Below are 52,045 nucleotides of genomic sequence, written 5' to 3' on the forward strand. Positions count from 1 at the left end.
GGGTAAACCCGCTCCTACAGTGGGCACACATCGGTAATCGGGCGCAGGCCGTCGTAGGAGCGGGTTTACCCGCGAAAGGGCCCTAGAGCCCGAGCCTGGCCATGCGGGCCTTCACCGAAGCCTCGATCCCGGCCGCATCCAGCCCGCACTCAGCCAGCATTTGCGCAGGCTTGGCATGCTCGACATAGATATCCGGCAGCCCCAGGTGCAGAAGCGGCTTGAGCACTGCCTGGCTGGCAAGGAACTCACCCACCGCAGCGCCCGCGCCACCCATGATGGCGTTCTCTTCGATGGTTACCAGCAGCTCATGGCTGCCTGCCAGCTCCAGCACCAGCGCCTCGTCCAGCGGCTTGACGAAGCGCATGTCGACCACCGTGGCGTTGATCTGTTCGGCCACTTGCATGGCCTGGGCCAGTTGTACGCCAAACACCAGCAGGGCCACTTTCTCGCCCTGGCGGCGGACCACGCCCTTGCCGATCTCCAGTGGTTGCAGGTCACCGCTGATCGGCGCATTCGGGCCGGTACCACGCGGGTACCGTACAGCGGCCGGGCCGTTGTACAGGTGGCCGGTGCTGAGCATCTTGCGCAGTTCGTTCTCGTCGCTGGGGGTCATCACCAGCATGCCCGGGATGCAGCGCAGGTACGACAGATCGTAGCTGCCGGCGTGGGTCGGGCCATCCTCGCCGACCAGGCCGGCACGGTCGATGGCGAACAGCACGTCGAGGTTCTGCACCGCCACGTCGTGGATCAGCTGGTCGTAGGCACGCTGCAGGAAGGTGGAATAAATCGCCACCACCGGCTTGCTGCCCTCACAGGCCATGCCGGCCGCCAAGGTCACGGCATGCTGCTCTGCGATCGCAACGTCGAAGTAGCGCTCAGGGTAGCGTTCGCTGAAGTCGACCAGGTCCGAGCCTTCCTTCATCGCTGGGGTAATGCCCACCAGGCGGTTGTCGGCAGCAGCCATGTCGCACAGCCACTGGCCGAACACCGCGGAATATTTCGGGCCGCTGGCTTTCTTCGGCGCGGCGGGCTTGTCGGCCGGCTCCAGCTTGGTGATGGCGTGGTAGCCGATCGGGTCAATCTCGGCAGGGGCGAAGCCTTTGCCCTTCTTGGTCACCACATGCAGGAACTGCGGGCCTTTCAGATCACGCATGTTGCGCAGGGTGGCGATCATGGTGGGCAGGTCGTGGCCGTCGATCGGGCCGATGTAGTTCCAGCCCAGCTCTTCGAACAGCGTGCCTGGCACCAGCATGCCCTTGGCGTATTCCTCGGTGCGACGGGCGATTTCCCAGGCGCCTGGCAGTCGCGACAGCACTTTCTTGCTGCCTTCGCGCATGCTCGCGTAGGTGCGGCTGGAGAGGATCTTGGCCAGGTAGTTGGACAGGCCGCCGACGTTGCGCGAAATCGACATGTCGTTATCGTTGAGGATCACCAGCATGTCGGCATTGACTTCCTGGGCGTGGTTCAACGCCTCGAAGGCCATGCCGGCGGTCAGCGCGCCATCACCAATCACTGCGATCGACTTGCGTGCGCTGTTCTGCAGGCGGGCAGCAATGGCCATGCCCAGCGCGGCGCTGATCGAGGTGCTGGAGTGGCCAACGCCAAAGGTGTCGTACTCGCTTTCGCTGCGGCGTGGGAAGGCCGCGATGCCGTCCTTCTGGCGCAGGCTGAGCATGCGGTTACGGCGCCCGGTGAGGATCTTGTGCGGGTAGGCCTGGTGCCCCACGTCCCACACCAGCCGGTCGTCCGGGGTGTCGAACACGTAGTGCAGGGCGATGGTCAGCTCGATCACGCCCAGGCCGGCACCAAAATGCCCACCGGTCTGCCCGACGGTGTAGAGCAGTTCCTGGCGCAGTTCGTCGGCCAGCGTTTCCAGGTCGGCTTCGGCCAACCGGCGCAGGCCGGCAGGCGTGTCAGCGCGGTCGAGCAACGGCGTGACCGGGCGTTCGCGGGGGATCTCTTGAAACGTCGTGGGCATCAGGCGAGTCGTTATTGGTGTGTGAAGACGCGGCAGTTTACCCCATTGTGGGAAAAGTGCCCATTCGACCACAGGTTACGCGGCCCCCTGTAGGAGCGGGTTTACCCGCGAATGCGTCGGCAAATTCAAGATCGCATTCGCGGGTAAACCCGATCCTACGGGGATAGGTGAAGCTGTTTAGTTACGGCGTTCGACGATGTAACGCGCCAAAGCCCGCAGCGGTTCGGCCGTTTCGCCGAACCCTTGCAGTGCGGCCAGCGCCTGGTCGCGCAGTTCGATTGCATAGGCTTTGGCGGCTTCCAGGCCCAGCAGGGCCGGGTAGGTCGGTTTGTCACGCGCTATGTCTGCACCTTGGCGTTTGCCCAAGGTAGCAGTGTCGCTTTCCACGTCGAGGATGTCGTCCTGCACCTGGAATGCCAGGCCAATGGCCTGTGCATATGTCTGCAGGGCATCCAGCTGTACCGGTTCGGCGCGGGCGCTGGCCAGGGCGCCGAGGCGTACGCTGGCTTCGATCAGCGCGCCGGTCTTGTGTCGGTGCATGAATGCCAGCGCCTGTTGATCCAGCTTCTGGCCCACCGAACCGAGATCGATGGCCTGGCCGCCAACCATGCCGGCCGGGCCGGCAGCTTTGGACAGTACCTGAACCATGGCCAGGCGAATGCTGTCGATCTGCGGGCTCAGGCATGGGTCGAGCAGGGCACTGAAAGCCAGGCTCTGCAAACCGTCGCCAGCAAGGATGGCGCACGCTTCGTCAAAAGCCTTGTGGGTGGTTGGCTGGCCGCGACGCAAATCGTCGTCGTCCATGGCCGGGAGGTCGTCATGCACCAGCGAGTACGCATGGATCAGTTCGACCGCGCAGGCTGCACCGTTGGCCTGCTCGGCCGGGGCGCCCAAGGCTTCGCAGGCCGCGTAGGCCAGCAACGGGCGCACGCGTTTGCCGCCGTTCATCACGCTGTAGCGCATGGCGGCGTAAAGGCGTTCCAGCTCTTTGCTTGGGGCGATGAACAGCGGTTCGAGGGCTGCGTCGACGCGCGCCTGGCAACTGGCCTGGTAGGTGCCAATCATGCTTCGGGCTCCGCGTCGAAGGGCTGGGCAGCCAGTTCGCCGTCGCGCTCCAGCAAAATTTGCACCTTCTGTTCGGCCTGGGCCAGGGCTCCCTGGCAGTCACGGGTCAGGGCGATGCCTTGTTCAAAGGCGGCCAGCGACTCTTCCAGCGACAACTCGCCGTTCTCCAGGCGCTCGACCAGTGCTTGCAGGTCTGCGAGGGATTGCTCGAAATCGAGGGAGGCTTTTTTGCGGGCCATGGCGACTGTCTCGGTGGCATTCAGAACGGCGCGACACTAGCAGAGCGGGGCGGGGGGAGCAAACTTCCGGCAACTGCTCGGCTGATGCCGACCGATGGAGGAGCGGCCCTATGTCGCGAAAGGGCCGCTCGCACGAGGACCGCAAAGCGTCCCTGTTCGGTGGATCAGGCTGGCTCTGCTTCCCGTTCCAGCATCGCCTCACGGTACTGCGCCAGTTCCTCGATGGTCAGCACCGGCAAATTGTACTGCCGTGCATATACCGCCACCTGCTCACCACGGGCCATGCTGCCATCGGGGTTCATCAGTTCGCACAAGACCGCAGCCGGGCGCAGGCCGGCCAGGCGCGCCAGGTCCACCGAACCTTCGGTATGCCCACGGCGGGTCAGCACCCCGCCATTGCGGGCGCGCAGCGGAAAAACATGCCCCGGGCTGACGATATGGCGCTGTTCGGCGCTGGAGCGCAATGCTGCGTCAATGGTGGTGATGCGATCCTGGGCGCTAACCCCGGTGGTGATACCTTCGGCCGCTTCGATGGTCACGGTGAAACCGGTGCCGTGCCGGGCCTGATTATTCTGCACCATGGGCGCCAATTGCAGTTCGTCGACGGTGGCTTCGTCCAGGCACAGACAGACGATGCCGCTGCAATCGCGAATCATCATGGCCATGGTCTGCAGCGAAATGTTCTCGGCGGCAGCAATGATGTCCGCTTCGTCCTCGCGGTCGTCATCGTCGAGCAACAGTACAGGGCGCCCGGCCTTGAAGGCGGTGATGGCGGCGGAAACATTGGGGAATTGCGCGTGGTGCTGGGTGAACATGAAACGCTCCTCGTGAATGATCGATGAACGTCTCGGGGCGAACAAAATGCGCGCGCAAGGGCGCCCGGATGGCCCCTGCATGACGCCTTCTTTCATCCGGACTATGACCGTCGGCTCTGGAGTTGCACCAGATCTGCTGACCCCCGACATGGTCGGAGCGCTCGCGGGCTCATCTTTCGATTTACCGCCGGTGGGGACTTGCACCCCGCCCTGAAGACCGCCCAAGCATACAGCACAGTGCCACCCCAGTGGCAACCCGCGGTTCTACGACCTTCGATGAGGCTTGCAGCGGTAACCATCTACTCCTTTTTCACCTGCCGCAACGCTTACCTTCGTGACGGTCACATTGGCAAACCAAGGAAACGACCCGTCATGTCCTCTCTCTATCCTTTTACCGATACCGATCTCCATCTCGCATTCAGAAAGGTCGTCGACACATTGTTCGACAAGAAGCGCGACTATGTCGACGGCGTGCTCAAGCCCAAAATGCTCATCATTGCCGGTGCACAAGGCTCGGGTAAGACGTACTTGCTGGAAAACGCGCTGCTGAAGAGCGGGCGGTACGACAATTACGTTCGCCTTTACGAAACCCATTTTCGTGAACTGCACCCTCACTATCGGGCCATGGAAGACAAAGGCGTGCTGTATGTCTACGAGCATACCGAGTCGTTCATCTGGCGGCTGGGGGCATTGATTTGCACGTATGCGATGGAAAACAAATACAACATCATCATGGAGACCGCGCTCGACAGCCCTCATTTCGCTGATTTTCCACCTGAAGCCGCCCGACAGGGCTATCAGAGCGAGGTCCATCTGATTGCGTGTCAGAAAGAATTCAGCCACTGGTCGACCCTGGACCGTGTGGTCAACAGCGTTGGCAATCAGGAGATCGAGCGTGTGGTCAGCCTGACGCAGATCGAAGAGGCGCAAATCAATGGCAGGTCCATCATCGATGCTTTCGAAAACGCCTGTATCGAGGTACCGGGCTCCGAAATCGTGATCTATCGACGTGGCCTGGAGACGGATAAGAATAGCCTTCCGGTCTGTCACAGCACCTGCCCGGAAAAAGGGCTTCTCGTGCCCCAGCAGACCTATCAGGGCAGAGCATTCTTCCGCGGGGCAGACCTGAAGATCGACTTCAAGGTCCAACGCAGCCCCCAAGCCGATTTCCCCTGTTCTTATATTCAGTATGCGCAGGTGGTGCATGCCGGCCTGCTGGGTTCGGAACACCGTCGGGCGATGGCCGAGCTCAATTGTAAAACCCTCGGCCAGGCTCAGAAGCTGATGTCGCAACTGCCTGTCGATGTCTACCGCGAGCTGTGCCTGTACGTACTCAAGTACGCGCAACCTTGAGTCGACCAGGGGCAGGGCTGATCACTGGCCAGGCATGCCCTTGATCACCCGCGCCTGTCGGACAATCGCCCATCCCGCTACCACAGTGACGGGGTGGGCATTTCCGTTGTCCTTTTGTCTGCTACCCCTAAATCCATTCTTCAGCATTCAATGGGTTGTTGTAGCTGGATCTTCATTCTGGATGTTGGGGCAGGCTGACCCTCGGAACTTCAATGTAATCACTGAGCACCTTAAGCCATGAGCTCACATCGCATTACGGGATATCAGCAGTCCATTGTGAGCAACCTGTTGGTCACAGGCTTGTCTGACTGCGCAATTCGCAGCTGATCGTCTACGCTGACGCTTTGAAATGGATTTCAAGGAGTCACACATGCTTGATCTGGCAGATCAGATGAACTCTGTGATCCTGATCGTTGATGACCAATCAAGCGATCGTGAAGTTCTTCAAGGGTCTGTCAGCAGCTTCGGTGAGGTTCATGTTGCCCATGACGGCCGTGAAGCGCTGCAGGTGGCCGGGGAATACCGCCCCGACCTGATCCTTATCGACATCGAGTTACCCGACATGAATGGCTTTGCATTGTGCCGGGCGATCAAGACCGACCCAAAGCTCTGTGACGCTGCCGTCCTGTTCGTCAGCTCCCATACCCAGTGCGACAATCAAGTTCGTGCCCTGGAGTTCGGAGGGGTTGGCTTTATCCAGAAGCCTATCAATGTTCCCGTGGTAAGGGCCCATGTACGCGCCCACCTGAATCTGCGCAATGAAGCCAAGCGCTTGTCTTATTATGATGCGCTAACTGGCTTGCCCAACCGTCAACTATTCACGAACCGCGCAGCACAAGCGATTCAGCAGGCCCAAAGCAACGGCAGCAAGGTCGCGTTGTTACTGTTGGATCTGGATCATTTCAAGAGCATCAATGACTCATTGGGGCATTCAGTCGGGGATGCCATTCTAAAGTGCGTCGCTGAGCGTTTGGCCAGCAGCGTTCGGCCGCAGGATACGGTGAGCCGGCCGGGAGGCGATGAGTTCGTGATTTTACTGCCGCAAGTGGTCCGGCTAGAAGCTATTGGGGACTTGTGCGAACAGTTATTGCGGACGCTTGCGTCCCCGATGCAGATTGGCGAGAAGCGTTACAGCATTACCACCAGTATTGGTGTCAGTATCTACCCCGAAGACAGTACCGACCTGGAAGCGCTTTACAGCCACGCCGATGCAGCCATGTATCAGGCCAAACGTGAAGGCAGGAATCGCTCACGCTTCTTTTCCCGGACATTGGAAACCAGCACCCGTGCCAGGCATATGCTTGAGCAACATATGCGCAGCGCCTTGGAACAGGGCGTCTTCGAGGTTTTCTATCAGCCGAAAATGGATGCCCGAACGGGGTGTATGCGTGGCATGGAAGCGTTGATTCGCTGTCGACAATCCGATGGTACGCTGCTTTCACCAGGTGAATTCATTCCGGTCGCAGAGGAGACTGGATTGATTATTCCGCTGGGGCGTCAAGTACTGACGCAGGCCTGTAAAGACGCCTGCCTATTGATGGATTCAGGATTTCAAGTACCCGTCAGCGTCAATATTTCCGCTGTTCAATTTCGTGAAGATAATTTCTTCGACATGATACGTAGGGGGCTCAAGGACTCGGGGCTTCCTGCGTACCTGCTCGAACTGGAAATCACGGAGGGCGTGTTGGCAGACAATGTCGTCAAGGCGCGAGAAACACTTGAAGCACTGAAGCGCATGGGCGTGCGGCTGGCAATCGACGATTTTGGTACCGGCTACTCCAGCCTTAGTTACCTCAAGCAACTGCCCATCGATGTGCTGAAAATCGACCAGAGTTTTGTGCGTGACATGCTTGACGACCACAGTGATGCCGCCATCATCGAAGCCATTGTGCGTATGGGCCAGGCGCTGGGGTTGGAACTGATTGCCGAAGGTGTGGAAAACCAGGAGCAGGCGATCAGCCTCATGGCACTGGGTTGCTGGCTGATGCAGGGATATCACTACTGCCGACCAGTACCGTTCCTGCAACTGCAACAGATGCTGGAGACCGGCAATCTGAGGCCAATCTAGCGCAATCGATTTTTCTCGTTTGGCCAGCCGCTGATGTGGGGTGAAATTGAAAGATCGTATTCTGAAGCTTGGATCTGTTACAGCGATGATCGCTGTGTTTGTCGCAGGCCTGGCGGTTACCCTTATGACCTCCTACGTTCTGATGAATCAGAACAGGGCGCATGCCGAGGCTGCATTGACCCGTGCAGTCCAGCGTACAAGCGATGCTGTTGCTGCACGCATCCATCTTTATGAGTTCGGTTTGAGAGGAGCGCGTGGTGCTCTTCAGGTCATGGGCGAGCAACAGGCCAGCCGTCATGGCTTTTTGACTTACATCAAGACTCGAGACCTCGATACCGAGTTTCCGGGGGCTCGCGGCTTCGGTTTCATTCGTCGCGTTCCAGCCAGTGCCGAAGCGGCTTTCCTGCAAAAGGCCAGGCTCGATGGCAAACCTGATTTCACGATACGCCAGCTTACGCCACATGAGGGCGAGCGCTTCGTCATTCAGTACATCGAGCCTCAGGAGAAGAACCTGGCAGCGGTAGGTTTGGATATCGCGTCAGAAAAGAACAGGCGAGAGGCTGCTGGCGCGGCAATGCGCACGGGAGCTGCGCGTCTCACGGGTCCGATCACCTTGGTCCAGGCAACGGGCAAACCGCTGCAGTCATTCTTGTTCCTGCTGCCGATCTACCGAACGGGAAATACGCCGGATACCGTTGCCGAAAGAGTGGCACAAGGTTTTGGTTGGAGTTATGCACCGCTACTGACCGAAGAGGTCCTTACAGGGCTGCCATTGCCATCCGATGGAATTCGGTTGCATTTGCGTGACGTGACCGATGCGGCCGCCCCTGTGCAATTCTATGAGCGCAATCAAAATGGCGGGGAACAGCAAGAGGTCATGCGCACCCATTTGACCCAGTTGGTTTTTGGTCGTCGCTGGGAAATCGAGTTGGTTGCATACCCCTCTTTCGTGCAGGAGTTACGCCAGTTCTCCCCCCGCAGTGCCTTTGGCATCGGGCTGTGCAGCACCCTGTTGATCACGGCATTGGTGGGGGTTTTCAGTGTCAGCCGTAGACGTCGACGCGACGTTCTGGCGGAACAGGCCAAGCTCGCAGCCATTGTTGAGAACTCCAACGATGGAATCATTGGCCAGACCCTGGATGGCATCGTCACGGCCTGGAACCATGGCGCCGAGAAGATTTTTGGCTATGGCAGCGATGAAGTACTGGGCCGCACTTTACTGGGCCGGATATTGCCCTGCGAGTTGGCGGACGAGGAAGTGCATTTGCTGGAGAAAATAGCTCGCAGCGAGCGTATCGAGCACTTTGAGACCCGACGAGTGCGTAAAGACGGCCAGTCGTTAGACGTTTCGGTAACAGTCTCGCCTATTTGTGATGCAGCAGGGCGGGTTGTTGGGGCCTCCAAGACCGTTCGCGACATCACCCAGCAGAAGCGGGCAGAGGCACGCATTCTGGAACTGAATGTTGGCCTGGAACATCAGGTGGCCGAGCGCACGACAGAGCTGCGCGAGCTGAATGCCCTGCTGACCAACGTCCTGCACTCGGCATCACAGGTCTCGATCATCGCAACCGACCTCGAGGGCATCATCACCGTTTTCAACAAAGGGGCTGAGCAATTGCTTGGCTACACGGCCGAGGAAGTCGTTGGCCTTCGCACCCCCGGTATGTTCCATCTGGATGAGGAGATGGCACAACGAGGCGAGGAGTTGAGCCGGGCCTATGGAGAAGCGATAGGGGGCTTCCGCGTTTTTGTGCACAAGGCTTCTCTGGGCGAGGCGGAGGTTCGGGAATGGACATACGTGCGAAAGGACGGCACGCGTTTCAGTGTTACGTTGCTGGTCACCGGCATGCACAATGCCGATGGCAGGTTGAGTGGATACCTGGGTATCGCTATCGATATCAGCCGGCGCAAGCAGGTAGAGGAGCGCTTGGCCGACAGCCTGGCATTGACACAGACCATTCTCGATACAGCCGTCAACCCTGTCATCAGGATCGATCGGACAGGGGTGATTCAGTCTTGCAATCGTGCTACGCAGAACGTTTTCGGCTACCAACCTGACGAGCTTGTCGGCAGTAACGTTCGAGTCTTGTTGCCTGCTTTATTCGAGGGTGACTTGTCGCTCTCGCAGGATGCGTTTGGTGATCCGGCCAGCAGCAATATGACCGGGGTTTCCCGAGAAGTGGAGGCTCGCCGCAAGGATGGGCTTATCTTCCCCGCGCAGGTCACGCTGGGCTGCATGCAGATTGGCGGTCAGCCCATGCTCGTCGCCGTGCTCTTCGATCTTTCCGAACAGCGGCGTCAGCATGATGCCATCGCTTCGGCACGCGATCAGCTGGCCTTGGCTTCGGATGTGGCGAAACTGGGGGTGTGGACGTGGTCTCCCGAAGACGATGATCTGCAGTGGAATGATCGGATGTTCGAGATTTATGAACAGCCGCTCGCCTTGAAAGCGGTTGGCCTGAGTTACAAGCACTGGCAGGAGCGCCTGCACCCCGACGATGCTGAAGTTGCCACCCGATTGCTACAGGGCTTACTTGATGGGTACGGCGTATTCGAGACACTGTTCCGTCTTCAGTTACCCGGTGGCGATATTCGTTATGTTCAGGCCGCTGCCAGGATCGAGTATGTTGCTGAAACAGGCTGCCGGAAAGTTATAGGCATAAATCGCGATGTCACTGTAGAACATGAGCTGCAGTCACGCTTGTTTCTCGCTAAAGAACAGGCGGACGCGGCCAATGCCGCCAAGAGTGCTTTCCTGGCCAACATGAGCCATGAAATTCGCACACCCATGAACGCTGTGCTGGGCATGCTGCATTTGGTTCAGGCCACAGAGCTTGATGCGCGGCAGCTTGACTATATCCGCAAGGCGCACGGCGCTGCCAAATCGCTTTTGGGGTTGCTCAATGACATTCTTGACTACTCCAAGATCGAAGCCGGCAAGCTGCAGCTCGATCCACATCCCTTCGAGATCAATGGGCTGATGACGGACCTTGCTGCGGTACTGGGTGGCAACCAGGCAGAAAAGGATGTCGAATTGTTGTTCGATCTCGATACCTCATTACCCCAATGCCTGGTGGGCGACAGCCTGCGTCTGCAACAGATTCTTATCAATCTGGCTGGCAATGCGCTCAAGTTCACTGAGCGTGGCGAGATTACCGTGAGTCTCAGAGTCTGTGATCGTCGGCCCGATGCTGTTCGGCTGCGAATTTCGGTGACCGATACGGGAATAGGTATCAGCGAAGAGCAACTCCAGCGGATCTTCGACGGGTTCAGCCAGGCCGAGGCCTCCATCAGTCGCCGTTATGGTGGGACGGGCCTGGGGCTGGCGATCTGTAAGCGGCTGATCGAGCTGATGGGCGGCACCCTGAGAGTGAACAGCCAGCCAGGGGTGGGCAGCTGTTTCTGGTTCGAGCTGGAATTCGCTTTGGCGAATACCATGGAGACAGAGCACACGACAGTTTTTCCTGACCTCAATGTGTTGGTGGTCGACGACAATCACACGGCCCGCGAAGTACTCGCTAGAACTGCTGTCGCGTTAGGATGGCAAGTCGATCAGGCCAGTAGAGGGCGAGAGGCGGTGGAGCGCGTGCTAACTGCCGCGAATGTGCGCCCTTACGATGTAGTGTTGATGGATTGGCGCATGCCGGATGTCGATGGCCTGACTGCTGCTCGCCTTATACGGGACTCGCTCATGGATTCTGCGCCGGTAGTGGTGATGGTTACTGCGCATAGTCACGAGGTGTTCGCGAGTTTACAGCAGGGGCCACAGGAGCCTTATGTTGCGGTCTTGAGCAAGCCAATCACCCCTAAGCAGCTTGCCACTACTGTGGAGCTTGCAGTCTCAGGTACGCAATCTTCCAATGTCACTGGGCCCGTGAGCCCGCTATCCAGGCTCGACGGTATCAAGTTATTGGTGGTTGAGGATAATCCGCTCAATCGCCAGGTGGCTCAGGAACTGCTGGAACTCGAGGGGGCCAAAGTGACGTTGGCTGAGGGGGGACAGCAGGGTGTCGAGGCCGTGTTGAATGGCGTGCAAACCTTCGATGCGGTACTGATGGATATCCAGATGCCTGACATGGACGGGCTGGAGGCAACCCGTCGGATTCGTCAAAGCCCCCTTCATTGGGGCTTGCCTATTGTCGCCATGACTGCAAACGCCTCAACCTCCGAGCGTGAGGCGTGCCTGGCCGCTGGGATGAATGAACATGTAGGCAAACCTGTCGATCTGGAAAACCTTGTAGCGGTTCTCAGGAAGCTGCTGGACCGAGAGGTGCCTGTCCGGCCGGCCATTCAATCGAGCGACTCGCCGAGCGATGAGTCAACCGAGAGTGTGTTGCGGCGCTTCGGCGGTAACCTGACACTGTTGCGTAACGTGCTGCAGCGTTTTCCAGATGAGATGCGACGTAATCTTGATAAGCTGGAGCGGCACTGCAGCAACAGCGAAAAGGCCGGTGTGTTGATGCAATTGCACACCATCAAGGGCAGTGCCGGCACCATGGGTGCTAGTGGGCTATCCGCGCTGGCTGCCGAGCTGGAGCAGCGCCTTCTGCAGGCGTCGCCGGAGGAGGGGCAGTCGTTCATGGCCAATCCTCGGTGGCTATCGCACCTGCACATGCAACTCGCGTCTGACTGCACACGGCTTAATCTTGCCTTTGCCACTTCCGTGGTATTCGCGACTGAACGACCACTTGCATTCACGGAGAGGGACTGGGAAATTGAATTGAGTGGCCTGCGAGCGCTGTTGGTCAGCAGTAATCTCGTCGCACTCCAGCGAGCTGAGTCCTTGCAGGATGCGGTACCGTTACACAGCAAAGCGATCTTTGACGCGCTTAAGCAGGCCGTCGACGATCTGGATTTCCAGTCAGCCGCCCTGTGGTGCGATAAGCTGACCGATTCACTCAAAAGGAATGTTGATGAACGATGAATCTGGACATCCAAAGGTCAAGCCGCGTTTATTGATCGTGGATGACCAGGCACTCAATATCCACGCGCTGAATGAGCTATTTCGTGCTGACCATGAAATCTACATGGCCATGGATGGAAATAAGGCAGTGGACATGGCCCTGACACAGTTCCCGGACTTGATCCTGCTCGATGTGATGCTCCCCGGCATAGACGGCTATGAGGTATGTCGTCGTCTTAAGGCCAGTCCGTTGACGGCAGCCATTCCTGTGATATTCGTAACCGCCAAGGGGGAAGAGGCAGACGAGGCAAAGGGACTTGAGCTTGGCGCTGTTGACTACATTAGCAAGCCATTTCATCCCGGTATTGCCCGCGCTCGGGTAAAAACCCATCTGACTTTGAAATTGCAAAGCGATTACCTGAAGAGCCTGGCGTCGATCGACGGTTTGACAGGCATATCCAACCGACGAGCTTTCGAGCAACACCTCCATGCAGCCTGGAGTCATTTATGCCGTGACGGAGGGTGGCTAGGACTGATTCTTGTCGACATCGATTACTTCAAACGCTTCAATGACCACTATGGGCATCTAGCGGGGGACCAGTGCCTGCGCCGTGTCGCTGCGGCTCTGGACAGTGGGATCAGACGACCTTTGGATATGGTTGCGCGCTATGGCGGTGAAGAGTTTGTCTGCATTCTGCCCGGCACCCACCTCAGTGGCGCCGCTACCGTTGCTCAGCAGTTGTCTGATGCTGTGGAGAATCTGAAGATCCCTCATGTGGAGTCATTGGTCGCTGACCGGGTGACTATTTCACAAGGCGTAGCCTGTCTCCAGCCTAAGCAGGGGCAGGACGCACATCAGCTTGTAGGCCTGGCAGACCAAGCTTTGTATCAGGCCAAGGAGAATGGCAGAGCAAGGTTCAGTTTTTCCGAGGTATGCAACAGCAAGCGGCAAAGTCCTTCAGTCGGTCACTGATAGTACCTATCGGACTGAGCGTTAAGAATGTGCTCTGTGGAAACCTACCGTAAGCGTCCGACCAATCCACCTTGCCGTAAACTGCCATAGGAGGGTATATGCACCATCGGTTATCAGTGCAATAAAGTTGCGGGGTCGAGTGTTAAGCTAACCTTATTTTAATGAAAGGTATTTAAATCTCTGGTTAGTGCCATTGAAGCTTTATTTCCTGCCATTGGGTGTCTGACAACCACTTGTCTGCCACCGGAAAGAAAATATTCTCCTCGGCATCCATATGATCATAATATTTCTTGATGAAGTCTTCTATCGTGTCGGCGATTACTCTTGCCTCCTGCGTTGAGTGCTCCAACATCTTGAGTTGTCCGGCAATTCGCTTGAAGGCTTGATGATCTTGCTCGATATCCTTGACCCGTTGGTGGATCGGGGCCTCGGTTGCCAGCAAGGCCAGCCGAATAAGCTCTTCATTTTCATGGTGGTGCCGCTCTGCATCACCATGCAAGGCTTCCAGTTGCTTAAACAACAGCTTGCGGTCATCGGCACCCGCAGACCCGTGCCTTATCCTCTCCAGTAACTCTTTGATCTGATTAATTTTGGTGGCCACTTCATGATGATAGGCGTGCAGCTCTTTCAATAAGGCGTTCATATTAAATCCTCATCGCTACATCAAGCCTTCACAGATTAAATGTTATTAATCAGCAATCTCCGAGGATGGCAGCAGGTGTCGGCTCTCATCTAATCGTTTTATTATAGTCTGACACGAAACGCTCACCCCAAAAAAATCCTTTCCATTGGAAGATTTCGAAATATCAAATTGATGTCCATATACGCTGCAAGAAAAAGCAGACACACCAAGGTCGCTTGCGACAGCGGGGCCTGAGCGCGACTGAAGGCACAAGTGGCTTCGTTCTATGGACGGGCGAGGGGGCTGGAAACCCGCGGATTGTGAGCGTTTTTTAAAGGCTTGTTGAATTAAAAAGCCGGCTTGTGGCCGGCTTCTCGGGGACGCTTCCGACTAATTTATGGTAAGCCGCAATCGCCTTAACTGTGTGGCCATCAAGGGCCTGAAAGAGATGGCAGATGCCCGTGTGGGATATCGCCGAGCCCTCTGGACCGCGGCTCGCGCCGGTCGGGGCTTAATGTGCGGCGTAGCATACAAGGGCGGGCGCAGGATGCCCAGCAAAAAATTGCGCAGGGTGCTTCAGCTGGGCCGCTGCTGGCGGAAATGTGACCAATGGAACACCCAGCCAAGAATTTCCAGGCCCTGCGCCTGACGCTGAGCAGGGGTGTAGCGTTCGACCGCGTAGTTGCGCCTGTCATGGCTGTGCAGGTACAGGATGCCGTGCTCGCCAACACTGAGGTTGTTCACCCTGAGCATGCCGTTTTGCAGCAGGGCATAGGTTTCGCCCTCGACCACCTGGGTCATGCCCAGGTCGATGGCCAGGGTCGCTTCCAGCGGAATCAGCGGGAGCATGTTGTTGGCCGGCATTGCCAGGCAGATTGCATTGCTGGCTTGCACGCCCAAGCCCTTCAGGGTTTTTGCCGGCAAGCGCAGGTGCTTGCTGCCCACCGGCGACAGCAAGCCGTTGCGCACTTCGTAGTAGGGCACCTTCAATACCCGGCCACGATGTTCCCACAGCGGGGTAAGCGGATTGGCGGGCGCTGGCCGTGGAAGGCCGTTGCGCAGGAGTGGGTTGGGGTATTTGGGGCCTTCACCGGTGCGCAGCCAACGTCGGTGCACACAGAACAGATCGGCCAGTTCGTCCAGCCGGGCCAAAGGTACACCGCGTTTGAACCAGTTGTTGACGTGCTGTGCTGTGACGCTGCGCTGGGCGGCGAAATCGGAAGGGGTCAGGCCACATTCGTGGAGCAGGGCTCTGAGGCGGTCGCCGGAAGTGTTCATGGCGGCGAGTGTAGCGGCGGGTTGCCAGTAAGGAAATGAACCAGGTGTTGACGGGATTTGTACGAAAAGAGGCTGTTTGTAGGATGCTGGTGTAGGACTGTGTAGGATTTGTTCCCCGCAGTGAGCGCGTACCATTCAGGCATGAAAAACCCCGCCAAAGCGGGGTTTCCCTGCAGTCGGAATCAGCCCTTGTAGGCAGCGACCGATTTGGTGATCGCGGCACGGGCGGCGTCGGCGCCTTCCCAGCCTTCGATCTTGACCCATTTGCCCTTCTCGAGATCTTTGTAGTTGGCAAAGAAGTGCTCGATCTGCTGGATCAGCAGGGCTGGCAGGTCGGTGTATTCCTTGACGTCAACGTACAGCTGCGACAGCTTGTCGTGAGGAACAGCGATGACCTTGGCGTCACCGCCACCGTCGTCGGTCATGTTCAGCACGCCAACCGGACGGGCGCGGATAACCGAGCCTGGGGCCACTGGGTAAGGGGTAACCACCAGCACGTCCAGCGGGTCACCGTCGTCAGCCAGGGTGTTCGGGATGAAGCCATAGTTGGCTGGGTAGAACATCGGGGTAGCCATGAAACGGTCGACGAACAGCGTATCGCTGTCCTTGTCGATTTCGTATTTGATCGGCGCGTGGTTGGCCGGGATCTCGATGGCGACGTAGATGTCGTTCGGCAGGTCTTTGCCCGCCGGAATCTTGCTGTAGCTCATTGGGCAGTGCCCCCGTGTTTGACCAAAAAGTGGCGGCGATTATAGGCACATTCTGCCGGGGCACGCCACGCTTGGCCTGATGTGCGGGCCCGTCAGGCGTGGCTTTCGCGGTACTCGGGGTGTTCCGCCTGCAGCCGGCACAGGCGCGCCAGCGGGTCTTGCCGGTAGAACATCGACAACTGGTGGTAGACCTGTGGATAAGCCTGATGAAGCAGGTCGGGGGCACTAAAGAAGTACTCGCTGGTAACGGCAAAGAACTCTGCCGGGTTTTCTGCAGCATAGGGGTCGATGGCGGTTTCGGCTGCGGGGTTGGCGTCCAGTTGCTGGTTGAGGTCGTCGTAAGCCTGCTGCATGGCTGTTGCCCACTCATCAACTGGCATGCTGCTGTGCAGTGGTGGCAGGCCGTTGGCATCGCCATTGAGCATGTCGAGCTTGTGCGCCAGTTCATGGATGACCAGGTTGTAAGCCTCCCAGCCACCACTGGCCTGCACGCCGTTCCAGGCCAGGATGATCGGCCCCTGCTGCCAGGCCTCGCCGCTGTGTTCTCCGTCCCACACATGCTCCACGCCACTGGCATCGCGGTGGCGCTGGGGGCTCTTGAAGTCGTCGGGGTACAGGATGATTTCGTGGAAGCCTTGGTACCAGTTCAGCTCACCCAGGTGAAGCAGCGGTAACTGTGCCTGGGCAGCCAGCATCAGGCGCTGTTCGTCGTCCAGTTCGACCCCGGGCAGGCAGGTGAGGTGCTTGTCGAGCAGGAACAGGATGCAGGCTTCGCGCAGCCAGTGGTCTTCAGCGTCGCTGATGCCGTCCAGCATCGGCAGCCGCTCGCGTACGGCCTGCCATTGCTGTGGCGTGACCGGGTAACGCGCCAGAGTGCGCTTGCGCCGCCAGGCGCTGAATGACCACATGCGGTTCGTTCTTTACCTGTTCAGTGAGCCTTGGCCGTACGGCCCAGGCGCCCACGCAGCAAGCCGATGATCATCGGCACCAGCGACAGGATGATGATGCCCACGACCATCAGCGACAGGTGCTGCTTGATGAACGGCACGTTGCCGAAGAAGTAGCCCAAGGTGACCAGGCCGCCGACCCATAGCAGCGAACCGGCAACGCTGAAGCCGAGGAAGCGTGGGTAGTGCATGTGAGCGATGCCCGCGACGAACGGTGCAAAGGTACGCAAGATAGGCAGGAAGCGCGCCATGGTCACGGTCTTGCCGCCATGGCGTTCATAGAAATCGTGGGTACGCTGCAGGTAGTCGCGGCGGAAGATCTTGGAGTTGGGGTTGTTGAACAAACGCTCGCCGACCGTTCGGCCGATCACGTAATTGGTGCTGTCGCCCAGGATTGCAGCGGCCATCAGCAGGCCGGCCAGCAGCACCGGGTCCATGCCACCACCCGCCGCAACGGCGCCGGCGATGAACAGCAGCGAGTCGCCCGGCAGGAATGGCATGACTACCAGGCCGGTTTCGCAGAAGATCACGGTGAACAGGATGGCGTAGATCCAGGGACCGTAGTTGGTGACCAGCAGATCGAGGTAGGCATCGAGATGCAGGATAAGGTCCAGCGGGTTGAAATCCATGTACAGCACCTGTGTTCTTGGGCGTAGGCTTGGTTACCGGGGGAGGGGTAAATTTTCACACATGACAGGTGCGCCATTATACGGCTAAGTGAGGATCATGCCCGAGGAGTTTGTAGCGGGGGGTTACGGTAGAGGGGTATTCCTTTACCAGCCTCTTAGCGGGCACGCCCGCTAAGAGGCTGGTGCCGGTCAATCCTGACTGATCGGCAGGATGTAGCTCTTGAACTCGGTATCCTCGCGAAAACCGATGGATTCGTAGGTCTTATGCGCCACTTCATTGTTCGCGCTGGTCGACACCCGCATGCGAACAGCATTGGTCTCTTTGGCCATTTTCTTCGCTTCGCGGATCAGGTGGTCGGCGACCAGCATGCGCCGGGAGTCCTCAGCTACATAGATATCGTTGAGAATCCATACCCGCTTCAACGACAGCGACGAGTAGCTCGGATACAGCTGGCAAAAGCCCAGCAGTTTACCGTCGTCATCATCCGGAAGTGCCAGGTAAATCACCGATTCATCCCGCTTCAGGCGCTTTTCCAAAAAGCTGCGCGAGCTGTCGGGATAGGGCAACTGCCCGTAGAACTCACGGTATTTGACGAACAACGGCGTGATCAGGTCGAGGTGTTCCAGGGTTGCCTTGATGATGCGCATGTGCGGCCCTCAGAGTCCATTTGGGAAACAGCGGATTGCAAGCAGCGTTCAAGGGCATGCTGCCCAATGCACGGCACAAGTGCAATCCGCCTTCCGTGACAGGTTTTTTACCCTTTGCCGAGCAGGAAGTTACCTTTCTGGCTGGTGCTGTCTTCATTCTCCAGGCTATGTACCTCGGCTTCGTCCTTCAGATTCACCCCGGAAAGCTGGCGCCGGCAGGCTTCGCGCATCAAGTACAACAGGCGGTGCGCCGCCATGCCATAGCTCAGCCCCTCCAGGCGGATATTGGAAATGCAGTTGCGGTAGGCATCGGTCAGGCCGACCTTGGGTGCATAGGTGAAATACAGGCCAAGGCTGTCGGGCGAGCTCAGCCCCGGGCGTTCACCGATCAGCATCACCGTCATCCGTGCGCCCAGCAGCTCGCCGACCTCGTCGGCCACTGCCACACGGCCCTGCTGGACCAGCACCACCGGGGCGCTGGTCCAGCCGTCGGCGGCAGCCTGTTCCTCGAAGCGGGTCAGGAACGGTAGCGTGTGGCGATGCACGGCCAGTGCCGAGAGGCCGTCAGCCACCACGATGGCCAGGTCGACGCCGCCGGGGTTGGCCTGGGCATGCTGGCGAAGGGTCGCAATCGAGTCTTCGTTCAGCCGGCGGCCAAGGTCCGGCCGCTGCAGGTACTGGTGGCGGTCGCTGGCAGCGCTGTGCAACACCAGGCTTTCGCGCCCGCGGTCACTCAGCTGGCTGGCCAGGCCGGCGTGGTCGAAAGCCAGGTGCACGGCATCACGTGCCTGGGCATGGGCGAACTGGAAGTCCAGCTGCGCCCCGGTCGGCAGGCTGGTGCCGGTGCGGCCCAGGGCGATGCGCGCCGGGGTCAGGTTGCGCAGGGCCAGCCAAGGGTTGTCGGGGGTAGGCGTGCGATGGTCCATGGTCATCCCTATGCAAGCTGTGCCAAGGCCTGGCGGAAGGCCGGCGGCAGGTTGTCACCGAAGCGCACCCGGCCATCGGCCTGGGTGAAGATGCCGGTGCGGGCCAGCCATGCCTCGAATTCCGGCCCGGGCTTCAGGCCCAGGGTCTGGCGCGCGTACAGCGCGTCATGGAACGAGGTGGTCTGGTAGTTGAGCATGATGTCGTCGGAGCCGGGGATGCCCATGATGAAGTTGATGCCGGCCACACCCAGCAGCGTCAGCAAGGTGTCCATGTCGTCCTGATCGGCTTCGGCATGGTTGGTGTAGCAGATATCGCAACCCATCGGCACGCCCAGCAGTTTGCCGCAGAAATGGTCTTCGAGGCCGGCGCGGATGATCTGCTTGCCGTTGTACAGGTATTCCGGGCCAATGAAACCGACCACGGTGTTGACCAGGAACGGCTTGAAGTGACGGGCCACGGCATAGGCGCGGGTTTCGCAGGTCTGCTGGTCGACGCCGTGGTGGGCGTTGGCCGAGAGCGCGCTGCCCTGGCCGGTTTCGAAATACATCAGGTTCTGCCCGAGGGTGCCACGTTTCAGCGACAGACCGGCTTCGTAGCCTTCCTGCAATACGTTCAGGTTGATGCCGAAGCCGGCATTGGCCGCCTCTGTACCGGCGATGGACTGAAACACCAGGTCCAGTGGCACGCCGCGGTTGATCGCTTCGATCGAGGTGGTGACGTGGGTCAGTACGCAGGACTGGGTGGGGATGTCGTAGCGCTGGATGATGGCGTCGAGCATTTCCAGCAGGGCGCAGATCGAAGCAATGCTGTCGGTGGCCGGGTTGATGCCGATCATGGCGTCGCCGTTGCCGTACAGCAAGCCGTCGAGAATACTGGCGGCAATACCGGCCGGTTCGTCTGTCGGGTGGTTGGGTTGCAGCCGGGTCGACAGGCGCCCGCGCAGGCCCATGGTGCCGCGGAACCGGGTGACCACGCGGATTTTCTGTGCCACCAGCACCAGGTCCTGCACGCGCATGATCTTCGACACGGCAGCGGCCATTTCCGGGGTCAACCCGGGCGCCAGGGCGCGTAGGCTGTCTTCGTTGGCTTCCTCGCTCAGTAGCCAGTCGCGCAGGCCACCCACGGTTAGGTGGCTGACCGGGGCGAAGGCCTGGGCATCGTGGGTGTCGATGATCAGGCGGGTAACTTCATCTGCTTCGTAAGGGATCAGTGCTTCATTGAGAAAGTGCGTCAGCGGAATATTGGCCAACGCCATCTGCGCGGCGACGCGCTCGGCGTCGTTGCTGGCCGCCACGCCTGCCAGGCAGTCCCCGGAGCGTGCCGGGCTGGCCTTGGCCATCACTTCCTTGAGGCTGTCGAAGCGGTAGACCAGATGGCCGACCGTGTGTACGAAACTTGCCATACAGAATCTCCAGAGCCGCGGGTTGCCCCGCGGCGGGTGGCGACGATCAGTGCAGGGCCTCTTCGGCCTTCTGGATCGCGGCGAATTCCTCTTCCGGTGTGCCCGCGACCAGGTGGTGGCGGCTGTAGAAAGCAAAGTAGGCAATTAATACCGCATAGATCACTGCAGCGCCAATGACTACCCGCGGGTCAACCAGGAATCCGGCGACCACGGCGATGCACGCCAGCACCAGGGCCAGACCGGAGGTGAAGATGCCGCCCGGGGTGCGGTATGGGCGTTCCATCTTTGGCCGGCGGATGCGCAGGGTAATGTGCGCAGCCATCATCAGCACGTAAGACAGGGTAGCGCCAAATACTGCCACCAGGATCAGCAAGTCACCCTGGCCCGTCAGCGACAGGGCAAAACCGATGATGCCGGGGATGACCAAGGCCAGTACCGGGGCCTTGCTTTTGTTGGTTTCCGACAGTTTGCGCGGCAGGTAACCGGCGCGGGACAGGGCGAAGATCTGCCGGGAATAGGCATAGATGATCGAGAAGAAGCTGGCGATCAGCCCGGCCAGACCGACCAGGTTGACGAAGCCGCCCATCCAGGTGGAGCCGCCGTAGGCCTTCGACAGGGCTTCGACCAGCGGGTTACCGGAGGCCTTCAGCGCCTCGGAGCCTGCGCCGCCCGGGCCGACCACCAGGATCAGCAAGGCGAAGGCCAGCAGTACCAGCATGGCACCGATCAGGCCGCGTGGCAGGTCACGCTTGGGGTTCTTGGTTTCTTCTGCGGCCAGTGGCACGCCTTCGACGGCAAGGAAGAACCAGATGGCGTAGGGGATGGCTGCCCACACGCCGACATAGCCGAACGGCAGGAAGCTGCTGGCGCCGACGGCGTCCGTTTTGGCGATGTCGAACAGGTTGGCCGCATCAAAATGGGGCACCATGCCTATCAGGAATACGGCCAGGGCAATGGCGGCAATGGCGGTGATGATGAACATCAGCTTCAGTGCCTCACCCACGCCGAAAATGTGGATGCTGATGAACACGATGTAGAACGCCAGGTAGATCATCCAGCCGCCGATACCGAACAGCGATTGGCAGTAGGCGCCGATGAACACCGCGATGGCGGCAGGGGCGATGGCGTATTCGATCAGGATCGCCGTGCCGGTCAGAAAGCCGCCCCACGGGCCGAAGGCACTGCGGGCAAAGCCGTAGCCGCCGCCAGCGGTGGGGATCATCGACGACAGCTCGGCCAGCGAGAAGCACATGCACAGGTACATGGTGGCCATCAGCAAGGTGGCCAGGAACATGCCACCCCAGCCGCCCTGAGCCAAGCCAAAGTTCCAGCCGGCGTAATCGCCGGAAATGACGTAGGCCACGCCCAGGCCGACCAGCAGTACCCAGCCGGCGGCGCCTTTTTTCAGTTCACGTTGCTGGAAATAGTCAGAGCCGACTTTCTCGAAGTCGACGGAAGAGCCTGCCGGCGATCCGGCGGAATGTTCGCTTGGCATAGATTCACCTGTTGTTTTTCTTGGTGGCCGGAAGGGTTCCGGGCCGATGGTGATGGGTACTGCAGGAAGCGAGCCAGAGCGGCTGGTGCACGGTTGCCGCCCTGGGTTCAGGGTATGCCGGCCTGGCCTCTTCGCGGGTGAACCCGCTCCTACAGGGATTGCGCAAGATTCAAGACCAGCGCAGGATCTGTAGGAGCGGGTTTACCCGCGAAGAAGGCGACGCGGTCTAGAAGAAGCCCAACGGATTGATGTCGTAGCTCACCAGCAGGTTCTTGGTCTGCTGATAGTGATCCAGCATCATCTTGTGCGTCTCACGCCCGACCCCCGACTTCTTGTACCCACCGAACGCGGCATGCGCCGGGTACAGGTGGTAGCAGTTGGTCCACACACGGCCAGCCTTGATGCCGCGGCCCATGCGGTAGGCACGGTTGATGTCGCGGGTCCACACGCCGGCACCCAGGCCGAACTCGGTGTCGTTGGCAATCGCCAGCGCTTCGGCTTCGTCCTTGAAGGTGGTGACGCTGACCACCGGGCCGAAGATTTCTTCCTGGAACACGCGCATCTTGTTGTTGCCCTTGAGCAGGGTCGGCTGGATGTAGTAACCGGTAGCCAGCGCACCTTCCAGTTTCTCGACCTTGCCGCCGGTGAGCAGCTCGGCGCCTTCGTCCTGGGCAATCTGCAGGTACGAGAGGATCTTTTCGAACTGCTGCTGCGAGGCCTGGGCGCCGACCATGGTGTCGGTGTCCAGCGGGTCGCCGCGCTTGATCTGCAGCACCTTCTTCATCACCACTTCCATGAACTGCGGGTAGATCGACTCTTGCACCAGGGCACGCGACGGGCAGGTGCACACTTCGCCCTGGTTGAAGAACGCCAGCACCATGCCTTCTGCCGCCTTCTCGATGAAACTTGGCTCGGCCTGCATGATGTCTTCGAAGTACACGTTCGGCGACTTGCCACCCAGTTCGACGGTGGACGGGATGATGTTCTCGGCGGCGCATTTCATGATGTGCGAGCCCACCGGGGTAGAGCCGGTGAAGGCGATCTTGGCGATGCGCTTGCTGGTGGCCAGGGCTTCACCGGCTTCGCGGCCGTAGCCTTGCACCACGTTGAGCACGCCAGGTGGCAACAGGTCGCCAATGACTTCGAGCAGGACGGTGATGCCCAGTGGCGTCTGTTCGGCAGGCTTCAGCACCACGCAGTTACCAGCGGCCAGTGCCGGGGCAAGCTTCCAGGCCGCCATCAGGATCGGGAAGTTCCAGGGGATGATCTGCCCGACCACGCCCAGTGGCTCGTGGATGTGGTAGGCCACGGTGCCTTCATTGATCTCGGCAGCGCCGCCTTCTTGGGCGCGGATGCAGCCAGCGAAATAGCGGAAGTGGTCGACTGCCAGCGGAATGTCGGCGTTGAGGGTTTCGCGGATCGGCTTGCCGTTGTCCCAGGTTTCGGTAATGGCCAGCAGTTCGAGGTTCTGCTCGATGCGGTCGGCGATCTTCAGCAGCACGTTGGAACGATCCTGCACTGACGTGCGGCCCCAGGCGTCGGCGGCTGCATGGGCGGCATCCAGGGCTTTCTCGATGTCTTCGGCAGTAGAACGGGGGAATTCAGCGATCAGCTTGCCATTCACCGGGGAGGTATTTTCGAAGTACTGCCCCTTTACCGGAGCAACGAACTCACCACCGATGTAGTTGCCGTAGCGGTTCTTGAAGGAAACCTTCGCGCCCTCGGTACCGGGATGTGCATAACGCATGGTGTGTCTCCTTGGTATTGTGCTTTTTAGGGAGTTGAAAAGCATAGAGCAAGGGTTGGGCCAGTGTTGGCCGTGCCAGGCAAATCAATGACTTGGGTCATTTTTACCGGCCTGATCAAGGAGGGGCTGTGCCGGCGTCGGTACGCCAGGGGTGACATTTTGTGCCGTTTGCGACACGTCACCGGTGTGTGCATTGCAAAGCCTACCCGGGTGGAGGATGCTGGGCTGACGCTCTATCTGCGGAGAATTACAACAATGCAGAGCAATCACTTCACTCGCCATGCCCGGCAGGTCCATAGCGTTGCCCATGGTGGGGCCGGGGAGGGCGGCAGTGACCCTTCCATCGCCCGTTCCTGGCTGCGCTGCCTGGAGGATTACCACCTCGACCCGGCGGTGATAGAAGCCCCGGTGGTGCTTGAGCATGGGCGCCTGCTGGAAAGCCGCGAGCGCCTGCACCAGGTGCTGCAAATTGCCGACCATGAAATGAACAGCCTGCACCAGCAGCTTTCCGGCGCGGGCCACGCGGTGCTGCTGACTGACGCCCGCGGGGTGATCCTCAACTGCGTCAGTGCCCCCACCGAGCGGCGCAGCTTCGAGCGTGCCGGGCTGTGGCTGGGTGCCGACTGGAGCGAGGCGCGCGAGGGCACCAATGGCATCGGCACCTGCCTGGTCGAGCGCCAGGCGCTGACCATTCACCAGAACGAGCACTTCCGTGGCCGTCACACTGGTCTGACCTGCTCGGCCAGCCCGGTGTTCGACCCGCATGGCGATTTGCTGGCGGTACTCGACGTGTCCTCTGCCCGCCCCGACGTATCGCGGCAAAGCCAGTTCCACACCATGGCGTTGGTCAACCTGTCGGCGAAGATGATCGAGAGCTGCTATTTCCTGCGCCATTTCGAGCAGCAATGGTTATTGCGTTTTCACCTGCAAGCCGAGTCGGTCGGCCTGTTCAGCGAAGGCTTGCTGGCGTTCGACGGCGATGGGCGCATTTGCGCTGCCAACCAAAGCGCACTGAACCTGCTGGGCACGGTACGGGGTGGCGTGCTGGGCAAACCGTTGGAGTGCTTTTTCGCGTGCAGCCATGACGAAATGTTCAGTCGTGCCACGCCCGGCGGCAGCACTGTCTGGCCGCTGCGCACCCTGGATGGTCGCCAGGTGTTCGCCAGCCTGCGGGGGCAGGCCCGGGCGCCGGTTTGGTCAGTGCCGGCCGCCCAGCCGCGGCCTGCACGTGAAGTGGAGCCGCTGGTCTGTCTGCTGGACCCTGCGTTGCAAAATGATTTCCGCCGCAGCGTGCGGGTGTTCGAGCGCGATGTGCCATTGCTGCTGCGCGGCGAGACCGGCTGTGGCAAGGAGGCCTTCGCCCAGGCTGTGCATCAGGCCAGTGAGCGGCGCGGCAAGCCGTTCGTCGCCATCAACTGCGCGTCCATCCCGGAAAGCCTGATCGAGAGCGAGCTGTTCGGGTACCGCGGCGGTAGTTTTACCGGCGCGCGCAAGGAGGGCATGCGCGGCAAGCTGTTGCAGGCCGATGGCGGCACCTTGCTGCTGGACGAGATCGGCGATATGCCGCTTGCCCTGCAAACCCGACTGCTGCGGGTGCTGGAGGAGCGCCAGGTGGTGCCGATCGGGGGAGAGCCACAGGCGGTGGACGTGCGCATCGTCAGTGCTACGCACCGTGACCTGCTGGAACGGGTTGAGCAGGGCAGTTTCCGCGAGGACCTGTATTACCGCCTCAATGGCCTGGAGGTAGCGCTGCCGGCGGTGCGTGAACGCAGTGACAAGGCGCAGTTGCTGGACTTTCTGCTACGCCAGGAGACGCAGGGGCAACGGATCGACATCGAGCCCAGGGCGCGGCAGGTGCTGCTCGAATATACCTGGCCGGGGAACGTGCGGCAGATGCGTAATGTGCTGCGTACCCTGGTGGCGCTTTGCGAAGATGCCCGCATTACCTTTGCGGACCTCCCCGCAGTCATCCGTACCAGCCCACCTCCCGTGGGGGCGGGCGAGCCCACGAAGATGTCCGACCAGGCAATAGAGGGCGAGGGCGTTGCCCTCGTTCGCGGGCAAGCCCGCTCCCACAGGTCCGGCGGTGCCGCAGAGATTGAGGGTGAATCTGTAGGGACCGAGGTTCTGCTCGACGCGGAGCGGCAAGCGCTGAAGGAGGTCCTGGAGGCAAAACACTGGCATCTCACCCGCGTCGCCGAGCACTTGGGCATCAGCCGCAATACCTTGTATCGAAAACTGCGCAAACACGGCATTACCAGGGGCGACTGAGCGAAACAGCGGGTGCGATTTGTCGCGCCCTGGGCTACCCTGCCTCGATGTTTTGCGAGGTCGACCATGCATATTCACATTCTCGGTATTTGCGGCACTTTCATGGGGTCGCTGGCGGTGCTGGCCAAGGAACTTGGCCACCGCGTCACCGGCTCCGACGCCAACGTCTACCCCCCGATGAGCACCCAGCTCGAAGCCCAGGGTATCGAGCTGACCCAAGGCTATGACCCGGCCCAGCTGGATCCGGCGCCAGACCTGGTGGTCATCGGCAACGCCATGTCGCGCGGCAACCCAGCGGTTGAATACGTGCTGAACAAGGGCCTGCCCTACGTCTCCGGTCCGCAGTGGCTGGCCGACCACGTGCTGCAAGGCCGCTGGGTGTTGGCCGTTGCCGGTACTCACGGCAAGACCACCACCAGCAGCATGCTGGCCTGGGTGCTGGAGCACGCTGGCATGAGCCCGGGCTTCCTGATTGGTGGTGTGCCGCAGAACTTCTCGGTGTCGGCCCGTTTGGGCGACACGCCGTTCTTTGTGGTGGAAGCCGATGAGTACGACAGCGCCTTCTTCGACAAGCGCTCGAAGTTCGTCCACTATCACCCGCGTACCGCGATCCTCAACAATCTTGAGTTCGATCACGCAGACATCTTCCCGGACCTGGCCTCGATCGAGCGGCAGTTCCACCACTTGGTGCGGACTATCCCCAGCGAAGGCCTGGTCATCCACCCGACCACCGAGCAAGCGCTGGAGCGTGTGATCGGCATGGGCTGCTGGACCCCTGTGCAAACCACCGGGGAGGGCGGCCAGTGGCAAGCCCGCCTGCTCAGCCCCGATGGCTCGCGCTTTGAAGTACTGTTCGAGGGTGAAGTGCAGGGTGTGGTGGATTGGGCACTGACCGGCCAGCACAACGTCGCCAACGCCTTGGCCACCCTGGCAGCCGCGCGTCATGTAGGCGTGGTGCCGGCCATGGGTATCGACGGCCTGAGTGCGTTCAAGAGCGTCAAGCGGCGCATGGAGAAGGTTGCCGAAGTACAAGGTGTGACCATCTACGATGACTTCGCCCACCATCCGACCGCCATTGCCACCACGCTCGACGGCCTGCGCAAGCAGGTGGGTGAGGCGCCTGTGATCGCGGTGATCGAGCCTCGCTCCAACTCGATGAAACTCGGTGCCCATCGTGACGGCCTGCCAGAAAGCGTCAACGACGCCGACCAGGTGATCTGGTATGCGCCGGCCAACCTCGGCTGGGACCTGGCCGCAACCGCCGCGCAGTGCAAGGTGCCGAGCGTGGTGGCCGACAGCCTCGAAGCGATCATCGAGCGGATCAAAGGCCAGGCTCGCCCAGGCACCCATGTGGTGATCATGAGCAACGGCGGCTTCGGCGGCCTGCACGGCAAGCTGGCCGAGGCGCTGAAATGAACGGACCGGAGCGCATCACCCTGGCCATGACGGGCGCCTCGGGTGCCCAGTATGGCCTTCGCCTGCTCGATTGCCTGGTACGCGAAGACCGCGAGGTGCACTTCCTGATCTCCAAGGCCGCACAGTTGGTGATGGCCACCGAAACGGACGTCGTGTTGCCGGCCAAGCCCCAGGCGATGCAGGCCTTCCTGACTGAATACACCGGCGCGGCCGATGGGCAGATCCGTGTGTATGGCAAGGAAGACTGGATGTCGCCGGTAGCCTCGGGCTCTGGCGCCCCGGCGGCAATGGTGGTGGTCCCCTGTTCCACTGGCACCTTGTCGGCCATCGCCACTGGCGCCTGCAACAACCTGATCGAGCGTGCTGCCGACGTTACCCTCAAGGAGCGTCGCCAGCTGATCCTGGTGCCTCGCGAAGCGCCATTCTCCACCATCCACCTGGAAAACATGCTCAAGCTGTCGCAGATGGGCGCGGTGATCCTGCCGGCGGCACCGGGGTTCTATCACCAGCCGCAGACCATCGACGACCTGGTCGACTTTGTCGTGGCGCGTATTCTCAACCTGCTGAACATCCCCCAGGACATGTTGCCGCGTTGGGGCGAGCACCACTTCGGGGTGGATGATTGAAGCGAGCACTGGCAGGGTTGCTGGCGCTGTTGATGCTGGGGGGCTGCGCCACGGTACGCACGCTGGATGCCAACAAGCCTGGCGCACCGGTGGTGTATGCCGGTACCCGGCTGGATTTGTATGTGATCAATGGCGGGTGTTGCCCGCGGGATCATTACGGTGCGGACGCTCCGGCGTATCCGCGCCTGGATCTGCCCGGCAGCATGCTGCTCGATACCCTGCTGCTGCCGTTGTCTTTGCTGACAGCGGCCGGCATAGGCTTCCAGGCCACCGGCGGCCTGTGATGGCCGTTCGCGGGCACGCCCGCGAAGAGGCCAGCACGAGCGAAGCCTAGATCCTGCCCAACCTGCGCAACTCATCCGACTCCACAACCCGCACGCCGTCTTCTTCCTCCAGCGCCAGCCGCCACAGGGCCCGCGCCAGGGTACAAGCCTCGATTCCCCGGTACTTCCCGGGTATCAACCTGGAAAACGGCGCAACAAGCTGTTCAGTGAGCCTTGGCTCCAGCCGCTCGCCCAGCAGGAACGAGGGCCGCACGATGGTCAACTGTGGCCAGTCCTGAGCCTTGAGCGCTTCTTCCATCTCGCCCTTGACCCGGTTATAGAAAATTGACGACTTGGGGTCGGCGCCCACTGCACTGACCACCAGCAGATGCCGCGCGCCCATTTCCCGGGCACGCTTGCTGAAGGCGACCACCATGTCCAGATCCACTGCGCGGAAAGCCGACTCGGAACCGGCCTGCTTCAGCGTGGTGCCCAGGCAGCAGTAAGCGATGTCGACCCGGCCAGCCAGTTGCGGAAGGAATACCGCCGGGTCGCCCACCGGGTTTTCCAGGTGCGGGTGCTCGGCCAATGGTCGGCGCGTAGGCGCCAGTACGCGGGTGATGGTGGGCTCGTTGAGCAGGCGGTCCAGTAGGTGCTCACCGGTCAGGCCGGTGGCTCCGGCAAGCAGGACATGCTGAGGCGTCAAGTACATGATGTCTCTCCCTTGTTACACACAAGTCTAGTGAGTGCCGGGCATTTTTGCCTGTTCCCTCGCGTTGGCCTGTGTGGTGTTACGCAACGCTTCTTTGGCTTGTTGCTGGCGCAGGTGGTGCCAGTGCTCAAGCACGGCGGGCGGTGCCCACAGCTGCGGCTCGGAGGCCTCGAAGCCTTCCCTGTGTTCTCTTTCGGCAACGCTGGCGCGGGCCAGTTCAAACGCCTGTTTCAGGTCGTCGGTCTGGTTCAGCGCTTCCGCGAACAGGGCATCGCCAAAGTAGGTGAAGTCGGCTTCTTCCGAGCAACCGAAGGAGACGCGGTCGGCCCGGGCAGCGGTCATGATCAGCGTGCGCTCATCTTTGAGCGGGGCGATATAGCCCCCTGAATAGCAGGCGGAGATGACGATTACCTTGTCGCGATCCTTCAGCGGTGCCAGGGCAGTGGCCAGCTCGTCAGCGGCCAGGTCGGCCAGCTGCAGGCGGGGCTGGTCGAGCACCAGTTGGTGGTCCTGGCTGCCATGGCTGGTGAGGTAGATGAACACCAGGTCTTCAGGGCCGCTGCGCTCTGCCAGGGTGGTGGCGGCGCGGGACAGGTTCTCGCGGGTGGCCATGGGGCGTGTGGCCATGTGGTCGCGGTGGTTGACCAGCGTCACCTGGCCGCTCGCACCAAAGCGCACCCTGAGCATGTTGCTGACATAGTCGGCTTCGCGCAGGAATACGCTTTGCTGGCCATCGCCGGCCACTACCAGGCTATACAGCTGGATCGGTGGCGCCGAGCGTGGTACCCGAGCCAGCGCCTCGTCCAGCAGCCGGCCCTGGTTGAGCAAAGCCAGGTCCAGTGGGTCTGGCAGCAGCTTGCCATTCTGGTCGCGCACGCGCACGCCGTTGGCCCATGTGCCGCTTTCGACCTTGCCACTGGCCAGGATCAGTCGCCCGTGGCCATGGTAGGCATCGTTCAGGAACCCGCCGATGTACTTGCTGCCGTCGGGCAGTTGCAGGCTGCCCTGGCCCGACAGACGCCAGTCGGCGAACTCACCCTTGTAATGGCTGCCATCGCTGCCCAGCAGCTCCCCTTCGCCGTTCAGCGAGCCGTCCTTGAATTCACCGATCCACACGTCGCCATCGGCATTTTCGTAGCGGCCACGGCCCTCCAGGCGGTTGTCCTTGAACTCGCCGATGTACTGCTCGCCATCAACGCTGTCGTAGGTGCCGGCGCCTTGTAGCTGGCCGTTGACGAAGAGGCCGCTGAACTGGTTGCCGCTGGCATCGCTGCGCACCCCGGCGCCGTTGGGCTTGCCCTTGGCGAACAAGCCTTGATAGCGACTGCCGTCGGCCAGCTCCAGCTGGCCTGCGCCGTCGTACAGGTCGTCCTTGAACTGGCCGCGGTAGGTCTGGTCGGCTTGCTTGAGGGTGCCCTCGCCGTCGCGGCGGCCGTGGCGGAAGGTGCCGCTATAGTGGCTGCCCGGGGTGGTCAGGTCGCCCAGGCCCTGAAACAGCCCCTCGGCGAACTGGCCGCGGTAGACCTCGCCGTTCTGGCCATGCCATTCGCCCTGGCCGTGCCACTGGCCGTCCTTGAAGCTGCCGGCGTACCAGCTGCCGTTGGGGTAGTCGATCCGGCCTTCACCCTGCAGCAGGCCATCGACCACCTGCCCCCGGTAACGCCCACCGTCAGGCAGACGTGCGTCCGGTGGGAGCAGCGATTCGCCATCGCCACAGGCGGCGAGCAGCAGGAGCAGGGTAATGGGGAGCAGTGGACGCATGGCGAGGACCGGGCAATAGGTCTGCCGAGTATGACGCAGAATGGGAGCCTGAGACAGTGAGCCCATGTCTCGGCGCATAGGCCGTGTACCCTGCGCGTACCCTGTAGGAGCGGCTTCAGCCGCGAACACCGGCGAAGCCGGTGCCCTCCACCGTGTTGCTTCTTCGCGGGCGCGCCCGCTCCCACAGGTGCCACGTTGCCTTCAAGGTACAATCAGCGCACAGCTGGTGAAACGATGATCTTCACGTTCTCCTCTTTGTTGTTCACCAGTTCCTCGAAGCCCAGCTCGACAATCTGCTCCAATCCGATCCGGCCGGTTACCAGTGGGCGAATATCCAGACGACCATCAGCAATGAAGGCAATCACGTCGGCAAACTCGCCGTTGTACGCCAACGCCCCCAGCACCTGCTTCTCGGTGGACACCAGTTCGAAGAAGTTGAACTCGCTGGGCTCTTCGAAAATACCCACCAGCACGCACTTGCCTGCTTTACGGATGGTGTCGATGGCCAGCTTGGCCGTATGTTTGTTGCCGATGCACTCAAAACTCACATCGGCGCCCAGCCCTGCTGTCAGTGCGCGGATTTCCGCCAGGGCATCGCACTGGCTGGGGTCCAGCACCACATTGGCGCCCACTTCCTTGGCCTTGGCTTTACGCGCAGAGGACATCTCAAGGGCGATGACCTGCGCCGCACCCGCAGCCTTGGCGCACATGATGGTGCACAGGCCGATGGTGCCGGCTCCCACCACTACAACGGTTTGCCCAAGCAGGCTGCCGGCCTTTTTCACCGCGTGCATACCCACCGCCAGCGGTTCGATCAGTGCCCCGGCTTCGGCAGGGAAGCCCTGCGGCAGCCGGTAGAGCAGGTTGGCGGGCACGTTGACCAGCTCGGCGAAGGCACCGTTGTTCATCAGACCGGTGAAGGCCAGGCGTTCGCAGATGTTGTACAGACCATGGGTGCAGTAATAGCAGGTGCCGCAATGCTGGCAGGCGTCTGCTGCCACCGGGTCGCCTACGGCATAGCCTTCCACGCCTTCGCCAAGCTTGGCGATGTGGCCACAGAATTCGTGGCCGAGGATGCACTGGCCCTGAATGCCGGTCAGCGGATGCGGGGCCTCTACCGGGATGAACACCGGGCCGGCAACATACTCGTGCAGGTCGGAGCCGCAGATGCCGCACCAATCCACCTTGATCTGCACCCAGCCCGGCGCAGGGTCGGCCGGCAAAGGTACCTGTTCGACACGAATATCGTTGCGGCCATGCCAGACGGCAGCGCGCATGTGGGTGTGGCTCAGGTCATTCATTGTTGTTCTCCAGGCTCACGAAAAGGGCTTAGTGCTTGCGCAGGAATGCGAGCAGTTGCTGGTTGACCTGTTCGGCCGCCTCCATCTGCACCATGTGGCCGGCCTCTGGCAGCACCAGTACTTCGGCTTCCAGGCCCTCGGCATGGCTGGCCGGGATGATCGCATCCTTGCCACCCCACACCACCAGTGCCGGGTGATTGCCCAGTACCCCGCGCAAGTCGTGGCGCTGCCGGTCGCCGTCGGCGAGCGCGCCTGCCAGCTGCTGCAGGGCCTGGTCCACACCTTCCAGGCGCTTGAACTTGAGCATGTCCTCCAGCATTTGCCGGGTGACCAGCGTCGGGTCGGCAAACAATTGCACCATCTGCGGTTTGAGTGCATTGCGGTTGGCCGCGGTGACGAAACCTTGCAAGTACTGCCCGTTGATCGCTTCGCCCAGACCGGCGCTGGCCACCAGGCTCAGGCTGGCCACCCGCTGCGGGGCCAGGCGCGCCACGTTGAGGCTGACGGCGCCGCCCATGGAATGGCCGGCCAGGTGGGCCTTGGCGATGTCCAGGTGGTCGAGCAAGGCGAGCACGGTTTCGCTCAGCTCATCCAGGTCGCCCCGTTGCAGGCCCTTGGCCGACTCGCCGTGGCCCGGCAAGTCGAGGGCAATGACCCGGCGTTCTGCAGCCAGTGCCGGGTGGTTGAACAGCCAGTTATTCAGGTCACCGCCAAAACCGTGTACCAGCACCAGCGGTGTGCCGCCTTCACCCAGCTCGAACCAGCGCAGCAGGCGTCCGCCTACTTCCGCCTTCTGTGGGGCCGGCCCCTGGCTCTGGTCGGCCGCACCTTCGGCGACGAACTCGGCCTGGAAGCGCTGTACCACAGCATCGATCTCAGCCTCTTCTGCTTCGCCTTCGACGACCACCGCCAGCAGTGCGCCGACGGGCAGGGTTTCATCCGGTTTGGCCACCTGGCGGCGCAGCACGCCGTTGAACGGCGCTTCGACGCTGCTGCTGATCTTGTCGGTCTCGACGTCCAGCACCTCGTCGCCCTTGCTGATTTCGTCACCTTCCTGCTTGAGCCAGGTGTCCACCCGGCCCTCGGTCATCGACAGGCCCCACTTGGGCATGGTCAGGGTATGGATCTGGCTCATGCGGCACTCCTTGCGGCTTCGATCACCTTGCGCACGGCGGCTTCGATCTTCGCCGCGTCAGGGATGTACAGGTCTTCCAGGGCGTCGGAGAACGGCACCGGGGTATGCGGCGCGGTGACCATTTCGATCGGGCCCTTGAGTGCGCCGAAAGCTTTCTGCGCCACCAGCGCGCTGATGTCGGTGGCCATCGAGCAGCGCGGGTTGGCTTCATCGATCACCACGAGGCGGCCGGTCTTCTCCACACTTTCCAGAATGCTGTCTTCGTCCAGCGGGCTGGTAGTACGCAGGTCCAGCACTTCGCAGTCGATGCCCTGACGGGCCAGGTTGTTGGCGGCCTCCAGCGCCACATGCACCATGCGCCCGTAGGTAACCAAGGTCACGTCGTCGCCATCGCGCACGAAGTTGGCTTCGCCGAACGGTACGGTGTACACCTCTTCCGGCACCTCGCCCTGCATGCTGTACAGCAGCTTGTGTTCGCAGAAGATCACCGGGTCGTTGTCGCGGATCGCCTGGATCAACAAGCCCTTGGCATCGTAAGGCGAGGATGGGCACACCACTTTCAGGCCGGGGATGTGCGTCCATAGCGAGGTGAGCATCTGCGAGTGCTGGGCGGCCGCGCGCAGGCCGGCGCCATACATGGTGCGCATCACCAGCGGGGTCACTGCCTTGCCGCCGAACATGTAGCGGAACTTGGCGGCCTGGTTGAGGATCTGGTCCAGGCAGCAGCCGGCGAAGTCGACGAACATCAGTTCGCACACCGGGCGCAGGCCCTGGGTGGCAGCACCGACGGCGGCGCCGACGTAGCCGATTTCCGACAGCGGCGCGTCAAGCACGCGCCCGGGGAATTGGTGGTACAGGCCTTTGGTCACGCCCAACACGCCACCCCAGGCGTCATCCTCCCCGGGCGCACCGGCACCGCCGGCGACGTCTTCGCCAATGATGAACACTGTGTTGTCGCGACGCATTTCCTGGGCCAGAGCTTCGTTGATGGCCTGCTGGTAGCTGATCTTTCTTGCCATGGTGGTTCTCCTGTTGTTCTTGTATTCCGCGGCTCAGGGGTAGGCGACGTAGACGTCGGTGAGCAGGTCGGCGGGCTGTGGCTTGGGATCGGACTTGGCGCGGCGAACGGCGTCTTCGATCAGGTCCTCGACGCGGGCGTCGATGGCGTCCAGTTGCTCGGCCGTGAGCAGGCCGGCGCGGGTGGTTTTGTTGCGAAACTGCATGAGGCAGTCGCGGGATTCGCGCAGGTTCTTCACTTCATCAGGGGCGCGGTAGGTTTGCGCATCGCCTTCGAAATGGCCGTAGTAACGGCTGAGCTTGACCTCGATCAACGACGGCCCTTGCCCGGAGCGGGCGCGCTCGATGGCGGCGCCGGCGGCCTCGTATACGGCAAAGAAGTCGAAGCCGTCGATGGTGACGCCTGGCATGCCGAAGCCGGCAGCGCGGTCGGCAATATGGTCGCAGGCGACGGACCAGTTGGAGGCAGTGGCCTCTGCGTAGCCGTTGTTCTCGGCCACGAAGATGCAGGGCAGGTTCATGATCGACGCCATGTTCATGGCTTCGAACACGGCGCCCTCGTTGGATGCCCCATCGCCGAAGAAGGCTACCGACACGTCATCGCGGCCCTTGAGCTTGGCCGCCAGCGCCGCCCCGGCCACCAGTGGTGCGCCGGCGCCGACGATACCGTTGGCACCGAGCATGCCCTTTTCCAGGTCGGCAATGTGCATCGAGCCGCCTTTGCCGCCGCACACGCCGGTCTTCTTGCCGTAGATCTCGGCCATCATGCCGTACACGTCCACACCTTTGGCAATGCAGTGGCCATGGCCGCGGTGGGTCGAGGCGATGCAGTCGCTGTCGCGCAGGTGGGCCATGACCCCGGCGGCAGAGGCTTCTTCGCCGGCATACAGGTGGACGAAGCCGGGAATTTCGCCGGTGGCGAACTCCACATGCAGGCGTTCTTCGAAGGCGCGGATGGTCCGCATGACTTCATAGGCATGCAGCAGTTGTTCAGTACTGAGTTGATTGGACATCTTGTTGTTCTCCGGGGTTGTCTCAACACGGGTTTGCAGGGTGCAGGCGGTGGCCGCGCGGGACGGCCAGCAAGTGGTGGCGGGCGGCATGCGCCAGTACGGCCTCGACGTCCACGCTGAGTGGGCCTTGGTGGTCGAGGGTGATGGTGGGCGTGTCATGCTCGGCAAATTCGATTTCGCGTTCGCCGTCCAGGGCCAGGGTGCCGCTGGCCAGGCTCAGGCGATGGGCGACGCCGGGCGTCAGCGCACCGCAGGCAGAGATGCCGCAGGCTTGCAGCAGGCCGGGCGCCAACGGCGCCAACAACGCCTGTTCGGCGCCGGGGGCCAGGCGAACCCAGGCGCCGTGCGGGTCTTGGCGTGACACGGGGCACCACAGGCCGCACAGGGCCGACAGGCCGATGGCGTGGGGTTCGGCGAAGCAGGCGAAGACTTCGCAGAGATCCTCGCTGCGGCTGAGCGCACGGGCACCGATGAAGCGCTGCGGCGACACGGCCACCTCGACCAAGGCCCATTCGGCCAGCTGTTGTTCTGGCACGTTCACCAGTAAGCGTTTATTGCGGCGCAAGCCGATGCTTGCCGGTACCCGGCCGCTGGCAAGCAGGCCACCGGCCAGGCCCGCGCTGGTGGCTTCACGAAGTTCGGGGAAGGCGTTGTTGGTGCCGGTGGACAGGGTCAGCAGCGGCACGTCAGCGGCCTCGGCGGCGACCGCCTTGTGGGTGCCATCCCCGCCCAGTACGGCGATCATCGCCACGCCGCGCTCGACCATGCGCCGAGTAGCCAGGCGGGTATCGGCCACGGTCTGGGTCAGTGGCAGGTCGAGTATCTCGATGGCCGGCCAATGCTGGTCACGGGCCCCCGGGCCTTGGCTGGCCTTGAGCACCGCGGCAGCGATGCCGGTCATGTCGCTGGGCAGCAACACCTGGCCAATGCCGGTGGCACCGAAAGCGGCCAGCAGGCGCTGGATGGCCGAGGCCTTGTCGGTGCTCGAATAGAGCCCGGCATTGGCGGTCAGGCGGCGCAGGTCGCGGCCAGAGGCAGGGTTGGCAATGATCCCGACAATCGGGGCGGGTAGCGGCATGGCGCACCTCGTGTTTTTGTTTGCAAGGGCAGGAGCAAGCGGGGTGCCAGCTTTCTTCGCGATGGCTGAAGTGGCCGGGCTAGAGGGCTCTGGTCGTGATCGGTCAGGGCTTCACGGGTGTGGCGGCGAGACGCCGGGTGCCAGCGCCAGGCCTGCGTTGCCGAGACGCTGAGACGCTGCGTCTCAAGCCGGCCGGTAATCACACAGTGCTTGTCGGGGCATGCCCAGAGGCGCTTAATGGCCGGACAACGATAAAAACAGCAACGAGAACCGGAGGGCCTGAATGCTTGCCGCGAACTCCCGAGCCCATGTGGACTGCGTCAGCAGGGTGTTGAAGAATGCCGACCGCCTGCCGCAGGCGCCGGTACCACCGCTGATCCTCGATTCATGGCGCCGCTCCATGGATGTGTACCGTCTCGACCCCGGTTCCCAGCAGGGGCCGCGTATCCTTTCCCAAAGCCTGCTCAATGAATGCCGCGAACGCGCCGAGCTGTTCCTGCGTATCGCCAGCGATGCCGTGGCCCGTTTGCACGAGCGGGTACGCGGCGCTGACTACTGTGTGTTGCTGACCGATGCCCAAGGGCGCACCATCGATTACCGGGTCGAGTCGGCCATCCGCAACGACTGTCGCAAGGCCGGGCTGTATCTGGGGACCTGCTGGTCGGAGGGTGAGGAGGGCACATGCGGTGTGGCGGCAGTGCTCACCAGCAAGGCCCCGGTCACGGTGCACAAGCGCGATCACTTTCGCGCCGCCTTCATTGGCCTGACCTGCACGGCGGCGCCGGTGTTCGACCCGTTGGGTGAGTTGCTGGGCGTGGTCGATGTGTCGGCCTTGCAGTCGCCGGACGATCGGCGCAGCCAGCACCTGATCCGCCAACTGGTCGAGCAGACGGCCCGCGAGATCGAAAACGCCTTCTTCATGCACAGCGCCCAAGGCCACTGGGTGATGCGCGCCCATGGCACGCCCGGCTATGTGGAGAGCCAGCCCGACTATCTGCTTGCCTGGGATGCCGATGGCCGCTTGCAGGCGATCAACAGCCTGGCGCGGCAACGGTTGGTGGAGCGCCTGGGGCGTTTGCCCGAGCACATTGGCGAACTGTTCGACATCGACCAGCTGCGCCGGGTGAGCGCGTCGTCCGCCCAGCGCCTGCCCGGTCTGGGCGGTTTGTATGGCCGGGTCAGCGCACCGCAGCAACGCCAGCGTGCGCAGCCTGTACGCCAGGCCCAGGACACCCGTATCGAGCAGCACCTGCGGCTGGCCACTCGGGTCAAGGATTGCAACCTGGCGGTGCTGGTGCTGGGTGAGACCGGGGCCGGCAAGGAGGTATTCGCCCGCCAACTGCACCAGCAAAGCCAGCGCTGTGATGGCCCGTTCGTTACCCTGAACTGCGCGGCCATTCCGGAAACCCTGATCGAGAGCGAGTTGTTCGGCTATGTGGCCGGGGCCTTCACCGGGGCTTCCAGCAAAGGCATGCAAGGGCTGTTGCAGCAGGCCGGTGGCGGCACGCTGTTCCTCGACGAGATCGGGGACATGCCGCTGAACCTGCAGACCCGCCTGCTGCGGGTGCTGGCGGAGGGGGAGGTGGCGCCGCTGGGTGCGGCACGGCGGGAGCGGGTGGATATTCAGGTGATCTGTGCGACCCATCGCGATCTGGCGGCGATGGTTGAGGACGGGCGATTTCGTGAGGACTTGTACTTCCGCCTGGCCAATGCCCGCTTCGAGCTACCACCTTTGCGTGAGCGTGATGACCGGTTGGGGCTGATTCATCAGTTGCTGGCCGAAGAGGCTGCAGCTTGCGGGGTGGAGGTGGTGTTGGCGGATGACGCGCTGCAGGCGCTGCTGGTTTATCGCTGGCCGGGCAATTTGCGCCAGCTGCGGCAGGTGTTGCGGTATGCCTGTGCGGTGAGTGAGGGCGGGCAGGTGCGGCTGCAGGATCTGCCGCAGGAGGTGCGTGGTGAAGCGGTTGGCTCGGCCGAAAGCGGGGTGTCGTGCCCGGCCCGGCAGCTGCTGCTGGACGCGCTGATCCGCCATCGCTGGAAGCCGGCTGATGCGGCGCGCGCTTTGGGTATTTCGCGGGCGACGCTTTATCGGCGAGTGCATGAGCATCGTATCGACATGCCGCGGATGAAGGGGTAGAGCCCTGGGGGCGCGCTGCGCCCCTTTCGCGACGCAAGGCCGCTCCTACAAAGACGGCGTCAGTCCTGAGGCATGCGCGGAATCTGTGGGAGCGGCCTTGTGTCGCGATAGGGCCGCGACGCGGCCCCAGATTCTGGCAGGCAATAAAAAACCCCGGCACAGGGCCGGGGTTCTGGTACATCACACTACACGATCACTCCTGGTTGGCCAGTTTGTGCTCGAGGTAGTGAATGTTGACGCCGCCTTTGCAGAAGCCTTCATCACGCACCAGGTCGCGGTGCAGCGGGATGTTGGTCTTGATGCCGTCGACGACGATCTCGTCCAGGGCATTGCGCATGCGCGCCATGGCTTCGTCGCGGTCCTTGCCGTAGGTGATCAGCTTGCCGATCAGCGAGTCGTAGTTCGGCGGAACCGAATAACCGCTGTACAGGTGCGAATCGACGCGTACGCCATTGCCGCCTGGGGCGTGGAAGTGCTTCACCTTGCCTGGGCTCGGGATGAACTTCTTCGGGTCTTCGGCGTTGATCCGGCACTCCAGCGAGTGGCCACGGATCACCACGTCTTCCTGGCGGAACGACAGTTTGTTGCCAGCGGCGATGCTCAGCATCTCCTTGACGATGTCGATGCCAGTGACCATCTCCGATACCGGGTGCTCAACCTGCACGCGGGTGTTCATCTCGATGAAGTAGAAGCGGCCGTTTTCGTACAGGAACTCGAAAGTACCGGCACCACGGTAGCCGATCTCGATGCACGCATCGACGCAGCGCTTGAACACTTCCTGACGGGCTTTCTCATCGATGCCCGGGGCTGGTGCTTCTTCCAGTACCTTCTGGTGACGGCGCTGCAGCGAGCAGTCGCGGTCGCCCAGGTGAATGGCGTTGCCCTGGCCGTCGGACAGTACCTGTACTTCCACGTGGCGTGGGTTGGTCAGGAACTTCTCCAGGTAAACCATCGGGTTACCGAAGGCTGCACCGGCTTCGGTACGGGTGAGCTTGGCCGAGGAAATCAGGTCCTCTTCCTTGTGCACCACGCGCATGCCGCGACCACCACCGCCACCGGCGGCCTTGATGATCACCGGGTAGCCGACGTCACGGGCAATCGCCAGGGCAACTTCTTCGTCTTCTGGCAGTGGGCCATCGGAGCCCGGTACGGTCGGTACGCCCGACTTGATCATCGCGTCCTTGGCCGAAACCTTGTCGCCCATCAGGCGAATGGTATCGGCTTTCGGGCCGATGAAGGCGAAACCGGATTTTTCCACCTGTTCGGCAAAGTCGGCGTTTTCCGCCAGGAAGCCGTAACCCGGGTGAATCGCAGTGGCGCCAGTCACTTCGGCGGCAGCGATGATTGCCGGGATATGCAGGTAGGAATCCTTGGACGATGCAGGGCCGATGCAGACCGACTCGTCTGCCAGGCCCAGGTGCATCAGTTCACGGTCAGCAGTGGAGTGCACGGCGACGGTCTTGATACCCAGCTCTTTGCAGGCACGCAGGATCCGCAGGGCAATTTCCCCGCGGTTGGCGATCAGGACTTTTTCGAGCTTCCCAGACATCGTTGGCTCTCCGCGATTCAAACGACGGTGAACAGCGGCTGGTCGAACTCAACCGGCTGGCCGTCTTCTACCAGGATGGCGTCGATGACACCGCCAATATCGGCTTCGATGTGGTTCATCATCTTCATGGCTTCGACGATGCACAGGGTGTCGCCTTTCTTCACGGACTGGCCAACTTCAGCGAAGTTAGGCGAGGTCGGCGAAGGCTTGCGGTAGAAGGTACCTACCATTGGCGAACGGATCACGGTGCCTTTCAGGGCTGGGGCAGCAGCAGCAGCTTCGGCGGCTGGGGCAGCAGCAGCGACCGGAGCAGCGGCAGGGGCGGCAGCCATAGGCGCCGGTGCGTAGAACTGCTGGGCAGCTGGAGTCTTGCTGTGACGGCTGATACGGACCGACTCTTCGCCTTCCTTGATCTCCAGTTCGTCGATGCCAGACTCTTCCAGCAGCTCGATCAGTTTCTTGACTTTACGGATATCCATTAATCATCAACTCCCAAAGGTTCGGTCAGGGGGCGAAATACAAAAAAACGTATCTGAAACGTTTCTCTCGAACCCCGGCCCACTTAGGCCAGGGTTTTCATCATTTGGGCTGTGCGTTGGCAGCCAGTTGTTCCAGCGCGGACTCCAGGGCCAGGCGATAACCGCTGGCGCCCAGACCGCAGATAACCCCTACGGCAACATCGGAAAAGTAGGAGTGGTGACGGAACGGTTCGCGTTTGTGCACGTTGGACAGGTGCACTTCGATGAATGGGATGCTCACCGCAAGCAATGCGTCACGTAATGCAACGCTTGTGTGAGTGAAAGCAGCCGGATTGATCAGGATGAAGTCCACACCCTCGTTGCGTGCGGCGTGAATGCGATCGATCAGTTCGTATTCGGCATTGCTCTGCAGGTACTGCAGATGGTGGCCTGCGGCGCGGGCACGTTGCTCCAGGTCCTGGTTGATCTGAGCCAGGGTCACGGCGCCGTAGTGGCCCGGCTCGCGAGTGCCGAGCAGGTTGAGGTTGGGGCCGTGGAGCACCAGTAGCGTTGCCATCTGCGGATTCCTTGGATTTGTAGGGCAATTCGACACAGCGCGCCGAGTGTGCCGTAAAGCGACGGCAAGTGTCCAGTTCCCGGCAATAGGCAGCACGATGTCCGAGGTTCGCGCGAAGTATGTGACCGGATGATTAAATCCGGTCATTCATTTCAGGATTTTTCCGGGCTCGCGGGAAGTTATAGACCGACTTTGTCGCGCACGCGTGCCAGAACGTGCGCAAATTCACCTGCATTTATCTCGCCAATCACCCGATCAGCGGTAATTTCGCTGCCGTTCCCAGAAAAAAACAGCAGGGCGGGTGGGCCGAACAGCTGGTAGCGGTCGAGCAGTTTGCGTTGCTGGGCATTACTTTCGGTTAGGTCGAAACGCAGCAATTTGAAGCCGGACAGCTGTGTTTGCACCTGTGGTGCATTGAGCACCTCATGCTCGATCACTTTGCAACTGATGCACCAGTCGGCGTACCAGTCCAGCAGCACTGGCTGGCCGGCAGCCTTGGCCTGCGCCAGGGCTGCGTCCAACGCATCAGGGGTAGTGATGGTCTGCCAGGCATCGGCTTTTGCTGCTGGCAGGCCGCCGCTGGCGGTCAGTGACGCAACCGGCAGCGGGCGCAGCGGGTCGCCCTGGCCAGTGAGGGCGCCGTACCAGCAAGCCAGCGCGTACACCAGCAAGGCCAGACCGAGCAGTTGCGCCAGGCGCTGGGGTGCCGTCTTGACGACGAATTCAAGGGCGCCGAGGAACAGTGCCACACCCGCGGCGAGGAAACCGACCAACAGCAAGGTCACAGGGCCTGGCAGTACACGGCTGAGCAAGCCGATGGCCAGCCCCAGCAGCAGTACGCCGATGGCGTTTTTCACGGTGTTCATCCACGGGCCGCTTTTGGGCAGCCAGGCCGCGCCCCCGGTGGCCACCAGCAGCAACGGCGCACCCATGCCCAAACCCAGGGCGAACAGCTTGAGCGCGCCACCCAGGGCATCGCCACTGGCACTGATATAGAGCAAGGCACCGGCCAAGGGCGCCGATACACACGGAGAAACCAGCAAGCTGGAGAGCACTCCGAGCACTGCTGCGCCCAGCAGCGAGCCGCCCCGGGTGTGATTGGCGACGTTGTTCAGGCGGTTACTCAGGGCCTGGGGCAGCTTCAGCTCGAAGAGGCCGAACATGGCCAGGGCGAACACCACGAAGAACAGCGCGAAGGGAACCAGCACCCAGGCCGACTGCAGGCGCGCCTGCAGGTTCAGGCTTGCACCGAACAGGCCCATCAGTGCGCCGAGTACCGCGAAGCTGGCCGCCATTGGCAGCACGTAGGCCAGCGACAGCGCCAGGCCGCGCACGCCGCCAACCTGGCCGCGCAGCACCACACCGGAGAGGATCGGCAACATCGGCAGGACACAGGGGGTGAAGGTCAGGCCGACCCCGGCGAGGAAGAACAGCAGCAGCGACTTCCAGTTCCAGCCGTGCTCGCGGGTGGCCGGCGCGTTTGCAGCGCCTTCGCCATCAATACTCAGGCGTGCGGTTTCCGGTGGGTAGCACAAGCCCTTGTCGGCGCAACCCTGGTAGCCCACCAGCAGGGTGAAGGCGCGTGGGTCTTTGCGCGGCAACTCGATATCGAGCACGCCGTGGTACACCTCGACGTCGCCGAAAAATTCATCGTGCTTGGGCTCACCCTTGGGGATGTTCGGCGTGCCCAGGGTGATATCGGCCGGTTCCGTGTGGAACTGGAAGCGGTGGCGGTAGAGGTAGTAGCCATCGGTGGCGACGAAGCGCAGCTTGATGGTTTGCGCATCGGCCTGGACCAGGTTGAGCTTGAAGGCCTCGTGTACCGGCAGGAAGTCGGCGTTGTTGGCCAGCGAAGCGGCGCCGAGGGTGGCGCTGGGGCGGTTGTCGAGCAGGCCTGCGGCGAAGGCAGGGCTGGCCAGCAGCAGGAACAGCATGAAAAACAGGCGGCGCATGGCGGACTCGCGAGGTGGAACGTGCCCGGCATGATAACGGATGCGCAGGAATAATTGGCCCGAAACAAACGTAGGAGCGGGTTTACCCGCGAAGCGCCGCGCGGGCGGCGCTCGATCTCCCAGGCGCAGCACATGTCCCGTCGAACACCACCCAACTGCTACACCTGTCGTGGCGACCACCCGCTGACTCAGACCCTGAACGCTCGCACCGCCCGGTTCAGCTCACCGCCCAGGCTCAGCAACTGTTCGCCTTGCTCACGCCCCTCGCCAATGCGCTGCAGGTTGTCTTCACCCAGTTCGTGAATCCGCTCGCTGTGATCACGAATCTCGCTGACCGCGCCACTCTGCTGCGCCGTGACATCGGCAATCCGCACCGCTGTATCGGAAATGGTACGAATGGCACAGACAATCTCATCCAGTGCCCCATCCGCCGCCTGGGCTTGGTTGGCCGTGGCCTCGGCGTGTTCCAGTTGCGCGCGCATCCCCGCCACCGAACTCCTGGCGGCCTGCTGCAAGCGGTCGATCAATGCCTGTATCTCGCCGGTAGCCCCCGTGGTGCGCTGAGCCAGCGAGCGCACCTCATCGGCAACCACGGCAAAGCCACGGCCCATTTCGCCGGCGCGGGCCGCTTCGATCGCGGCGTTCAGTGCCAGCAGGTTGGTCTGCTCGGCAATCGAGCGGATCACCGTCAGCACCCCGCCAATGGTTGCCGATTCTTCCGCCAGTTGCTCGATCATGCGGGCGTTGCCTTGCACTTCATCGACCAGTTCACGCAAGCCCGACAGGCTCTGGCCGATTACCGCCTGGCCTTGTTCCACCGCACGCCCGGCATCGCGGCTGGCCTCGGCGGCTGCGCTGGCATCACCAGCCACTTGTTGAATGGTTGCTTCCAGCTCGCCCAAGGCATCGCGGATCTGCCCGGTATCGCCGGCCTGTCGCTCGGCGCCGCCGTGCAGCGCAGCGCTCATGCCGGCCAGGGCATGGCTGCTGCCGGCCACCTGCTCGGCGTTATGGCGGATGGTGCCGACCAGCTCCACCAGGTACTGACGCAGGCGGTTGAGCGACTCCTGGATGTCGTGCAGTTCGCGGTTGGTCTTGCCCAGGGCGATGGCTTGGGCGAAATCGCCCTCGGCCCAGCGTGACAGGGCCGGGGCCAGTCCGGTCAGGGTACGGGCCAGGCGCCGTTGCAGCGTATCGATCAATAGGGCGATCAGCAGGATAAGGCCGATCATCAGGCCTTGGATGATGCGCACCTCGGCAGCGATTTTCGCATGCTGGCCGCGTACTTCGGGTTCCAGCGCGGCGATGGCCTGTTGTACGGCTTCCAGGCGCTGGCCGGTGGTGGCGGCCAGCTCGGCGCGGCGCTCGATCTGTTCGCGGGTGCGTTGCAGTTCGGCCGGGTAGCGGTTGAGCAGGCTTTGCAATTCACGCTTGAGGCCCACGGCAATGTCTTCCTGCTGGGCGCTGCTCTGGGATTCCAGGCCCATCATCGCAGCGAAGTCGTCGGCTCCGGATTCGGCCGCGCGGGTTACGCCGAGCAGTGGCAGGCCGTCGACCGTCTGGGCCTGGGCGCGGATCAGTTGCAGTTCGCGCTCCACCTCGTCGGCCAGCTCTGGGCGGCCGCTGCTGACCAGCTTGTCGCGAGCCAATGACAGCCGCCCCAGATGCAGGGTGGCGTCGAGCAAGGGCTGCAAGTAGCGATTGGCCTCGGCGTTGCCACTGTCGCGGGCGTAGCTGGCCATCTGCTCGAAGTTCGCCCCCAGCTCCCGCTCGGCTTGCAGCAGCAGGGCTTGTGGGTCGCCGGCCAGCTTGCCGGCGGCCAGCAGTTCATTGGCGGTGAAGGCCTGCAGGCTATCCAGGCTGGGGCGTAACTTCTCGGCCAGCTCTACCGGCCAGTCCGTCAGTGCGGCCTGCAACTGCTGGGTCGCCTCCATGGCGGCGGCCTGGCGCAGGGCATCGCCGCTGCCCAGGTAGGCCTGGATATTGCGCGCCGCCTGGTTCTGGAACTGCTGGGACAGGCCCAGATAGCGCTCCATCAGCTGGTAGGGGCGCTCGAGGGCGCGCTGCGACCACCACAGGGTGGCGCCCAAGGCGATACACACGGTTACCAGCAACAGGGTGTTGAAATTGGTCAGCCACTTCAGGCGCATAGCCGCGAACTTCCTGCGCAGGGGAGAGGTAGGCGCCTGAAGTTATTGCGATTTTGTGACGGGGTGATGACGCCAGGGGCTTGGCGTCAGAAAAAAAGTGGCACAGTGCCTCTATTGGTGTGGCCTGCACTGGCCTCTTCGCGGGCTTGCCCGCTCCCACAGGTTTACCTCCAGATTTGAGGTGTGTGAAATGCCTGGGGAAGCGGGCGAGTCTGTGAAGAAGCCGGCACAGTGAGTGCGAATTTCAGGGCTCTACACGAACGACGCAATTGCGCCCCGCATGCTTGGCCCGGTACAGCGCCTCGTCCGCTGCGCTGGCCATGGTCAGTGCATCCAGCCCCTCATCCAGTTGCACCACGCCGGCGCTGAAGGTGCACTGCAAGTCTCGTGGCTGCGCCGGGTAGAGAATTTCGGCAAAGCGCCGGCGAATTTCGTCCAGCACTTTGTGTGCGGCGTCCAGCGCGGTATTGGGCATGACGATGGCGAATTCCTCGCCACCGTAGCGGCCAATGAAATCGGTCTTGCGCAAGCGCTGCTTGAGGAATAGAGCAAGGCTCTTGATCACTCGGTCGCCCATGGGGTGGCCATGGCGGTCGTTGATCTTCTTGAAGTGGTCGATGTCGAGCATGGCAAAGCTCAACGGCTGCTGCTCACGGCGGGCGCGGAAGCTGCAGTCTTCCAGCAACTGCAGGATATGAGTGTGGTTGTACAGCCCGGTGAGGCTGTCGCGAACCATGCGCGCCTTCAAATGGCGGGCGCGGGCGGCGCGGTTGCGCACGGTAGTGATCAGGTGGCGTGAGCGAAACGGCTTGGTCAAAAAGTCATCACCGCCTTCGCTCATGGCATCCAGTTGCTTGTCCAGGTCGTCCTCGGCAGACAGGTAGATGATCGGCACACTCACATACCGGTCACTGTGGCGGATTACCTTGGCCAGCTCCGGGCCGGTGCAGGCCGGCATGTACAGGTCGAGGATGATCAGGTCGGGCTGGAAGTCGGCAAGCTCGGCCATGGTGCGGATCGGGTCGGTCAGGCTGCGGGTGAGCATGCCGGCGCCGGCCAGTACACGCTCGGTGTACATGGCCTGGGTGCGCGAATCGTCGATGATCAGCACGCGCAACGGGTCGTGCGGGGCGGTGTTGGTCAGCAGTTCGACCTTTTCCAGCAAGCTGGAGGCTTCCAGGCTGCCGGTGAGAAAATCCTGACCGCCGGCGCGTACTGCGGCAAGGCGGGTAGGGGTGTCGGCTTCGTGATGGCTGAAGAACAGCAACGGAATGGAGCGTGCCAGGCCCTGCTGCACCTGAGCGGCCAGCAGCAAGCCCAGCCCGGCGCCGGTGAAGTCGACATCCATGATGATGGCCGACGGCGGGTACTCGCTGATCGAGGCGAGAAACGCTGCGGCGCTCGGCAACGCTTGCACCACCAGACCAAAGAATTCCAGTTGCTGGGCCAGGCGCTGGGCGCGCTCGTGGTCCTGCAGCAGGATGTACACCGGTTTGCGCACGGGCAGATGCAACTGGTCGAGCGGATCGTCCTTGCGCAGGCCGTTACGCGTCAGCTGTTGGACGGGGCACTGCGGGCTCGGCTCGACTGCTTGGCTCATGTCCTGGCTACTTATAGGTTGGGATGTGCAGGGGCAATGATGGCTCTATGCTAGCAGCTCTTTTCAAGTGCGTGAGTGCCCTGCGTCAACAAAGCGGGCAGAACGAATATTCAGTTGCTGACTGAATGGTCGCTTATGCGTACGGTGGTGTCTGCTTTATAGTGCTGGCATTCGGGCTTACCGTGGCACCCTAGCGCAGGCCTGTGGTCAAAGCCCCTGAACCGTCGTGACTGATTAAGGACAAAGCCATGCTGGACTGGAAAAACCGAGAGGCCAAAGCCGAGCCCCGTGAGCGTGTCGACGGGCGTGGCGCTGCCGCCCGTAGCTACCTTGGCGGCCTTTGGAGCCGTGCCCTGGGGACCCTGATCGGGTTGTACCTGCTGGTGTGTATCGGCCTGGGCTGGTACTGGAGCCAGGAGCCTGCTCTGTTCCCGGTGCAGCAAAACGCCCAGGCCGCAGCCGAACGTGCTGGCCAGCAGATGGTGGTGGGCTATACCACCGTCGAAACCCTCAAGACCGTGGCCAACACTTTGTTGAACAAGCCGGGCGGCTACATTTCCAACGACCGCTTCCCGCCAGGGCTGTGGATGGACAACATGCCAAGTTGGGAATATGGCGTGCTGGTCCAGGTCCGCGACCTGTCCCGTGCTCTGCGCAAAGACTTCGCCCGTTCGCAGTCGCAGTCCACCGAAGACGCCGACCTGGCCAAGGCCGAGCCACGCTTCAACTTCGACAACAAGAGCTGGATCCTGCCGTCGAGCGAGTCGGAGTTCGAAGAAGGCATCAAGTCGCTGACCCGTTACCAGACCCGTCTGGCTGCTGGCGACAAGGGCGCGATCTTCTATACCCGCGCCGACAACCTGAACAACTGGCTGGGTGACGTGGCCACCCGTCTGGGCTCGCTGTCGCAGCGCCTGTCGGCAAGCGTTGGGCGGGTCAAGCTCAACAGCACGTTGAAGACCGAGTCGGTCGTTGCCGGTCAGGCGCCGCAGGTGGACGAGGAGCTGGTAGAAACCCCATGGCTGCAGATTGACAACGTGTTCTACGAAGCCCGTGGCCAAGCCTGGGCGCTGTCGCACCTGCTGCGTGCCATCGAGGTTGACTTCGCCGACGTGCTGGCGAAGAAGAATGCCACCGTCAGCGTGCGCCAGATCATTCGTGAGCTGGAGGCCTCACAAGAGGCGCTGTGGAGCCCGATGGTGCTCAACGGCAGTGGCTTCGGCATGTGGGCCAACCACTCGTTGGTCATGGCCAATTACATTTCCCGGGCCAACGCTGCGGTAATCGACCTGCGTCAGTTGTTGTCGCAGGGTTGATGATGGCTATCAGCCCCGCCGAGGCCGCCCATCGGGCGGCTTCCGACCGCGAGCTGGTCACCTGGGTGGACGAGACCGACCAGGTACTGGGCGCCTTGCCCCGTGCCGAGCTGCGCGAGCGTGGCCTGATCGGGCGCTGCACGTTCATTCTGCTGTTCAACAGTGCCGGTGAATTGTGTGTACACCGGCGTACGCTGAGCAAGGCGCTGTACCCAGGGTATTGGGATGTGGCGGCGGGCGGCATGGTCACGGCTGGGGAGGCGTATGCCGAATCGGCAGCGCGCGAGCTGGCCGAAGAGCTGGGCATCGAAGGCGCTGAGTTGCGCTTCCACGAGCGGTTCTACTTTGGCCAGCCGGATAACCGCTTGTGGTGTGCAGTATATTCGGCGGTGTCGGATGCGCCGTTGCGGTTGCAGCCGGAAGAGGTGATCGAGGCGCGCTTCATCGGTCTGGAACAGGCTGAGCAGGAAAGCCTGAGCAAGCCTTATTGCCCGGACTCGTTGGCGGCGTTGCAGCGCTACAAGGCCACTGTGTAGCCTCGGGTTTACCCGCGAAATACCGGCCCAGACACCCGTTTCGCAGGGCAAGGGCTTTGCCCTTGTTCGCGGGTAAACCCGCTCCTACACAACAGGCGTATTTATCGTTACACTGCGCGCCCTTTTCGGGCTGCCGCAATTCTTGCAGCAGTAGCGCCGCCCCTGCCAGAGTGGGGCTTCGCGGTCGGCCTCAACCCCAAGGCACGACCAGTTTTTGTCCTCAGCACCGAGGAACAAAAGTGGCCAAGAAAGCTTCTTCCTTTTCCGCCCTTGGCGGTCTCGTGTACTCCACCGACGCCGGTCGGCACTGCCCCGACTGTGGCCAGCCGGTGGATGCCTGCATCTGCAAGCAGCAAACCATCCCCGAAGGCGACGGCATTGCCCGCGTGCGCCGCGAAAGCAAAGGCCGTGGTGGCAAGACCGTGACCACCGTCACCGGCGTGCCGCTACCGCCTGACCAGCTCAAAGAACTGGCGACCACGCTCAAGCGCCGCTGCGGTACCGGCGGCGCGCTGAAGGACGGGGTTATCGAGATCCAGGGCGACCATGTCGAGCTGTTGATCGGCGAGCTGACCAAACAGGGTTTCAAGGCGAAAAAGTCCGGCGGCTGAAGCCACCGCGCGATTTTTTGCCCAGCGCTTTCTAAACTCGTTCCCGTGGTCAGAGTCTATGCCTGAGCACGGATGAATCGTCATTTTCAGCTTTTACACTCGCCCCGCTGCCTGCGGGCAGTGTCTTCGACTTATCTATAGGGGACTTGAATGTCCGTACGACGCACACGCAAAGACGATGGTAGCCAATGGACCGTGGCTGATAGCCGCAGTGTTTATGGCATCCGCCATTGGGGCGCTGGCTATTTCGCCATCAATGACGCCGGGCGCGTCGAAGTACGCCCCAACGGCCCTGACAGTGCTCCGATTGACCTGTTCAAGCAGGTCGACGAACTGCGCCAGAGCGGCTTGTCGCTGCCCTTGCTGGTGCGCTTCCCTGACATTCTGCAGGACCGTGTGCGCCAGCTGACCGGCGCCTTCGACGCCAACATCGCGCGCCTGGAATACCAGAGCCAGTACACCGCGTTGTACCCGATCAAGGTCAACCAGCAGGAAGCGGTGGTGGAGAACATCATCGCCACGCAGAACGTTTCCATTGGCCTGGAAGCCGGCTCCAAACCCGAGTTGCTGGCAGTGCTGGCGCTGGCGCCGAAGGGCGGCACCATCGTCTGCAACGGCTACAAGGACCGTGAGTTCATTCGCCTGGCGCTGATGGGCCAGAAGCTCGGCCACAACGTGTTCATCGTCATCGAGAAAGAGTCGGAAGTAGCCTTGGTGATCGAAGAAGCCGCCGAGCTCAAGGTGAAACCGCAGGTTGGCCTGCGTGTTCGCCTGTCGTCGCTGGCCTCGAGCAAGTGGGCCGACACCGGTGGCGAGAAGTCCAAGTTCGGTTTGTCCGCCGCCCAATTGCTCTCGGTGGTGCAGCGCTTCCGCGATGCCGGTCTGGACCAGGGCATCCGCCTGCTGCACTTCCACATGGGTTCGCAGATCGCCAACCTGGCCGACTACCAGCACGGCTTCAAAGAGGCCATCCGTTATTACGGCGAACTGCGTGCGCTGGGCCTGCCGGTCGATCACATCGACGTGGGTGGCGGCCTGGGTGTGGACTACGACGGCACCCACTCGCGCAATGCCAGCTCGATCAACTACGACATGGACGACTACGCCGGCGTGGTGGTGGGCATGCTCAAGGAGTTCTGCGACGCGCAGGGCCTGCCACACCCGCACATCTTCTCCGAGAGTGGCCGTTCGCTGACCGCGCACCACGCCATGCTGGTGATCCAGGTCACCGATGTCGAGAAGCACAACGACGACGTACCCACCATCGAGAACAAGGAAGCCCTGCCCGAGACCGTGCAGTGGCTGGCCGATCTGCTTGGCCCGACCGACATCGAGATGGTCACCGAGACCTACTGGCGTGCCACCCACTACATGGGTGATGTGGCCGCGCAGTACGCCGACGGCAAGATCAGCCTGGGCGAGAAAGCCTTGGCCGAGCAGTGCTATTTTGCCGTGTGCCGCCGCCTGCACAACTCGCTGAAAGCCCGCCAGCGCTCGCACCGCCAGGTGCTGGACGAGCTGAACGACAAGCTGGCCGACAAGTACATCTGCAACTTCTCGGTGTTCCAGAGCCTGCCAGACACCTGGGCCATCGGCCAGGTACTGCCGATCATCCCGCTGCACCGCCTGGACGAAGAGCCGATGCGGCGTGCGGTATTGCAGGACCTGACTTGCGACTCCGACGGCAAGATCAACCAGTACGTTGACGAGCAAAGTATCGAAACCAGCATGCCGGTGCATGCGGTGAAGGAGGGCGAGGATTACCTGCTGGGCGTGTTCCTGGTGGGTGCCTATCAGGAAATCCTGGGTGACATGCACAACCTGTTCGGTGACACCGACTCGGTGAACATCTACCAGAATGCCGACGGCAGCGTGTACCACGCCGGTATCGAAACCCACGACACCATCGAAGACATGCTGCGCTACGTGCACCTGTCGCCGGAGGAGTTGATGACGCATTACCGCGACAAGGTTGCCAGCGCCAAGATCACTGCGCGCGAGCGGACCCAGTATCTGGATGCCTTGCGCCTGGGCTTGACCCGGTCTTCGTACCTGTCGTCGTAATTGACGGGGCCGCCCCGCAAAAACTGCACGGATTGCTTGTTTTTGTGGGCGCGGCCTCGTGTCGCGATATGAGGGCGAAGCCCTCACCGTGTCATACCCGGTAATGGTCCTGTCCTCGCCCGTCGCATTCGCGGCGCTAACTTTGAATGCACAATTCAAAGGAGAAAGACATGGAACGTCCAGGCTCCCATCGTTTACGTAATGGCCCGGTGTCCGAATCCGGGCGCCTCTACCTGTTGACCACAACTACCCGCAGCCGAACGCCGTTGTTCAAAGACTTCCGATTCGCCAGGACCGTGATCCAGCAGTTGCGGTTCAGCGATGAGCGCAAGGCTTGTCGATCGCTGGCATGGGTGTTGATGCCGGATCACCTTCACTGGCTTATCGAGCTGGGTCCAGTGAGCCTGGGTAGGCTAATGTGCGAATTCAAATCCAGAAGCAGCTGTGCCTTGTACAAGGCCGGTGCTGAAAGACGGCATATCTGGCAAACCAGCTTTCATGACCGGGCTTTGCGTCGCGAGGAGGATGTGCGAGCGGTGGCCCGCTACATCATCGCCAACCCCATTCGGGCCGGCCTGGTGCGGCGGGCTGGCGAGTATCCCCATTGGGACTGTGTATGGCTGTGAGCATGTGAGGGCTTCGCCCTCATTTCGCGACACAAGGCCGCTCCCACAGCGATCGCGAAAGCAGGCCGACCCGCTAT

General features: G+C 61.7%; 41 protein-coding genes and 1 riboswitch. Of the genes, 14 read left to right on the forward strand and 27 right to left on the reverse strand.

The features are described from left to right. Window positions 1–82 precede the first annotated feature (82 nt). The 4 genes from dxs to ribB all read right to left on the reverse strand — a co-directional run bounded on the left by dxs (window position 83) and on the right by ribB (window position 4,097). Window positions 83–1,978 carry a 1-deoxy-D-xylulose-5-phosphate synthase gene (dxs, locus tag ACF8RA_RS16910; RefSeq protein WP_209968234.1) on the reverse strand — a complete coding sequence of 632 codons (1,896 nt, stop codon included), beginning with the start codon at window positions 1,976–1,978 and terminating at the stop codon, window positions 83–85. Window positions 1,979–2,155: 177 nt separating this feature from the next. Next, complete coding sequence (locus tag ACF8RA_RS16915; protein WP_176684361.1) at window positions 2,156–3,043, reverse strand: polyprenyl synthetase family protein; 888 nt, start codon at window positions 3,041–3,043, stop codon at window positions 2,156–2,158. Further along, window positions 3,040–3,282: an exodeoxyribonuclease VII small subunit gene (locus tag ACF8RA_RS16920; RefSeq protein WP_003255380.1), complete on the reverse strand. Its 243-nt coding sequence runs from the start codon at window positions 3,280–3,282 to the stop codon at window positions 3,040–3,042. Before ACF8RA_RS16920 ends, ACF8RA_RS16915 begins: the two co-directional genes overlap by 4 nt. 164 nt (window positions 3,283–3,446) lie before the next feature. Beyond that, window positions 3,447–4,097 (reverse strand): 3,4-dihydroxy-2-butanone-4-phosphate synthase, encoded by a 651-nt coding sequence (gene ribB, locus ACF8RA_RS16925; protein ID WP_176684362.1) that lies wholly within the window; start codon window positions 4,095–4,097, stop codon window positions 3,447–3,449. An 80-nt stretch (window positions 4,098–4,177) separates the two neighbouring features. Further along, window positions 4,178–4,319, reverse strand: a riboswitch (FMN riboswitch). A 150-nt stretch (window positions 4,320–4,469) separates the two neighbouring features. Here ribB and ACF8RA_RS16930 point away from each other — a divergent pair. The 4 genes from ACF8RA_RS16930 (at window position 4,470) to ACF8RA_RS16945 (ending at window position 13,394) form a co-directional block, all read left to right on the forward strand. Then, complete coding sequence (locus ACF8RA_RS16930; RefSeq protein ID WP_176684363.1) at window positions 4,470–5,450, forward strand: zeta toxin family protein; 981 nt, start codon at window positions 4,470–4,472, stop codon at window positions 5,448–5,450. A 370-nt stretch (window positions 5,451–5,820) separates the two neighbouring features. Next, window positions 5,821–7,518 (forward strand): EAL domain-containing protein, encoded by a 1,698-nt coding sequence (locus ACF8RA_RS16935; protein ID WP_392519375.1) that lies wholly within the window; start codon window positions 5,821–5,823, stop codon window positions 7,516–7,518. A 46-nt stretch (window positions 7,519–7,564) separates the two neighbouring features. Further along, entirely contained in the window at window positions 7,565–12,442 is a 4,878-nt protein-coding gene (locus ACF8RA_RS16940) for a PAS domain S-box protein (protein ID WP_392519376.1), read from the forward strand. Further along, window positions 12,432–13,394, forward strand: a complete 963-nt coding sequence (locus ACF8RA_RS16945) for a diguanylate cyclase domain-containing protein (protein ID WP_256122359.1) — start codon at window positions 12,432–12,434, stop codon at window positions 13,392–13,394. The genes ACF8RA_RS16940 and ACF8RA_RS16945 overlap by 11 nt, the downstream gene beginning before the upstream one ends. 184 nt (window positions 13,395–13,578) lie before the next feature. Here ACF8RA_RS16945 and ACF8RA_RS16950 read toward each other — a convergent pair whose 3' ends face one another. The 10 genes from ACF8RA_RS16950 to ACF8RA_RS16995 form a co-directional block, all read right to left on the reverse strand. Then, on the reverse strand, window positions 13,579–14,037 hold the full coding sequence (locus ACF8RA_RS16950; RefSeq protein ID WP_176684369.1) for a hemerythrin domain-containing protein: 459 nt from the start codon (window positions 14,035–14,037) through the stop codon (window positions 13,579–13,581). A 555-nt stretch (window positions 14,038–14,592) separates the two neighbouring features. Then, window positions 14,593–15,294 (reverse strand): XRE family transcriptional regulator, encoded by a 702-nt coding sequence (locus ACF8RA_RS16955; protein WP_176684370.1) that lies wholly within the window; start codon window positions 15,292–15,294, stop codon window positions 14,593–14,595. 182 nt (window positions 15,295–15,476) lie between these two features. Beyond that, the gene (gene ppa, locus ACF8RA_RS16960) at window positions 15,477–16,004 is read right to left on the reverse strand and encodes an inorganic diphosphatase (protein WP_003255365.1); all 528 of its coding nucleotides are present in this window, start codon (window positions 16,002–16,004) and stop codon (window positions 15,477–15,479) included. A gap of 92 nt (window positions 16,005–16,096) precedes the next feature. Continuing rightward, window positions 16,097–16,912, reverse strand: a complete 816-nt coding sequence (locus ACF8RA_RS16965) for a zinc-dependent peptidase (RefSeq protein WP_392513801.1) — start codon at window positions 16,910–16,912, stop codon at window positions 16,097–16,099. Between the two features lie 20 nt (window positions 16,913–16,932). Beyond that, on the reverse strand, window positions 16,933–17,580 hold the full coding sequence (locus ACF8RA_RS16970) for a DedA family protein (RefSeq protein WP_021783945.1): 648 nt from the start codon (window positions 17,578–17,580) through the stop codon (window positions 16,933–16,935). A gap of 189 nt (window positions 17,581–17,769) precedes the next feature. Then, window positions 17,770–18,228, reverse strand: a complete 459-nt coding sequence (locus tag ACF8RA_RS16975; protein ID WP_028697785.1) for a GNAT family N-acetyltransferase — start codon at window positions 18,226–18,228, stop codon at window positions 17,770–17,772. A 107-nt stretch (window positions 18,229–18,335) separates the two neighbouring features. After that, window positions 18,336–19,154 carry an ethanolamine ammonia-lyase subunit EutC gene (gene eutC, locus ACF8RA_RS16980; protein ID WP_392519377.1) on the reverse strand — a complete coding sequence of 273 codons (819 nt, stop codon included), beginning with the start codon at window positions 19,152–19,154 and terminating at the stop codon, window positions 18,336–18,338. Window positions 19,155–19,162: 8 nt separating this feature from the next. Continuing rightward, window positions 19,163–20,557 (reverse strand): ethanolamine ammonia-lyase subunit EutB, encoded by a 1,395-nt coding sequence (locus ACF8RA_RS16985; protein ID WP_010951821.1) that lies wholly within the window; start codon window positions 20,555–20,557, stop codon window positions 19,163–19,165. A gap of 46 nt (window positions 20,558–20,603) precedes the next feature. Then, on the reverse strand, window positions 20,604–22,052 hold the full coding sequence (gene eat / locus ACF8RA_RS16990) for an ethanolamine permease (protein ID WP_003255355.1): 1,449 nt from the start codon (window positions 22,050–22,052) through the stop codon (window positions 20,604–20,606). Window positions 22,053–22,278: 226 nt separating this feature from the next. Beyond that, the gene (locus ACF8RA_RS16995; protein WP_176684372.1) at window positions 22,279–23,799 is read right to left on the reverse strand and encodes an aldehyde dehydrogenase family protein; all 1,521 of its coding nucleotides are present in this window, start codon (window positions 23,797–23,799) and stop codon (window positions 22,279–22,281) included. A 255-nt stretch (window positions 23,800–24,054) separates the two neighbouring features. Between ACF8RA_RS16995 and ACF8RA_RS17000 the strand changes: the two genes are divergently transcribed. The 4 genes from ACF8RA_RS17000 to ACF8RA_RS17015 all read left to right on the forward strand — a co-directional run bounded on the left by ACF8RA_RS17000 (window position 24,055) and on the right by ACF8RA_RS17015 (window position 28,396). After that, window positions 24,055–26,070: a sigma-54-dependent Fis family transcriptional regulator gene (locus tag ACF8RA_RS17000; protein ID WP_392519378.1), complete on the forward strand. Its 2,016-nt coding sequence runs from the start codon at window positions 24,055–24,057 to the stop codon at window positions 26,068–26,070. A gap of 66 nt (window positions 26,071–26,136) precedes the next feature. Further along, window positions 26,137–27,486, forward strand: coding sequence for a UDP-N-acetylmuramate:L-alanyl-gamma-D-glutamyl-meso-diaminopimelate ligase (gene mpl / locus ACF8RA_RS17005; RefSeq protein WP_392460580.1), 1,350 nt, complete (start codon window positions 26,137–26,139; stop codon window positions 27,484–27,486). Next, a complete protein-coding gene (ubiX, locus tag ACF8RA_RS17010) occupies window positions 27,483–28,112 on the forward strand; it encodes a flavin prenyltransferase UbiX (protein ID WP_003255348.1) in 630 nt (209 codons plus the stop codon). The genes mpl and ubiX overlap by 4 nt, the downstream gene beginning before the upstream one ends. Further along, the gene (locus tag ACF8RA_RS17015; RefSeq protein ID WP_176684375.1) at window positions 28,109–28,396 is read left to right on the forward strand and encodes a YceK/YidQ family lipoprotein; all 288 of its coding nucleotides are present in this window, start codon (window positions 28,109–28,111) and stop codon (window positions 28,394–28,396) included. Before ubiX ends, ACF8RA_RS17015 begins: the two co-directional genes overlap by 4 nt. Before the next feature lie 46 nt (window positions 28,397–28,442). On the opposite strand, the gene ACF8RA_RS17020 is transcribed toward ACF8RA_RS17015, so the two are convergent. The 7 genes from ACF8RA_RS17020 to ACF8RA_RS17050 all read right to left on the reverse strand — a co-directional run bounded on the left by ACF8RA_RS17020 (window position 28,443) and on the right by ACF8RA_RS17050 (window position 36,392). Beyond that, window positions 28,443–29,087, reverse strand: coding sequence for an oxidoreductase (locus tag ACF8RA_RS17020; protein WP_176684376.1), 645 nt, complete (start codon window positions 29,085–29,087; stop codon window positions 28,443–28,445). Window positions 29,088–29,114: 27 nt separating this feature from the next. Beyond that, a complete protein-coding gene (locus ACF8RA_RS17025; protein ID WP_392519379.1) occupies window positions 29,115–30,848 on the reverse strand; it encodes a C13 family peptidase in 1,734 nt (577 codons plus the stop codon). A gap of 212 nt (window positions 30,849–31,060) precedes the next feature. Next, window positions 31,061–32,125, reverse strand: a complete 1,065-nt coding sequence (locus ACF8RA_RS17030; RefSeq protein ID WP_245355382.1) for a 2,3-butanediol dehydrogenase — start codon at window positions 32,123–32,125, stop codon at window positions 31,061–31,063. 52 nt (window positions 32,126–32,177) lie between these two features. Further along, entirely contained in the window at window positions 32,178–33,284 is a 1,107-nt protein-coding gene (locus tag ACF8RA_RS17035; RefSeq protein ID WP_392460582.1) for an acetoin dehydrogenase dihydrolipoyllysine-residue acetyltransferase subunit, read from the reverse strand. Next, a complete protein-coding gene (locus ACF8RA_RS17040) occupies window positions 33,281–34,303 on the reverse strand; it encodes an alpha-ketoacid dehydrogenase subunit beta (protein ID WP_274148801.1) in 1,023 nt (340 codons plus the stop codon). Before ACF8RA_RS17040 ends, ACF8RA_RS17035 begins: the two co-directional genes overlap by 4 nt. Window positions 34,304–34,336: 33 nt before the next feature. Further along, a complete protein-coding gene (locus ACF8RA_RS17045; RefSeq protein ID WP_010951830.1) occupies window positions 34,337–35,314 on the reverse strand; it encodes a thiamine pyrophosphate-dependent dehydrogenase E1 component subunit alpha in 978 nt (325 codons plus the stop codon). Between the two features lie 22 nt (window positions 35,315–35,336). Then, complete coding sequence (locus ACF8RA_RS17050; RefSeq protein ID WP_176684380.1) at window positions 35,337–36,392, reverse strand: ATP-NAD kinase family protein; 1,056 nt, start codon at window positions 36,390–36,392, stop codon at window positions 35,337–35,339. A 283-nt stretch (window positions 36,393–36,675) separates the two neighbouring features. On the opposite strand from ACF8RA_RS17050, the gene ACF8RA_RS17055 reads away from it, so the two are divergent. Beyond that, window positions 36,676–38,529: a sigma-54-dependent Fis family transcriptional regulator gene (locus ACF8RA_RS17055; protein ID WP_392460583.1), complete on the forward strand. Its 1,854-nt coding sequence runs from the start codon at window positions 36,676–36,678 to the stop codon at window positions 38,527–38,529. 193 nt (window positions 38,530–38,722) lie between these two features. On the opposite strand, the gene accC is transcribed toward ACF8RA_RS17055, so the two are convergent. From accC to ACF8RA_RS17085, 6 genes are all read right to left on the reverse strand, one after another. After that, window positions 38,723–40,078 carry an acetyl-CoA carboxylase biotin carboxylase subunit gene (gene accC, locus ACF8RA_RS17060; protein ID WP_003255333.1) on the reverse strand — a complete coding sequence of 452 codons (1,356 nt, stop codon included), beginning with the start codon at window positions 40,076–40,078 and terminating at the stop codon, window positions 38,723–38,725. A 17-nt stretch (window positions 40,079–40,095) separates the two neighbouring features. Then, on the reverse strand, window positions 40,096–40,557 hold the full coding sequence (gene accB / locus ACF8RA_RS17065) for an acetyl-CoA carboxylase biotin carboxyl carrier protein (RefSeq protein WP_176684382.1): 462 nt from the start codon (window positions 40,555–40,557) through the stop codon (window positions 40,096–40,098). A 100-nt stretch (window positions 40,558–40,657) separates the two neighbouring features. Further along, entirely contained in the window at window positions 40,658–41,113 is a 456-nt protein-coding gene (gene aroQ / locus ACF8RA_RS17070) for a type II 3-dehydroquinate dehydratase (RefSeq protein WP_003255330.1), read from the reverse strand. Window positions 41,114–41,292: 179 nt separating this feature from the next. Beyond that, window positions 41,293–43,065 carry a protein-disulfide reductase DsbD gene (locus tag ACF8RA_RS17075; protein ID WP_392460584.1) on the reverse strand — a complete coding sequence of 591 codons (1,773 nt, stop codon included), beginning with the start codon at window positions 43,063–43,065 and terminating at the stop codon, window positions 41,293–41,295. 188 nt (window positions 43,066–43,253) lie between these two features. Continuing rightward, window positions 43,254–45,215: a methyl-accepting chemotaxis protein gene (locus ACF8RA_RS17080; RefSeq protein ID WP_176684384.1), complete on the reverse strand. Its 1,962-nt coding sequence runs from the start codon at window positions 45,213–45,215 to the stop codon at window positions 43,254–43,256. A gap of 244 nt (window positions 45,216–45,459) precedes the next feature. Next, window positions 45,460–46,815, reverse strand: coding sequence for a diguanylate cyclase (locus ACF8RA_RS17085; protein ID WP_176684385.1), 1,356 nt, complete (start codon window positions 46,813–46,815; stop codon window positions 45,460–45,462). Between the two features lie 248 nt (window positions 46,816–47,063). Between ACF8RA_RS17085 and ACF8RA_RS17090 the strand changes: the two genes are divergently transcribed. The 5 genes from ACF8RA_RS17090 (at window position 47,064) to ACF8RA_RS17110 (ending at window position 51,968) form a co-directional block, all read left to right on the forward strand. Next, complete coding sequence (locus ACF8RA_RS17090; RefSeq protein WP_176684386.1) at window positions 47,064–48,131, forward strand: DUF2333 family protein; 1,068 nt, start codon at window positions 47,064–47,066, stop codon at window positions 48,129–48,131. 2 nt (window positions 48,132–48,133) lie between these two features. Beyond that, entirely contained in the window at window positions 48,134–48,667 is a 534-nt protein-coding gene (locus ACF8RA_RS17095; RefSeq protein WP_392460585.1) for an NUDIX hydrolase, read from the forward strand. 239 nt (window positions 48,668–48,906) lie between these two features. Further along, the gene (locus ACF8RA_RS17100; protein ID WP_176684388.1) at window positions 48,907–49,278 is read left to right on the forward strand and encodes a translation initiation factor Sui1; all 372 of its coding nucleotides are present in this window, start codon (window positions 48,907–48,909) and stop codon (window positions 49,276–49,278) included. A gap of 150 nt (window positions 49,279–49,428) precedes the next feature. After that, window positions 49,429–51,342: an arginine decarboxylase gene (gene speA / locus ACF8RA_RS17105; protein ID WP_176684389.1), complete on the forward strand. Its 1,914-nt coding sequence runs from the start codon at window positions 49,429–49,431 to the stop codon at window positions 51,340–51,342. Between the two features lie 170 nt (window positions 51,343–51,512). Continuing rightward, complete coding sequence (locus ACF8RA_RS17110) at window positions 51,513–51,968, forward strand: transposase (protein ID WP_392460586.1); 456 nt, start codon at window positions 51,513–51,515, stop codon at window positions 51,966–51,968. The last annotated feature ends 77 nt before the right edge of the window (window positions 51,969–52,045 follow it).

The organism is Pseudomonas sp. FYR_5, assembly GCF_043106315.1.
Lineage (GTDB): Bacteria > Pseudomonadota > Gammaproteobacteria > Pseudomonadales > Pseudomonadaceae > Aquipseudomonas > Aquipseudomonas putida_Y.

Bases quoted from the DNA above. Each gene is read 5' to 3' on its own strand.
- dxs (WP_209968234.1), bottom strand. From the start codon at position 1,978: ATGCCCACGACGTTTCAAGAGATCCCCCGCGAACGCCCGGTCACGCCG.
- ACF8RA_RS16915 (WP_176684361.1), bottom strand. From the start codon at position 3,043: ATGATTGGCACCTACCAGGCCAGTTGCCAGGCGCGCGTCGACGCAGCC.
- ACF8RA_RS16920 (WP_003255380.1), bottom strand. From the start codon at position 3,282: ATGGCCCGCAAAAAAGCCTCCCTCGATTTCGAGCAATCCCTCGCAGAC.
- ribB (WP_176684362.1), bottom strand. From the start codon at position 4,097: ATGTTCACCCAGCACCACGCGCAATTCCCCAATGTTTCCGCCGCCATC.
- ACF8RA_RS16930 (WP_176684363.1), top strand. From the start codon at position 4,470: ATGTCCTCTCTCTATCCTTTTACCGATACCGATCTCCATCTCGCATTC.
- ACF8RA_RS16935 (WP_392519375.1), top strand. From the start codon at position 5,821: ATGCTTGATCTGGCAGATCAGATGAACTCTGTGATCCTGATCGTTGAT.
- ACF8RA_RS16945 (WP_256122359.1), top strand. From the start codon at position 12,432: ATGAACGATGAATCTGGACATCCAAAGGTCAAGCCGCGTTTATTGATC.
- ACF8RA_RS16950 (WP_176684369.1), bottom strand. From the start codon at position 14,037: ATGAACGCCTTATTGAAAGAGCTGCACGCCTATCATCATGAAGTGGCC.
- ACF8RA_RS16955 (WP_176684370.1), bottom strand. From the start codon at position 15,294: ATGAACACTTCCGGCGACCGCCTCAGAGCCCTGCTCCACGAATGTGGC.
- ppa (WP_003255365.1), bottom strand. From the start codon at position 16,004: ATGAGCTACAGCAAGATTCCGGCGGGCAAAGACCTGCCGAACGACATC.
- ACF8RA_RS16965 (WP_392513801.1), bottom strand. From the start codon at position 16,912: ATGTGGTCATTCAGCGCCTGGCGGCGCAAGCGCACTCTGGCGCGTTAC.
- ACF8RA_RS16970 (WP_021783945.1), bottom strand. From the start codon at position 17,580: ATGGATTTCAACCCGCTGGACCTTATCCTGCATCTCGATGCCTACCTC.
- ACF8RA_RS16975 (WP_028697785.1), bottom strand. From the start codon at position 18,228: ATGCGCATCATCAAGGCAACCCTGGAACACCTCGACCTGATCACGCCG.
- eutC (WP_392519377.1), bottom strand. From the start codon at position 19,154: ATGGACCATCGCACGCCTACCCCCGACAACCCTTGGCTGGCCCTGCGC.
- ACF8RA_RS16985 (WP_010951821.1), bottom strand. From the start codon at position 20,557: ATGGCAAGTTTCGTACACACGGTCGGCCATCTGGTCTACCGCTTCGAC.
- eat (WP_003255355.1), bottom strand. From the start codon at position 22,052: ATGCCAAGCGAACATTCCGCCGGATCGCCGGCAGGCTCTTCCGTCGAC.
- ACF8RA_RS16995 (WP_176684372.1), bottom strand. From the start codon at position 23,799: ATGCGTTATGCACATCCCGGTACCGAGGGCGCGAAGGTTTCCTTCAAG.
- ACF8RA_RS17000 (WP_392519378.1), top strand. From the start codon at position 24,055: ATGCAGAGCAATCACTTCACTCGCCATGCCCGGCAGGTCCATAGCGTT.
- mpl (WP_392460580.1), top strand. From the start codon at position 26,137: ATGCATATTCACATTCTCGGTATTTGCGGCACTTTCATGGGGTCGCTG.
- ubiX (WP_003255348.1), top strand. From the start codon at position 27,483: ATGAACGGACCGGAGCGCATCACCCTGGCCATGACGGGCGCCTCGGGT.
- ACF8RA_RS17020 (WP_176684376.1), bottom strand. From the start codon at position 29,087: ATGTACTTGACGCCTCAGCATGTCCTGCTTGCCGGAGCCACCGGCCTG.
- ACF8RA_RS17025 (WP_392519379.1), bottom strand. From the start codon at position 30,848: ATGCGTCCACTGCTCCCCATTACCCTGCTCCTGCTGCTCGCCGCCTGT.
- ACF8RA_RS17030 (WP_245355382.1), bottom strand. From the start codon at position 32,125: ATGCGCGCTGCCGTCTGGCATGGCCGCAACGATATTCGTGTCGAACAG.
- ACF8RA_RS17035 (WP_392460582.1), bottom strand. From the start codon at position 33,284: ATGAGCCAGATCCATACCCTGACCATGCCCAAGTGGGGCCTGTCGATG.
- ACF8RA_RS17040 (WP_274148801.1), bottom strand. From the start codon at position 34,303: ATGGCAAGAAAGATCAGCTACCAGCAGGCCATCAACGAAGCTCTGGCC.
- ACF8RA_RS17045 (WP_010951830.1), bottom strand. From the start codon at position 35,314: ATGTCCAATCAACTCAGTACTGAACAACTGCTGCATGCCTATGAAGTC.
- ACF8RA_RS17050 (WP_176684380.1), bottom strand. From the start codon at position 36,392: ATGCCGCTACCCGCCCCGATTGTCGGGATCATTGCCAACCCTGCCTCT.
- ACF8RA_RS17055 (WP_392460583.1), top strand. From the start codon at position 36,676: ATGCTTGCCGCGAACTCCCGAGCCCATGTGGACTGCGTCAGCAGGGTG.
- accC (WP_003255333.1), bottom strand. From the start codon at position 40,078: ATGTCTGGGAAGCTCGAAAAAGTCCTGATCGCCAACCGCGGGGAAATT.
- accB (WP_176684382.1), bottom strand. From the start codon at position 40,557: ATGGATATCCGTAAAGTCAAGAAACTGATCGAGCTGCTGGAAGAGTCT.
- aroQ (WP_003255330.1), bottom strand. From the start codon at position 41,113: ATGGCAACGCTACTGGTGCTCCACGGCCCCAACCTCAACCTGCTCGGC.
- ACF8RA_RS17075 (WP_392460584.1), bottom strand. From the start codon at position 43,065: ATGCGCCGCCTGTTTTTCATGCTGTTCCTGCTGCTGGCCAGCCCTGCC.
- ACF8RA_RS17080 (WP_176684384.1), bottom strand. From the start codon at position 45,215: ATGCGCCTGAAGTGGCTGACCAATTTCAACACCCTGTTGCTGGTAACC.
- ACF8RA_RS17085 (WP_176684385.1), bottom strand. From the start codon at position 46,815: ATGAGCCAAGCAGTCGAGCCGAGCCCGCAGTGCCCCGTCCAACAGCTG.
- ACF8RA_RS17090 (WP_176684386.1), top strand. From the start codon at position 47,064: ATGCTGGACTGGAAAAACCGAGAGGCCAAAGCCGAGCCCCGTGAGCGT.
- ACF8RA_RS17095 (WP_392460585.1), top strand. From the start codon at position 48,134: ATGGCTATCAGCCCCGCCGAGGCCGCCCATCGGGCGGCTTCCGACCGC.
- speA (WP_176684389.1), top strand. From the start codon at position 49,429: ATGTCCGTACGACGCACACGCAAAGACGATGGTAGCCAATGGACCGTG.
- ACF8RA_RS17110 (WP_392460586.1), top strand. From the start codon at position 51,513: ATGGAACGTCCAGGCTCCCATCGTTTACGTAATGGCCCGGTGTCCGAA.